The organism is Desulfobacula toluolica Tol2 (assembly GCF_000307105.1).
Classification (GTDB): Bacteria; Desulfobacterota; Desulfobacteria; order Desulfobacterales; family Desulfobacteraceae; genus Desulfobacula; species Desulfobacula toluolica.
On the sequence record NC_018645.1, the window covers coordinates 5,114,115 to 5,171,785 of the forward strand.

49 protein-coding genes, 1 pseudogene and 1 riboswitch (2 of these 51 cut by a window edge) are annotated in these 57,671 nt (G+C 41.5%); of the genes and pseudogenes, 26 read left to right on the forward strand and 24 right to left on the reverse strand.

The features are described from left to right. Together TOL2_RS22880 and TOL2_RS22885 are read right to left on the reverse strand one after the other, a co-directional pair. A protein-coding gene (locus TOL2_RS22880; RefSeq protein ID WP_014959652.1) for a hypothetical protein crosses the window boundary here: on the reverse strand, positions 1 to 321 show its 5' portion. Its footprint begins 111 nt before the window's first position; only the first 321 of its 432 coding nucleotides appear in the window; its start codon is at positions 319 to 321; the stop codon falls past the left edge of the window. After that, entirely contained in the window at positions 318 to 656 is a 339-nt protein-coding gene (locus tag TOL2_RS22885; protein WP_041279696.1) for an AAA family ATPase, read from the reverse strand. Before TOL2_RS22885 ends, TOL2_RS22880 begins: the two co-directional genes overlap by 4 nt. A gap of 158 nt (positions 657 to 814) precedes the next feature. Here TOL2_RS22885 and tnpA point away from each other — a divergent pair, with 158 nt between their 5' ends. From tnpA to TOL2_RS22910, 5 genes are all read left to right on the forward strand, one after another. Further along, positions 815 to 1,135: an IS66 family insertion sequence element accessory protein TnpA gene (tnpA, locus tag TOL2_RS22890; protein WP_014956142.1), complete on the forward strand. Its 321-nt coding sequence runs from the start codon at positions 815 to 817 to the stop codon at positions 1,133 to 1,135. Then, on the forward strand, positions 1,132 to 1,479 hold the full coding sequence (gene tnpB / locus TOL2_RS22895; RefSeq protein WP_014956143.1) for an IS66 family insertion sequence element accessory protein TnpB: 348 nt from the start codon (positions 1,132 to 1,134) through the stop codon (positions 1,477 to 1,479). Before tnpA ends, tnpB begins: the two co-directional genes overlap by 4 nt. 44 nt (positions 1,480 to 1,523) lie before the next feature. After that, positions 1,524 to 3,056, forward strand: a complete 1,533-nt coding sequence (gene tnpC, locus TOL2_RS22900; protein ID WP_014956144.1) for an IS66 family transposase — start codon at positions 1,524 to 1,526, stop codon at positions 3,054 to 3,056. A gap of 884 nt (positions 3,057 to 3,940) precedes the next feature. Next, entirely contained in the window at positions 3,941 to 4,918 is a 978-nt protein-coding gene (locus TOL2_RS22905) for an SPFH domain-containing protein (RefSeq protein WP_014959653.1), read from the forward strand. Positions 4,919 to 4,965: 47 nt separating this feature from the next. After that, entirely contained in the window at positions 4,966 to 8,280 is a 3,315-nt protein-coding gene (locus TOL2_RS22910; RefSeq protein WP_014959654.1) for an AAA family ATPase, read from the forward strand. A 16-nt stretch (positions 8,281 to 8,296) separates the two neighbouring features. Here the strand turns inward: TOL2_RS22910 and TOL2_RS22915 are convergent, their stop codons facing one another. The 5 genes from TOL2_RS22915 to TOL2_RS22935 all read right to left on the reverse strand — a co-directional run bounded on the left by TOL2_RS22915 (position 8,297) and on the right by TOL2_RS22935 (position 12,499). Next, the gene (locus tag TOL2_RS22915) at positions 8,297 to 8,869 is read right to left on the reverse strand and encodes a hypothetical protein (protein ID WP_014959655.1); all 573 of its coding nucleotides are present in this window, start codon (positions 8,867 to 8,869) and stop codon (positions 8,297 to 8,299) included. 90 nt (positions 8,870 to 8,959) lie between these two features. After that, the gene (floA, locus tag TOL2_RS22920; RefSeq protein WP_014959656.1) at positions 8,960 to 9,934 is read right to left on the reverse strand and encodes a flotillin-like protein FloA; all 975 of its coding nucleotides are present in this window, start codon (positions 9,932 to 9,934) and stop codon (positions 8,960 to 8,962) included. 15 nt (positions 9,935 to 9,949) lie between these two features. Continuing rightward, positions 9,950 to 10,426 carry an NfeD family protein gene (locus TOL2_RS22925; RefSeq protein ID WP_014959657.1) on the reverse strand — a complete coding sequence of 159 codons (477 nt, stop codon included), beginning with the start codon at positions 10,424 to 10,426 and terminating at the stop codon, positions 9,950 to 9,952. Between the two features lie 16 nt (positions 10,427 to 10,442). Continuing rightward, positions 10,443 to 11,903, reverse strand: a complete 1,461-nt coding sequence (locus TOL2_RS22930) for an NfeD family protein (RefSeq protein WP_014959658.1) — start codon at positions 11,901 to 11,903, stop codon at positions 10,443 to 10,445. Positions 11,904 to 12,013: 110 nt separating this feature from the next. Next, complete coding sequence (locus tag TOL2_RS22935; protein ID WP_014959659.1) at positions 12,014 to 12,499, reverse strand: pyridoxamine 5'-phosphate oxidase family protein; 486 nt, start codon at positions 12,497 to 12,499, stop codon at positions 12,014 to 12,016. A 529-nt stretch (positions 12,500 to 13,028) separates the two neighbouring features. Between TOL2_RS22935 and TOL2_RS22940 the strand changes: the two genes are divergently transcribed. Further along, complete coding sequence (locus tag TOL2_RS22940) at positions 13,029 to 16,088, forward strand: metallophosphoesterase (protein WP_014959660.1); 3,060 nt, start codon at positions 13,029 to 13,031, stop codon at positions 16,086 to 16,088. 416 nt (positions 16,089 to 16,504) lie between these two features. Here the strand turns inward: TOL2_RS22940 and TOL2_RS22945 are convergent, their stop codons facing one another. Both TOL2_RS22945 and glnE read right to left on the reverse strand, forming a co-directional pair. Next, complete coding sequence (locus TOL2_RS22945; protein ID WP_014959661.1) at positions 16,505 to 16,921, reverse strand: hypothetical protein; 417 nt, start codon at positions 16,919 to 16,921, stop codon at positions 16,505 to 16,507. 194 nt (positions 16,922 to 17,115) lie between these two features. After that, positions 17,116 to 20,016: a bifunctional [glutamate--ammonia ligase]-adenylyl-L-tyrosine phosphorylase/[glutamate--ammonia-ligase] adenylyltransferase gene (gene glnE / locus TOL2_RS22950; protein WP_014959662.1), complete on the reverse strand. Its 2,901-nt coding sequence runs from the start codon at positions 20,014 to 20,016 to the stop codon at positions 17,116 to 17,118. Positions 20,017 to 20,458: 442 nt separating this feature from the next. Here glnE and TOL2_RS22955 point away from each other — a divergent pair, with 442 nt between their 5' ends. From TOL2_RS22955 to TOL2_RS23030, 16 genes are all read left to right on the forward strand, one after another. After that, entirely contained in the window at positions 20,459 to 21,070 is a 612-nt protein-coding gene (locus TOL2_RS22955) for an ABC transporter ATP-binding protein (RefSeq protein WP_014959663.1), read from the forward strand. Between the two features lies 1 nt (position 21,071). Next, entirely contained in the window at positions 21,072 to 21,866 is a 795-nt protein-coding gene (locus TOL2_RS22960) for an ABC transporter permease (RefSeq protein WP_014959664.1), read from the forward strand. Positions 21,867 to 21,881: 15 nt separating this feature from the next. Beyond that, positions 21,882 to 23,603, forward strand: coding sequence for an adenine deaminase (ade, locus tag TOL2_RS22965; RefSeq protein WP_014959665.1), 1,722 nt, complete (start codon positions 21,882 to 21,884; stop codon positions 23,601 to 23,603). A gap of 152 nt (positions 23,604 to 23,755) precedes the next feature. Further along, positions 23,756 to 23,948: riboswitch (cobalamin riboswitch) on the forward strand. A 134-nt stretch (positions 23,949 to 24,082) separates the two neighbouring features. Continuing rightward, positions 24,083 to 24,358, forward strand: coding sequence for a hypothetical protein (locus tag TOL2_RS22970; protein ID WP_014959667.1), 276 nt, complete (start codon positions 24,083 to 24,085; stop codon positions 24,356 to 24,358). A gap of 14 nt (positions 24,359 to 24,372) precedes the next feature. Then, on the forward strand, positions 24,373 to 25,416 hold the full coding sequence (locus TOL2_RS22975; RefSeq protein ID WP_232508007.1) for a FecCD family ABC transporter permease: 1,044 nt from the start codon (positions 24,373 to 24,375) through the stop codon (positions 25,414 to 25,416). Between the two features lie 7 nt (positions 25,417 to 25,423). Beyond that, positions 25,424 to 26,200, forward strand: coding sequence for an ABC transporter ATP-binding protein (locus tag TOL2_RS22980; RefSeq protein ID WP_014959669.1), 777 nt, complete (start codon positions 25,424 to 25,426; stop codon positions 26,198 to 26,200). Continuing rightward, on the forward strand, positions 26,133 to 27,122 hold the full coding sequence (locus TOL2_RS22985) for an ABC transporter substrate-binding protein (RefSeq protein WP_232508009.1): 990 nt from the start codon (positions 26,133 to 26,135) through the stop codon (positions 27,120 to 27,122). The genes TOL2_RS22980 and TOL2_RS22985 overlap by 68 nt, the downstream gene beginning before the upstream one ends. Next, positions 27,119 to 27,826, forward strand: coding sequence for a precorrin-2 C(20)-methyltransferase (cobI, locus tag TOL2_RS22990; RefSeq protein ID WP_232508010.1), 708 nt, complete (start codon positions 27,119 to 27,121; stop codon positions 27,824 to 27,826). The genes TOL2_RS22985 and cobI overlap by 4 nt, the downstream gene beginning before the upstream one ends. Beyond that, positions 27,823 to 28,890 carry a nucleoside recognition protein gene (locus TOL2_RS22995; RefSeq protein ID WP_014959672.1) on the forward strand — a complete coding sequence of 356 codons (1,068 nt, stop codon included), beginning with the start codon at positions 27,823 to 27,825 and terminating at the stop codon, positions 28,888 to 28,890. The genes cobI and TOL2_RS22995 overlap by 4 nt, the downstream gene beginning before the upstream one ends. A gap of 1 nt (position 28,891) precedes the next feature. Then, positions 28,892 to 30,130: a bifunctional cobalt-precorrin-7 (C(5))-methyltransferase/cobalt-precorrin-6B (C(15))-methyltransferase gene (locus TOL2_RS23000; protein ID WP_014959673.1), complete on the forward strand. Its 1,239-nt coding sequence runs from the start codon at positions 28,892 to 28,894 to the stop codon at positions 30,128 to 30,130. Between the two features lie 5 nt (positions 30,131 to 30,135). Continuing rightward, complete coding sequence (gene cobM / locus TOL2_RS23005) at positions 30,136 to 30,921, forward strand: precorrin-4 C(11)-methyltransferase (RefSeq protein ID WP_014959674.1); 786 nt, start codon at positions 30,136 to 30,138, stop codon at positions 30,919 to 30,921. Further along, entirely contained in the window at positions 30,896 to 32,011 is a 1,116-nt protein-coding gene (locus tag TOL2_RS23010; protein ID WP_014959675.1) for a cobalt-precorrin 5A hydrolase, read from the forward strand. The genes cobM and TOL2_RS23010 overlap by 26 nt, the downstream gene beginning before the upstream one ends. Next, complete coding sequence (cobJ, locus tag TOL2_RS23015; RefSeq protein ID WP_014959676.1) at positions 32,008 to 32,796, forward strand: precorrin-3B C(17)-methyltransferase; 789 nt, start codon at positions 32,008 to 32,010, stop codon at positions 32,794 to 32,796. Before TOL2_RS23010 ends, cobJ begins: the two co-directional genes overlap by 4 nt. A gap of 167 nt (positions 32,797 to 32,963) precedes the next feature. After that, the gene (locus TOL2_RS23020) at positions 32,964 to 33,476 is read left to right on the forward strand and encodes a cob(I)yrinic acid a,c-diamide adenosyltransferase (RefSeq protein WP_014959677.1); all 513 of its coding nucleotides are present in this window, start codon (positions 32,964 to 32,966) and stop codon (positions 33,474 to 33,476) included. Next, complete coding sequence (locus TOL2_RS23025; protein ID WP_014959678.1) at positions 33,473 to 34,936, forward strand: cobyric acid synthase; 1,464 nt, start codon at positions 33,473 to 33,475, stop codon at positions 34,934 to 34,936. The genes TOL2_RS23020 and TOL2_RS23025 overlap by 4 nt, the downstream gene beginning before the upstream one ends. A 120-nt stretch (positions 34,937 to 35,056) precedes the next feature. Then, positions 35,057 to 37,369, forward strand: a complete 2,313-nt coding sequence (locus TOL2_RS23030) for a FapA family protein (RefSeq protein WP_014959679.1) — start codon at positions 35,057 to 35,059, stop codon at positions 37,367 to 37,369. Here the strand turns inward: TOL2_RS23030 and thpR are convergent. The 12 genes and pseudogenes from thpR to TOL2_RS23095 form a co-directional block, all read right to left on the reverse strand. Further along, positions 37,366 to 37,950 carry an RNA 2',3'-cyclic phosphodiesterase gene (thpR, locus tag TOL2_RS23035; protein ID WP_014959680.1) on the reverse strand — a complete coding sequence of 195 codons (585 nt, stop codon included), beginning with the start codon at positions 37,948 to 37,950 and terminating at the stop codon, positions 37,366 to 37,368. The genes TOL2_RS23030 and thpR overlap by 4 nt on opposite strands. Beyond that, on the reverse strand, positions 37,947 to 38,234 hold the full coding sequence (locus TOL2_RS23040; RefSeq protein WP_014959681.1) for a MoaD/ThiS family protein: 288 nt from the start codon (positions 38,232 to 38,234) through the stop codon (positions 37,947 to 37,949). Before TOL2_RS23040 ends, thpR begins: the two co-directional genes overlap by 4 nt. A gap of 159 nt (positions 38,235 to 38,393) precedes the next feature. Further along, positions 38,394 to 39,563: a molybdopterin molybdotransferase MoeA gene (locus tag TOL2_RS23045; RefSeq protein WP_014959682.1), complete on the reverse strand. Its 1,170-nt coding sequence runs from the start codon at positions 39,561 to 39,563 to the stop codon at positions 38,394 to 38,396. A gap of 133 nt (positions 39,564 to 39,696) precedes the next feature. After that, positions 39,697 to 40,299, reverse strand: coding sequence for a 2Fe-2S iron-sulfur cluster-binding protein (locus tag TOL2_RS23050; protein WP_014955898.1), 603 nt, complete (start codon positions 40,297 to 40,299; stop codon positions 39,697 to 39,699). Further along, a complete protein-coding gene (locus TOL2_RS23055; RefSeq protein ID WP_014959683.1) occupies positions 40,296 to 42,224 on the reverse strand; it encodes an NADH-quinone oxidoreductase subunit NuoF in 1,929 nt (642 codons plus the stop codon). The genes TOL2_RS23050 and TOL2_RS23055 overlap by 4 nt, the downstream gene beginning before the upstream one ends. A 9-nt stretch (positions 42,225 to 42,233) precedes the next feature. Then, the gene (locus TOL2_RS23060) at positions 42,234 to 42,686 is read right to left on the reverse strand and encodes a complex I 24 kDa subunit family protein (protein ID WP_014955900.1); all 453 of its coding nucleotides are present in this window, start codon (positions 42,684 to 42,686) and stop codon (positions 42,234 to 42,236) included. Positions 42,687 to 42,740: 54 nt separating this feature from the next. After that, entirely contained in the window at positions 42,741 to 43,511 is a 771-nt protein-coding gene (locus TOL2_RS23065) for a hydrogenase iron-sulfur subunit (RefSeq protein WP_083863428.1), read from the reverse strand. A gap of 140 nt (positions 43,512 to 43,651) precedes the next feature. Then, a pseudogene (locus TOL2_RS23070) lies at positions 43,652 to 46,750 on the reverse strand (FAD-dependent oxidoreductase); the annotation flags it as partial. A gap of 125 nt (positions 46,751 to 46,875) precedes the next feature. After that, the gene (locus tag TOL2_RS23080; RefSeq protein ID WP_014955904.1) at positions 46,876 to 48,027 is read right to left on the reverse strand and encodes a (Fe-S)-binding protein; all 1,152 of its coding nucleotides are present in this window, start codon (positions 48,025 to 48,027) and stop codon (positions 46,876 to 46,878) included. A gap of 117 nt (positions 48,028 to 48,144) precedes the next feature. Further along, on the reverse strand, positions 48,145 to 49,365 hold the full coding sequence (locus TOL2_RS23085) for a molybdopterin molybdotransferase MoeA (RefSeq protein WP_014959685.1): 1,221 nt from the start codon (positions 49,363 to 49,365) through the stop codon (positions 48,145 to 48,147). A gap of 44 nt (positions 49,366 to 49,409) precedes the next feature. Next, on the reverse strand, positions 49,410 to 49,943 hold the full coding sequence (locus TOL2_RS23090; RefSeq protein WP_014959686.1) for a 4Fe-4S dicluster domain-containing protein: 534 nt from the start codon (positions 49,941 to 49,943) through the stop codon (positions 49,410 to 49,412). Beyond that, a complete protein-coding gene (locus tag TOL2_RS23095; RefSeq protein WP_014959687.1) occupies positions 49,930 to 51,900 on the reverse strand; it encodes an aldehyde ferredoxin oxidoreductase C-terminal domain-containing protein in 1,971 nt (656 codons plus the stop codon). Before TOL2_RS23095 ends, TOL2_RS23090 begins: the two co-directional genes overlap by 14 nt. Positions 51,901 to 52,411: 511 nt before the next feature. Here TOL2_RS23095 and TOL2_RS23100 point away from each other — a divergent pair. Beyond that, a complete protein-coding gene (locus tag TOL2_RS23100) occupies positions 52,412 to 52,864 on the forward strand; it encodes a winged helix-turn-helix domain-containing protein (protein ID WP_014959688.1) in 453 nt (150 codons plus the stop codon). A gap of 119 nt (positions 52,865 to 52,983) precedes the next feature. On the opposite strand, the gene TOL2_RS23955 is transcribed toward TOL2_RS23100, so the two are convergent. Then, positions 52,984 to 53,415 (reverse strand): winged helix-turn-helix domain-containing protein, encoded by a 432-nt coding sequence (locus tag TOL2_RS23955; protein WP_014959689.1) that lies wholly within the window; start codon positions 53,413 to 53,415, stop codon positions 52,984 to 52,986. Between the two features lie 167 nt (positions 53,416 to 53,582). Between TOL2_RS23955 and TOL2_RS23110 the strand changes: the two genes are divergently transcribed. Genes TOL2_RS23110 through mobB form a run of 3 tightly spaced genes read left to right on the forward strand, consistent with a single transcriptional unit; the run spans position 53,583 to position 55,779 of the window. Then, positions 53,583 to 54,173 carry an FmdE family protein gene (locus TOL2_RS23110; protein ID WP_014959690.1) on the forward strand — a complete coding sequence of 197 codons (591 nt, stop codon included), beginning with the start codon at positions 53,583 to 53,585 and terminating at the stop codon, positions 54,171 to 54,173. A 34-nt stretch (positions 54,174 to 54,207) separates the two neighbouring features. Next, on the forward strand, positions 54,208 to 55,263 hold the full coding sequence (locus TOL2_RS23115) for a molybdopterin-binding protein (RefSeq protein WP_014959691.1): 1,056 nt from the start codon (positions 54,208 to 54,210) through the stop codon (positions 55,261 to 55,263). Next, entirely contained in the window at positions 55,264 to 55,779 is a 516-nt protein-coding gene (mobB, locus tag TOL2_RS23120; protein WP_014959692.1) for a molybdopterin-guanine dinucleotide biosynthesis protein B, read from the forward strand. Positions 55,780 to 55,817: 38 nt separating this feature from the next. Here the strand turns inward: mobB and TOL2_RS23125 are convergent, their stop codons facing one another. Continuing rightward, positions 55,818 to 57,548: a YcaO-like family protein gene (locus tag TOL2_RS23125; RefSeq protein WP_014959693.1), complete on the reverse strand. Its 1,731-nt coding sequence runs from the start codon at positions 57,546 to 57,548 to the stop codon at positions 55,818 to 55,820. Positions 57,549 to 57,616: 68 nt separating this feature from the next. Next, on the reverse strand, positions 57,617 to 57,671 hold the end of the coding sequence (locus TOL2_RS23130) for an MOSC domain-containing protein (protein ID WP_014959694.1). 380 nt of this gene lie beyond the right edge of the window; 55 of the gene's 435 nt are visible here — the last part of the coding sequence; the start codon falls outside the window, past its right edge; its stop codon occupies positions 57,617 to 57,619.

The following is a 57,671-nucleotide window of genomic DNA, read 5'->3' on the forward strand; positions in this document are numbered from 1 at the left end:
TATAAGATTTTGTCCGTCAGGGTCTACCCGTTTTTCCATACGGGAAATAGCCGATTGACGAACAGGGGCATCCTTATTGGTATGCAAATCATGATAAACAGCTATAGAAGCCAACTCTCTTTGAAACGGTGGAATATAATGGTTATTAAGAAAGGGTCCGGATGCTATGAAAAGCAGAATTTCTTCATCTGATACAAATTCTTCAGGTGTGGTAAAAGTATGTTCTTTTTCATCAAAAATAAAAGCAGACTTTGCAACTCGTTCTAAAAATTTAAACGATTTCTTTTCAATACCTTTTCTTACTTTATGGGAATTTATCAAGCGTTCTTTTCAACTTTATATGAACTTCCTGATCCAAGCCGTACCAGTTCAAGTTTGTAATTTTCAGGCCCCATATCTCGGCCCTCAGGCGTTGTTTCCATTATAAACTTTATGGAAGAGGCAGTCCCATCCCAAACTATTGGATCCATTCCACCTAAAGATTGTATGTATTTGCCGAGTCTGCCCTGTGCTGATACGGAAATTAATTCCATGAAACGCAGCAAATTAGACTTGCCTGTGCCGTTAGGGCCGATAATTACGTTGAGGTCACCAGGTGACCAACTTACTTTCCGGAGGGAACGAAACCCTTCGATATCTAATTTGTTAATTTTCATTCGTTGTTTTCCTATTGTTCTTCGATGGTTAAATTTTGAAAATCACCGATTTTATCCGGTGTATTTTTCTTGTTGTAATTAAGTAAGCGGTAATTAAACCCCATCTACTAAGGCCTCCAGATTTCGCTTAATATCTCTTCTCAAAAAGGAGGTGTGTATTGAGCAAATCGTGGAAGAAAATAAACGAAGAAAAGGCAATATTCTGGAAAACACATATCGATCAATGGACTGAATCCCGCCTGTCCCAAATAGAGTACTGCCGCCAGAATGGCCTGAGGCCGAACAGGTTCACCTATTGGAAGATTAAATTCGGTAAACCAAATCAGCCCACAGGACTGGTTCAGGTTCCTGTGCCGACTCACTTTTGTCAAGCAGGGCTAAAACTGAATATAGGCCGGGAACTGCAAGTGGAAATCCCTGACGGTTTTAAGAAAGAAACCCTTGAGCAGGTGCTTTCTGTATTGAAGGCTGTCCAATGATGAATTTTCCGTCAGACACCAAGGTCTATCTATTCTTAGGCGCAACGGATATGCGCAAAGCTATTAACGGATTGTCCGTCATTGTCAGTGAACAGATGCAACTTGACATATTTTCCTCCAACTTGTTTGTATTCTGCAACCGGACGCAGACCATTTTAAAAATTTTATACTGGGATAAAAATGGCTTCTGTATGTGGCAGAAACGTCTTGAAAAAGACCGTTTCAAGTGGCCGAAAACATCTGACGATGTCATGAATATTACCAGTCGAGAGTTGTCCTGGTTAGTTGACGGCCTGAATATAAATCAGGCACATAAACCCTTGAAATATTCCATGATTTATTGATGTTAAAACTATGAAAAAGCCCGTGGTTATGGTATATACAGTCCATGACTAAAGGCAAGGTAAAAGGTAATCGGAATCTGGATGAAGTGAAGAAAATTGCTTGTGATTTGATTGATGAGAATCAAATCCTTAAAGAGCAGGTTAAATCACTTCAGAATATGATCTTTGGTCGCAAATCAGAGAAAACGCCTAAAGATGACGGGCAAATGTCTCTGTTCGATATGCCTGAACCCGAACTTCCTATCCTGGAAAAAGAGGAGGAAGACGTAACGATTGGTGAACATACCCGTAAAAAACGTGGCCGCAAGCCTTTACCCGCCGATCTTCCCCGTATAGATGTTATACATGAACTCAGCGAGGATGAAAGACAGTGCAACTGCGGTTGCCTTAAGGAACGCATCGGCCAGGAAGAGTCAGAACAACTGGACTATATCCCTGCCAAAGTAAGGGTACTTCGAAACATCCGGTATAAATACGCCTGCAAAAATTGTGAAGGTGTGGAAGACGACGGCCCCACCGTGTCAATTGCCAGGATGCCTGAACAGATTATCCCCAAAAGCATTGCTACCCCGGGCCTTCTGGCACATATTCTGACCGCAAAATTTGCAGATGCCCTGCCGTTTTACCGTCAGGAAAAGCAATTTACCAGGATCGGTATTGAACTTGGCCGGTCGACCATGTGTACATGGGCCATGAAAGTCGCTGACGCCTGTGATATTCTAATCGACATGATGCAAAAGGACATACTGGCAAGCCCGATGATTGGTGCTGATGAAACACCTCTTCTGGTCTTAAAGGGCCCCCGGAAATCAAAATCATATATGTGGATTTTTAGAGGTGGTCCGCCTGATATGCCAATTATTCAATTCCAATATCATCCGACACGATCCGGAGATGTTGCCGCATCATTTTTGAATGGATACAAAGGCATTGTTCAGACGGATGGCTATAAAGGATATGATTTTCTGGACAAAATAACAGATATCATTCATGTGGCATGCTGGACTCACGCCCGCAGGGGATTTAAAAATGTAACAAAAGCTGCAGGGAATAAAAAGAGTTCGTCGGGCAATGCCGGCACCGCTTTAAAGTATATCAGTCTGCTTTATAAAATTGAAAAAGAAGCCCGGGTGCAGGAATTAACGCCTGACCAATTATATGCTCGGAGGCAAAAAGAAGCGGTTCCAATTTTAGAAGAGTTCAAGAAATGGCTTGATGCAAGAGTGGAAAAAGTTCCTCCCAAAAGTCTGCTTGGCAAGGCGATCCATTATACTCTCAACCAATGGCACAGGCTCATCCAATACACGACCGACGGAATCATCAGGCCTGATAACAATCTGGTTGAAAATGCCATCCGACCTTTTGTGGTCGGACGAAAGAATTGGCTTTTCTCGGACACCGTTAAGGGTGCCCGGGCCAGTGCACTGATTTACAGCTTGATTGAAACAGCCAAATCAAATGGGCTGGAGCCATATTGGTATCTCAAATATCTGTTTGAACACTTGCCTGAGGCTATGACGGAAGATGATTTTAAGGCGTTGCTTCCATACAATGTCGATAAAAAACAGTTGGCTTGACCTTCCGCCCCCTGAGTGGGGTTAAAACATCGCTTACGTAATTAATTTGATTATCTCAAGTTGCCAATCTAACAGGTTGCGACCGCACCGTCAGATCTATCCCGATAACTGAAACATCGTTTTCAATGAATTCGTCTAACATAATTTTCGTTGTGACTTATAGTGTAAAGCTTTAGGTGTGAACATATAAAACGAAGATAAAAAATCCGATAACCAAATTTGCCAACGATTTTTTTTATTCCTGATTAGCTTGTTATCAAATTTCATGTTTTTCATTTCACAAGTAAATATAAAATATCCGGATACCCTGTAAAATTGAATGATATCCGAGTTCAAAGAGCATAATAATTGAAAATTATACGTAGCAATGTTTAAAATGACTGTAAAGAGATATTCAAATTCAACTTGTGTGCAACCCCATACCTTTTTATTCAAATCCCGTGTGCCGGATATAATTCTTATACACGATGTTTAAAAATATGGAGAGCAAAATTATTTTGATAAAAATCCATGCTTTTAAACAAAATGGGGTAACACGAACACATTTTTGCGGTAGAGGCCGACTCAATCGGGGATTCCAAGCGGCATCACCTCATGAAAAGATGCTGAACAGGCGGCAATAAATATTTTTTGACTCATATTATATCTTGATGTATACTTTTGTCATATATTGAACCTCATCCAGATATTCATTTCATTTGATCGCTGCTCCAGCTAATAACTCTCATAATCCAGGGCTTTATAAGCTTAAATTTTTTTACAACACTTGGCGTTTGTCTGAAAGTTTTGGTAACTCCAATAGTTATTTTCATTATTTGTTGTGGGCAAATCAGGATAAAAGATCAAATCTGCCCGTGGCAGTTATTAAAAAGAAAGGAACAGCTATGAAGGATCAGTCTTCGCAGGTATTTCTTCAGCGGGCACGGGTGATGAATTTAATCAGAATAATGGCATTTGTCTGTTTTATTATCGCCCTTTTTTATTCTCTGGCTGCTGTTGTGTATTCAACCAAGGTCATTTACAAGGTCAAACTCAATTATGCGGTTATCCTTGAGCAGTTCGGGGGAAAACGCCAGGCTGTAACAGATCTTGGCTGGCATTACAGGCTTCCTTTTTTTACCAGACTTGAAAAGGACGTCCCGTTAATGAATCAGAACCTGTATCTTGGCGGAAGTTCCGCCCCCATTAAAATCATTTCCCGGGAAAACGTTGCCCTTTGGACGTCTGCGTTGATGACATTTAAAATAAAAGATTTAAAGGTTTGGGGGATTGAGAACCTTTTTCCTGAAATCCTTCTTCAAGGGGATTTTGACGGTATTGCCAAAGACACCCTGCAAGCCCAGGAGGTCAATAAGCTGATCAGTGAACGGGAAAAAATAAAAGAAATCATTTTTCAGGCATTGAAAAATCGGCCCATCAACAAAAACGGCCCGACCATTGAAGGCAAATACGGAATTGAAGTGGTCAGTTTTGTGATCAATGAAACACGGTTTGGCGATAAACTGGTTGAAGCAACAGAGGAAAAAAAGCGACGACAGTTGATTGCGGAAGCCGATAATTATGCGGCAGACCAGGAAGCCGACAGAATAAAAAAATTGTACAAAGCTTATCTTGAGGGCATTCGATCCCTTCATGCGGCTTTGGGAGGATCTGATAAACAAAGCGTGAATCCGGCATTATTTGAATTTCTTTCCCAACAAAAATGGGCCACTGCCTATGAAAAAAATCAATCAGACCAAACAACTTTTGTTCTCCATGGCCAGGGGCAAGCGCCTTCTCTAACACTGCCTTCCATGTTTGAAAAAAGATTCAATGTCCCCATAAAAGACAGCAAAAAGAATATGCCGGCACTTACAGAATAAAAGAATCTTAACCGCAGTCGGATTGTATTTTATCCAGGGAGAAGGCCATGGCAAAAAGAACTACAAAAGAAAAAACATTAATCCGGCTTCCGGAAGATTCCATCAAAAAAATAGAAAACCTTGTGGCGGCATGGAATTATGATACAAAAGCCTTTGTCCGGTCCCGGCTGAACCAGTATAAACCCATCCATCCCTTGATTTCATTTTTGAAAGAATATTTTTTTCTTTTTTTCTTTATGAAACGGAAAAAAAGGAAAATGAATGTGCTGAACAATCCTGAAATTCTCAGGGATTGGAAAAAACGGTTTTTATATTCAGGCGAGACCAATCCGGGCGCATCCTGGAATACCATTATTGAAAAAGAACTGACAAAACCGGAATATCATTATCTGATTGCCGTACTGGACAAGGAACTGACAGATCTCCACGTTCCGTTTGAACTTGAGAAAACTTTTGACAAGATATACCGGGCCCATATCCGCAAAGAACATATTGAAGACCCGGATGTGCCCAAAGCCCCCATTGTTCTCATCGAAGGCACTTCCGGCAGCGGCAAGAGCGCAACGGTCAGGGAAACCCTGGAAAAGGTGGTGTTCAGGAACGAAGTGATCCCCATGGTTGACTGGAAAAAGAAAAAAGAAGAAATTCTTGCCACGCACAGCCTGTTTACAAGCCTGGAAGATGTTGACCCTGAATTTGCCATGAAGATTGCAAGAAAAAGAAAACAGGTTTTTTACAGTCGCCTGGCACAAATTCCGATTTTAAGACGCATTTTTAAAAAACGAATCATGAGCAACCTGACCTATTTTGAAGAACGGGGAATGACGGTTGATTCATCCATTATTACCCCCAACGATTATCAGACAGCATTATCAGGAGAACCGGGCAATTATTTTAAACGGGCCATGGGTCACCCCAAAACCACCTCCATTCGTCACATTGAAGAAGCACACTCTGCATTTGGGAAGTCAGAAAGCGGTCCCGGCAGCGGAGGGGCGGAAAAACAGCAGCGGACCCTGATTGATACCTCCAATATTGTACTGGATGAAATTATCGAGGGCAGGCGCGACTGTTTTGTCATTGCCACAAGCGACCAGACCCATCGGTTTGATTCCGCCATATACAGACGTTTTGTGGAAAAAGGTTGTATCATTGACATCTCCAAATACTGGATGAATGCGGAGAATCTCAAAAAAATCATCTTTCTTGAAATCAAGCGGCACCAGATCCCCACCCTGTATCACCAGGATTCTGAAAGCCTTGATGCTGCCGCAAAAAAAATATATGCCGTGTTTAAGGAAAGAAGCCTTAAAATCAGTCCTGCATATGTGAGAAAACTTATTGAATCCATCATCAATATCCGGGGGGATTTTATTCTTGATTTTCTGGACAACAGCATCCTGGTCAGGAATGCGTTTCAGCTGGTGGCTAAAAATGTCTATGGCGAATTGTACAGCAAGGTGGTTGACCGTATGGACAGGACCGTTAAATGGGATGAGTATGTGGGGGATATCAAGGACAAGTTTTCAGAAATGGCCAACAATTGCTTCAGTTATGGTATCAGCGAGGACAAAGGGGTTGTTTTGACCGGACCGCCGGGCAGTGGGAAAACTTTTCTTGTTCGGACCTGGCTTTCCTCCAATCTCAAGGTTCATGATATCGCCACAAGCCCTTCGGCTCTTCAGGACCCTTCAAGCCCGGTCCACGGGGCAGTATCCAATCTTGAAAAGGTGTATGATATTGCAAAAATGGTCGCGCCGACTATCATTTTCTTTGACGAAGGAGATGCCCTGGCACCCCGCAGAAGTGCCACGGGCGGTCAGCCTTCGGATGCATTGACCAATAAATTTTTAAATATTATTGATGGGGAAATCCCGCTGAATAAAGTTTTTACGGTTTTGACCACCAACCGCCTGGATATTCTTGATCCTGCCCTGATCCGTTCAAAAAGACTTAAAACCCTTGAAATATCAGGTCATATGCGGCAAAAAGATATCTTTGACATCATAAAAAAACAATTTGAATCAGCTGCTCATCACCGTGAGTTTGAAATTGAAAAAATCATTGAGACGGCCCAGGGAATCTGTAACACGCCGGCTGATTACACTTCGTTCACGGAAAAAGCCATTGCCCTTTGCAGCACGGAATATAAGGTGCTGTTAAAGCTCCGGCGGCTTAAAGAGTCCACCCGGGAAGAAAAATATAATTTTATCAAGCTTAATTTTAAAACCATTATTGGTATTCTTGATGCGGTCAAAGCTCCGCCCTTGATAAAGTCAAAAATCAAGCATGATATCAAAAACTTTGTGGCCCACTATGACCAGATTCTTGCCAATGTGGATCACATCAGGTCGGAAAAAGATTATCCGCTGGTGGAAGCTCATCTTGAATCCGCCAGAAGGGAAATATCCCAGAGTCCTGTAAGAAAAGGGTCTATTCAACTCAATGAGTTTTTGGAAACGGAATTGAGCAAAGAGCCCCAGGTTGGATTCATCATTGGGGTTGGGGCAAACGATCTCACCGGAATGCTGCTGCCCATTGCCACCAGCCTTACCGGCAGGGTGGACGGCTCTCAAATTATTGTCACGGGTGCGGTTTCGTCTTCTTCAGCAAATTCGGCAGAACTTGACATGGCGGTTCAAATGACCAAACAGTCTGCCCAGGAAGCCTTGACCATGGTGAAAAACTATATTCAGGAGCTGTCTCCCAAATACAGCATTCCATGGGTTTTTGGTGATTTTTTACAGAGATATTCCATTCACCATCAACTGCTTTCCGCATCTTATAATGTTGGCGGACCATCTGCCGGGTATGCCCTTGCCTTGAATACGCTTTCCGCGCTTTTGCGGATTCCTTTGTGCATTGATTTCGGTATTACCGGAGCGCCCTGGACCAAAGGAGTCAGAAAAGATGAAGTCGGCGGGTCCGTCATTATCGGAGGTCACAGGAAAAAGACGGAAAAGGTTTTGTTATATCTTCGAAGAATGTATATGCCGTTACAAAACTATAAGGATCTTGAACCTGAATTTTTAATGGGATACTGGCAACGCAAAAAAGATATCATTGCCGTAACTCATTTTGCCGATCTCATGCCTGAAGTGCTGTTCCTGGATGATGAACACAACCGGCAGCGCGAAGAGTTGATTGAGATGCGGATCAAGTTAAAAAGTGAAAAATACTATGCCACTAAAAGAACACCGAATCTCAAAGAAAATATTATCCAAACAAAACAGGAGATGAGAAATCGGGCGGAAAATGAAATATTAAAGCGGGTCGATGCCATTCGCAAATATCTTACAGATCCTGACAGGGAAAAATATATCTCCCATGAGCAAATTTTTAAAAATTATATGGAAGAATAAGGCTTTTTAAAATTTTCTACTCATCCTTTAATGCTATGGGTTTGGACAAAACTTCAGACCAGATAACGGCATTTTGCAATGGATCTGATTTAAAACAATACCTGTTGCGAAAATGGCGCATTGGTTTCCCGGTACACGGCTCTTCTTTCCGGCTCCCTTTACAAGGATCTTCTCTTTGATAGTGTGTGCTTTCGGCAGGGAGGTCTGTTTTTTCATGCTGTACATCCTTTTGACACCGAATTCTTGTGCCGGGATAGTCTGTTTTTCCAGGTGTCACATATTTATCCACATCTTCTCCGGTAACCTCCAGGCCGGGATGTGACGTTTGGTCTTCTTCAAGCACATCCCACAGGGTATCCGGTTTTTTGACTGCCTCCTGCTGCTGCTGAGCCTGTTTTTCAAGTTCCTCAACAAACTCCCGGATCTGATCGCTGATCCGGCCAAGTATGGATGATTTTGTCTTTTTTGCTTTTGGTGTTATTTTCGGTGTAATTTTCTTTTTTTTCCTGGCTTGAACCTGTTTTAAAATAGACGGCATGATAAAAAAAATAATGAGAAAAATAACGGTGATAATGGAATCAAAATCCATGGCGCTTATCCTTGCTAAAAAGAGGGTCTTAAATCCCCTGCTCCAAATTTCAAATTTTAGGGCAGGGGATAAAAGACCGGTATGTTCGGGTTATTTTTCAGGTCCTGATTCGGGTGTTGCGATCTCTTCCCGCATCCGGGTATCTGCGGCAATGTTTTTCATTCTATAATAATCCATAATCCCCAGGTTGCCGCTTCTGAAGGCTTCCGCCATTGCCAGGGGCACTTGTGCTTCTGCTTCCACAACCTTGGCCCGCATTTCCTGGACCCTGGCTTTCATCTCCTGTTCCTGGGCAAATGCCATGGCACGCTTTTCCTCGGCTTTTGCCTGGGCGATTTTCTTGTCTGCCTCTGCCCGGTCGGTTTCCAGCTCAGCGCCTATGTTTTTGCCCACATCCACATCCGCAATATCAATGGATAAAATTTCATAAGCAGTTCCGGCATCCAGCCCTTTTTTCAACACGGTTTTTGATATGGAATCCGGGTTTTCAAGCACTTCCTTGTGGGTGATGGCAGATCCTATGGTGGTGACAATGCCTTCGCCCACCCTTGCCAGAATGGTTTCTTCCCCGGCCCCGCCCACAAGGCGGTCAATATTGGCCCGCACCGTGACTCTTGAAATGGCTTTCAACTGAATGCCGTCCTTTGCCATGGCAGCCACAAGCGGGGTCTCAATGACTTTCGGATTGACGGACATCTGTACGGCTTCCAGAACATCCCTGCCTGCCAGATCAATGGCAACTGCCCGGTTAAAGGTCAGTTCGATGTTGGCTTTGTCTGCGGCAATCAGGGCCTGGATTACCCGGCTGACATTTCCGCCGGCAAGGTAGTGGGACTCAAGACTGTCCGTGGGTATTTCAATGCCGGCTTTGACGGCCATAATTTTGGATTCAACAATCAGCTTTGGCGGAACTTTCCTGAACCGCATGAAAATGATATTGATTAACCCGACCTTTGCACCGGATACTAATGCCTGGAGCCACAAGGTCAGATATGAAAAAATAAAATAAAACAGTACCAGGCCGATAATGCCTGCAAAAATTAACAGAATGTACATAAAATCCATTTAAATCATCTCCTCTTAGTTGTTTTTTTCAACAATAATACGGTTTCCTGTGACACCCGTGACAATAATAGGTGTATCTGCTTCAATATATTCTCCATCAGTCACCACATCCACCCGTTGTGAGTTGATCTCAGCGATTCCTGCCGGGCGAAGGTCGGTAACGGATTTTCCTTTCATGTGAAGATAGCTTTCAAATTCCTGATTTTGTGACACCACACCGTTTTGTTTTGATAACTCCTGCTTGAGCGCCAGTGGTGATTTTGCCAGTATTTTCATCCCCAAAACAATTAAAACAGGAATCATGGTGACATCCAGGCCTGTGATGACCATCCCGGCTGTTGTGGATATGGTGGTAAACACCAGGTACGGGGAATAACAAAACAGACCCAGTGCAATAACGGTTAACAGCCCTAATGAAGGGATGAAAATTTCAGCAATGATGACTAAAATTCCAAGTATTTGAAGAAGAACAGGTAAAATATAGGGTTTCATTCCGCGCCTTTATGTTTCAGGAAATTTTGGGTTTAACGATAACACGATTTTGATCTATTTTGTCAATTATAACCGGAGTGCCCTGGTCAATGAATTCACCCCGGGTTATGGCATCGATTTTTTTGTTGTGGATCAACACCTTGCCTGAAGGGCGAAGAAAGCTATGGGCTGTTCCCGTATCTCCGGGTTTTATGTTCAAGTCGGTTGTTGCATCCACATGGGAATGCGATAAAGTCTCTTCAAGATAGGGGCCTTTGACTAATTTTGAAAACAATGGCAAAACAAACCGGATCATGAACAAAGAGATGAAAAAGGCAAACATAAACGAACCCAGCACCAGTGCCAGATTTTTCATCAGCAGCCTGCCTTCCCAGGGAAATGAAGGGTCGGGAACCACAAATTGCTGAAACGAAAGAACAAGGCCAACCGCAATAACCGCCAGTCCTGAAATTCCCGCAATACCGAATCCCGGAAGAACAAACACCTCCACGCCAAGCAGCAGAACCCCGATGAGCAGGAGTAACAATTCCGTATAGTCTGCAAGGCCGACCAGGTATTGATTAAAAAATACCAGCCCAAGGCATGTGATGCCGATAAAACCGGGGATACCGAATCCAGGAGCTTTTATTTCCGTATATATGGCTCCGATTCCTATGAGCATCAATACGGGTAAAAACGGCTGCAAAAATCTGACCAGGCTTTCGGACCAGGATTCCTCAATGGTGATAACATCAATTGAATCATACCCGGCAAAAGACAGGGCTTGTTCGATACTTTTTACGCTTTTTTGGGAAAACCCAAGGCCAAGGGCTTCAACGTCATCCATGGTCAGCAGTTCTCCCTTGGCAACAATGGTCTTTTTAGACGTGATCTTTTTTTTCTGTTTTTCGGTCAGGTCGTCATATGCTTTTTTATCCATGAATTTTTTTTGACCGTCAATCTCCACCTGGTAGACTTCCATATCAATTGTGACCATGGACTCTGCCAGTACCACGGGGTAATTGTTTTTCTTTGCAAGGGCACGAAATCTTGCCCGCAGAACGGTCTGAATTTTTTCCCCGGCCATTTTCTGACCTTCCTGGGTCTGGATGATGGGAGCGCAATCCCCGATGATGGTGTGATTTTTCATGAACAAAAGATTTGAAGACAGTGCAATCAGGGCCCCTGCGGAAATAGCTCTTTTTTCCACAAATGCAATGGTTTTTCCCTTGGGCACATTGGAAATTGTGTCCACAATCTCAAGGGCTGCATCCACCCTGCCGCCGAATGTATCCAGTTTAAACACAAAAACAGCGTCTGTTTCGTCCTTGATCTCTTCCAAAGCTCTTTTGACATAGGCGGCCATGCCGGGTTCCACTGTGCCGGAAACAGGAATGACATATACTTTTTGCTTTTTTGAGGAAGCATACAATGTGTTTGTACAAAAAAACATACAAAAACAAACCAGGATATATATCAGATATTTTTTTTGCTTCATTTAAACGTTTCTCATTGAATGATGGATTATCTTAATTACACGATAGATAATTTTCTCTTTAAGGTCAAGGCGCTTTTGAGTAACTGCCACGGCCAGACCTGCAAAAAGAGTCAGGTGATGTTGTTTAAATTGATTTGGGATCTTTTGCCGGTTGCCTTGGAATTGTCAGATAAAAAGATTTTATCCGGATGAAAACAATAGAGCTGTGATTTGAATTTTTCTAAAAAAAAGCGGTTGTTTTTAACAATTTGAGGGCCGAATATTTTTTCCAGGAAATTAAACTTGGCCACATATTTTTTAACAATTACAAGATATCTGGTCTTTTTTGATACTTTTTCAAGTTTTCCAGACATCTGGAATCCAAAAATTTCATCCATCCGGTCTGCATCCTGGAAAATAGACGCAGAAATATTTTTTTGATCTTTTGCGTATTGTATGTGCCGGGAATTTTCATTGGAAAAAAAATAAAACCCGTTGTCATGAAACACAAAATACACAGGGGATGACCACGGGATATCCTTATCTGAAACCGCAAGAGTCATGACCCTTGTTTCGTTGATCAGCCGACTTGTTTTGTTTTGAATTTCTTTGTCCATATGTTGAATACTTATGTCATATTTTAAGTGTTTGGGCCAGATTTTTCCTGAACAATTTGTAAGACTGCCGGGGATTGTGTGTCAGTCTATGCTGTTCTGCAAAGGTTGAAAAACGAATATCTTTTTTTTCGGATCGGTTCAACGGTTGTGTGGTTTCCTTTTTTGGGATGGTTTGGATTTTTTATAATTTCATTAAGTTTTATTAAAATTAGGGCTAAACTTAACGGGATTTTTTTGAGAGAAGCAAACCCAAACTTACTAAAACGGTCAAAAGACTTTAGAAACAGTACTCTTGACGGACTTTAAACCCGTTAACTTTTATGTAAAAGTTAATGGGTAAGATAAACTGCTCAAAAAACAATTTTTTATTTAATGAGTTGAATTTTTGAAGCATAAAGTATATCGATGGTTTGAAAACTATTTGAATTACTAAAAGCCACTATTCAAATTAGAATTTGAATTATTTTTCAGTCAAACGATTTTGTGAATACTTTCAATAATTGGATCTTGTAACTTGAAAGGGTAGTATATGAGAATATTACATCTGTCAGATCTTCATTTTGGAAATAAATATAAAGAAAATATAAATAGAATGTTTCCTTCTTTTCTTAAAACTATCAAAAAAATTAACAATGATAAAAAAATAGATCTTATAGTATTTACGGGAGATTTAGTTTGGAATGGAAACTCAATTGATACATTTTATGAAGTGAATAAAAAATTCATTGAGCCTACTATAAATGAAATTTCTATAGGAAAGGATCAGTTTATTTTATGTTCTGGTAATCATGATATGTCTGATAATAAAGAACTCCTTGCGATTACTGAATATATTGACAAATTAAAAAATGATGATGAACTGAATCATTTTTTTGAAAATGAGGATCAGCAGTTCAATCTAAGCTACGAGAAGTCCGATAATTACTTTAAGTTTGTTAAACAATACTATCATAAGGATAACATTCAAAGGTTATTTCATACATTTGAAAGGGAAATCCGAGATCAAAAAATTGGTATAGTCTCATTTCATACTCCTTGGAGATCGTTCCTTGGAGATCATTCTGGATGTTTATTAATTCCAACTCAAGCTATATATAATGCATATAATGCAATCCCAAAATGTGATTTATATATTTCATTGATGCACCATCCTTTAAACGATCTGAAAAAATTTAATATTGGTAGTATTGAGGATATTCTTTTTGAAAAATTTCATATAAATTTTTCAGGACACTATCATAAAAAAAGACAAGGGGTTGTTTTTACATCTGATATCGGAATGCTTTCAGTTTCTTCTATGGCTTCAATGTCTGGTAATGATGGTAGTATGATAGGCTTTTCTGTTACAGATATTGATATAGATACCTTTGAAATCGACATATCAAATTATACATATATTCAGCATGATAATGTTTTCCCTAAATCTTCATCAATAAATCATAAATTACCTATGAATGAAGAAAAATTAGCCCAAGTAAATATTCTTAAAAGATTGAAAGAGCTTAAAGATGATGTATCGCAGGATGCCAACGCATTACTTATAAATTATGACGATGCTGGAAATAGAACATTTGTTGAACAATTTAATGAGCCAACACTAAAAGAAAAATCTCATTACGAATCAATGGAAGCTCAAAACACTTTAAAAAAAGGCAATATATTTAATATAGGTCAGCTATTTAATAAAAATTATATCATATATGGTAAAGATAAATATGGAAAAACAAGCTTATTAAGGAAACTGCAATTAGATCTTCTTGAAGACTTCAAAAAGTTAAAAACAATTCCTATTTATATAGATTTCAAAAATATAGATAGGCTTGATGCTGTATCTTTACAAAAAGAAATCAGACGCATTTTCCATTTGCCAAGTGCAAAAGCTGCTTCGTTGATTTCAGATAGTGAGTTCCAATTTTTGATTGATAATTATAATTCAGAAATACCACGGCATGATGTCATTTTAAATAACCTTACTAAGGAGGTTAAAAATTTTGTTGTAACCTTAACTTCTGAAGAAACTCAAGAAAGCTACATTAGCCAAACAAAAATAAATCAAGTTCAGATAAAGAAATTGTTTATTCATCCAATTACAAGGAAGAATATCAGAACTCATACATCAAAATTTCTTGCAGATTATGATTCAGAACTGAAACAAGAAATTATTCAAAAAATAGTAACAATATTTAATCAAATGAATATACCATTTAATTATTGGTATTTATCTTTATTCTTGTGGATTTATAAAAAAGAAAAAAACATCAGCATTACCGATAACGTAGAAATGCTGATATTATATATTGATAAGCTATTAGAGCGTGAACAAATAGCACAAATGAACAAAAATATTGATTATGATTTATTCAAAAAACTTTTAGGAGAGTTATCTCATGCTTTTTTATCAAAACATTCTCCTGAAAATTATTCGATGTCATATGCTGAACTTGTTCTTTTTGTTTCAAGATTCAAAGACAGAGAAATTAGGTTTGTTACTGATGTGGAAGAAATCATACTATATTTGCTCGACAAGGGCATATTAAAGAAAGAGGGGTATAGTGGACGTTATAGTTTTCGGTTAAATGGTGTTATGGAATATTTCACTGCTGTTTATATGACAGATAACAGTAACTTTGTGGATAAAATTCTTAATGATGATCAATATTTTTTAAGATATGCTAATGAAATTGAAATTTATGCTGGTTTGAATCGAAAAAATAGTGAACTTTTGAACAAACTTCATAAAAAAACAAAAAATGCATTTAAAGAATTGAACAAAAAGTATAAAGAGAATCCAGATAAAATTTTATTTGATAAAATTAAGCATTATAGAGAATTAGCAAAGTCAATTTCTAATTTAGACGTTAAAGAGCAAATACCTATCGAATCCGACAAACAGGATGATATGCTTGATGAGGTTGGACCCGTTCAAGGGTTTAGTGAAGGGGTAAAAGTAAAGGAACCTATTGATTTAACAGGAGGTTATACTTTAAATCAACTATGGAAACACATTTTTATTTTAGCTAGGGCGTTTAGAAGTTTGACTCTAATAAACGATTCCAACCAAATGAACAAATCTTTTGAATTAATAGTTGAATCATATATAAATATCGGATTTGAATTCATAGAAGAAATTGATTTTGTTAAAGAAAAATCAGAAAAAGATATTGAGAAAAAATTAATTAGCGTGTTAACCAGTTTTATACCATTAATAACTCAATTAAATTTGTCCAGCGCGGTTTTACATAAAAATTTAACAAGATTTATTGAAGAAAAGATCACAGAACTTGAACAGGACGTAAACAACAACCAATACAAATTAATGCTGTTTTATTTTATGTTATTAGATGCAAATATTGATTCAAATAAAAAAACAATAGAGAGTGTTACAAGAAACATTACATTGATGTCTCTAAAAAATACTATTGTTATTAAGCTGTTATATTATCTTCTTTTTAAATTAAACGGCAATAAACCATTAGAAAAATTTTTAAAAAACAAAATTGTGAAATTGCAACTTGAGCTTACACCTGATGCTAAGAAAAATACAATAATCAATAACGTAGATAAAAAATTATTATTGAATCGTTTGTAATTTTTCCAGAAGACTCAAGGATAATAATATCCTTGAATTTTTTAAACCCGTTAACTTTTTACCAAAAGTTAATGACTTTCAATTATTTTACCATTGTGCCACCTGTAATGAATATTAACTTTGTGCAAAAAGTCAATATTTGTGAAAACAGCTAAAAGCCTTTAATCACAAGCCTTTTAGCATTTTTAAAGTTTTTTTAGTTATTCCCTGGTTTTAATCTTAAATTTTATATTCACCCAACAATACCTTCGCCAATTTTGTTTCAAGCCAAATCATAGTCCATATAATGTGCCTATGTTAGGCTTGATAGACAATATATTGCGTGTCAAATTATGATTTGAAAATCCGTTTTGAATTTGGCGAAGGTATTGCCCAAGGGTTGCCATTTTAAATACATTGAAAACAGCCCCCCCGGATTAAAGATGAAAGCCAGCAGATGTCTCAAGGGCTAATTCCGGTGTGCCAAAAAATGCTCCATTTGGAAATACGGACGTTTCATAGTTGTTATGGGCATAACTGTAAAAGGCCAATCCCCATTTATCTTCATCACCATAATACCGAAGCCTGAAAAGATGAATTGGCGTGTTTCTCATACGTTCGATATGCTCTTCCCTTGTTTCTGGAAAATCTGTAGGCCATTTTTCAGTAACATCTGGTTCGGTATAAGCGTCGACATAACAAAATTTATCACGGAACCGAATATCAAGCTTTGTATATCGACCAGACAGATTAGCATCCGCATATTTTAAAATACGTTTTTGTGTCTGACTTTTTACTTTATCATTAATTTTAACGCCCCCACTATCTGGGTCTTTTTGCCAAGTGTCTGACATGTACAACATTCTCCTTGTTATTATTACGGCTGTGTCTCAGTCCGGTAAACAATCTCTAAAAGATTAGATAAAATGGAACTCTATCTAAAAAGGGTTATCATATCAACCTTAAAGGCAATTATGGGACTCATACCCTAAGGCAGTGAACGACGTAAGTTCATGGCAAAAGCGGTTCGCTTTATGAGAAAAAGCATTCACTCCTGGTGATCGGTTAAATATCGGTCATATATCTCAATGACATGGCCTCTGGCTTCGGAAAAACAGGTCTGGGGGATTTCAAGGCTTTTTTCCTGGAGATTGAGCCGGTGTATGGCTTTTCGCATGACAAGATAGGCATTTTGAAGCCGTTCACTCTCACAGCCGGTAATAATGCCTTCACCGTCAAGGCTTTCCAGAAGCCGGATATTATCCGTCCAGATGATCAGATCAGGACAGTCATGGGCATGTTTTAAAATCTGATGTTGAACCAGGAATTCAATATCCACAATACCTCCCCTGGACTGTTTTAAATCAAAACAATCTTTCTTGTATGTCAATCGTTCATCCCGCATCCGTTCTCGCATATCTCCCACCTCTTTTTTAAGGGTGGAGGCATCCCTTTTCTTTGTCAGAACAGCGTTCCTGATATCATTGAACCTTGAACAGAGCAGTTTGTCTCCGGCCACGGGTCTGGCCCTGATCAATGCCTGATGTTCCCATGTCCAGGCCTGGGTTTCCATATACTCTTCAAAAGCGTCAATGTGGGAGACAATCATTCCTGAAGCCCCTCCTGGTCTCAGCCTCATGTCAGCACCGTACAAGGTTCCTGCAGGCGTATGCATGGTCAATGCATTGATGATTCTCTGGCCCAGGTTTGAATAAAACCGGATGGTGTCAATGCTTTTTTCTCCTCCATGTGTAGTGCCTGACACGTCAGTATGCAAAAAGACAATATCAATGTCTGATTTGTATCCCATTTCAAGCCCGCCCACTTTTCCATAGGCAACAATTGCAAATCCGCAATGATCCAGGCTTTCTCCTGAAATGCCTTCGGGAATTCCGTATTTTTGTGTCACAATATTCCATGAGATTTGAAGAACCTGGGCAAGAACGGTTTCTGCAATATATGTCAAGTGGTCACTGACTTTCATCAACGGGTAACTTCCGCTTACGTCTGCCGCAGAAACCCGCAGCATATTGATCTGCCGGAAAATACACAATTGTTCAAGTAAAAATTCAATATCGCCCGGCGGAATACTTGCCATACGGATCTGCATTTCTTTTTCCAGGGCCTTTTTGCCGGGAGGAAAATAGAGTGTGGCAGGATGCATGAGTTCGTCCATCAGGGCAGGGTGCTTTGAGAAAAAAGAGATGATCCATGGGCTTTTTTTGGCAAGGTTTATCAATGATTTAAGCGCTTTTTTGTTTTCAATTAGCAGCGACAGGTAGCAGGTTCTTCTTTCAATGGTGATGATCAGGTCAATCAATTTGCTTAAAATGGTGTCAGGGTCATTTTGCTCGCTGATTTTCTTGAGCAGTACAGGCATCAGCCTTGCCAGTTTTTTCCTTCCATTGGGCGTTAAGCGTTTTGTGTTTGGGTGTTCTTCAAGGGATCTTAAAAGGCCCAGCATCCTTTTAGGTTCTTTAAATCCGCTAATGGTTACGGCATCTGCAGCAAACTGGGGGTCGTTGATATTGCTCCATAATTCTTTGAGATTTTGTGTTTCTTTGTCTGGTTTGTCCTGCTCTTCGGTAACCAGCAACAGGTTGAAATGGGCATGAACCTTTTGCATGTGGTCATTGAGTACCCCGGCAAAATCATCCCATGAATCATACCCCGTGGAAAGCGCCAGGATTTTTTGCTGGTCAGGCTTTTGTGGGATATCATGAGTTTGAAGATCCCCATAGGCCTGAAGCCTGTTTTCCACGATTCGTAAAAACAGGTAGGCATTTTTCAGGTCGTTTTTTGTTGTTTCGTCAATGCAATGATGGATTTGCAGCAGATCCAGAACCTTTAAAATTTTTCGCTCCTGAAGTTTTGGCTCCACCCCGCCCCTGATAAGCTGAAACAACTGCCCGAAAAATTCTATTTCCCTTATTCCTCCGGCACCCAGCTTGATATTGTGTTTTAATTTTTTGTTTTTTACCTGCAGCATAATCCTGTGTTTCATGTCCCGGAAAGAATCAAAAGACCCGTAATCAAAGTACCGCCTGTAAATAAAGGAATTCAGCATTTTTAAAAGCTTGAAGCCCGCCTCAATATCACCGGCAATGGGCCGTGCTTTTATCATGGCATATCTTTCCCATTCTCTGCCCTGGGCCTGGTAATACTCTTCAAACGCTGCGGCACTCATCACCAACGGACCGCTGTCTCCATAAGGCCTTAACCGGGTATCAAGCCTGTAAAAATTAATTTCATGAGACCCGGCTGAAAAAAATTTTAAAAATCTGCGGCATAATTTTGTGAAAAACTCTTGGTTGGAAATGATATTTTCCCCGTTTGTATATCCTTGTTCGGGATAAACAAAAATAAGATCAATATCCGAAGAAAAATTCAACTCCCCGGCACCCAGCTTGCCCATTCCCAGCACAATGATTCTCTGGAAATTTCCCTGGCTGTCCACCGGCATTCCGTAACTTTCACAAAGCGAATCATAGATAACGCTCATGGTCGTAGCAACAATGGCATCGGCAAGATTTGAAAGATCACAAAGCGTCTCTTCGAGCAGGGCGTTGCCTGTCAAATCACGCCAGGCGATTCTTATGCTTTCATACAGCTTGGTCTGTAAGAGGATTTGCTTGGCCATTGACTCATCCATGCCGATGGAAATTTTTTTCTCAAGCTTTATGGCATAGGTCTGTTTGGAATAGGATTTGAACAGGTCTTCTGATTCGATCATCTCCTTGAATATAAAAGGATTCCTGGTGATGCTGGCTGCAACATATTCGCTGAAAAGCAATACCCGTATAAGATCTGATGTTACATTTGAGTTCAAATCAATTTTGCATCCGGATTTTTCAAGGCTTTCCCTGAAAGCGGCCTCCCTGTTTTTTTCAATTTTTAACAAATCTTTATCAAGATCGGGGAATACTTTGTCAATCAGGCTATGGTCCATTTTTATCCTGTCATTTCAGATTTTCATTCAAATACTGAATATCACCATAATATTGTCAACGCATTTTATCAAGAAATGAACTCAATTTTCGAACTTTAGTTTGGCAGACGCGGCAGACAGGTCAGAAGCAGCGAATCCACCCCGCCCATGACCTGACTGAAGTTTTATAGAAACAAAATACCATGATATTGCCGGGCCAACCCCTTGACTTTTTATCAAATTCCTGTAAGTAAATCTGTCAGTAATTAACTCAGCTCTCAGAATTTAAGCGCAGAAGATTCCATAGCAGACGTAGATAATATCATGATTCCCGTCATGTATTTGCTGAAGCAAATGATGGCAATCTCTTAGCTGCAGTAACAATAGGAATACCAGGAGGAATTAGATTGCCTGAAGATGATTATGTTTCTATGGCTACGATTTATGCATAAGGTGGCACAGAATGATCAAGCTTGAGTCCGTATACTTGAACCGGGATGGTAATGATATTTTTTCCGGTTTAAACCTGTCTGTCATGAAAAATGAAAAAGTTTTGATTCAGGGAAAATCAGGTGCAGGCAAAACAACCCTGTTTAAAATTCTTTTGGGATTTGAACAGGTTGACCAAGGTGTGGTGACTATTAACGGGCAAACAATTGATAAATTTCATATTAAACAGATCCGAGAACTCATTTTTTATCTGAGCCAGGACATTGATCTGAGAAATGATCAGGTATGCAATATTATAGATGAGATTTTCACCCGGAACCGGAAAAAAGACCTGAACAAAAAAAAATTAGAGTCTTTCATGGAATTTTTAGAATTGAATCATATGCTGCTTGAGCAGAACGTCAAAAATTTATCAGGCGGAGAGCGCCAAAGAATGGGCCTGTTAATCTGTTTTCTTCTGGATCGTCCCGTATGGCTTTTGGATGAGCCTACCTCGGCCCTTGATGATAATATGAAAAAAAAAGTGGTCGATTGGATTCTTGATCAGAATAAAACAATTATAATTGTTTCCCATGATGATGTCTGGAAGAATAACCCGGGGGTTAAAACAGTGAGGTGGATGTAAATTGGGTGCTTTGGATCTTAGTATTTTTTCTCTTGCCTCATTTTTGATTTTTCTTGTTCCGGTTTTTTATATCAATCGGCATCTGGGGCTTGAGATAAACAAAACCATGATCACTTCTATTGTCAGGATGTGTATACAATTGAGTTTTGTCGGGGTTTATCTTGAATTTTTATTCAAGTTCAATTCACCGGTTTTAAACACGGTTTATCTGCTGATCATGATAGCAATTGCCTGTCAGTCAATTTTAAAGTCCAGCAACCTGAAACTCAGAAAATTTTTTATCCCTGTATTTTTTGCCCTGCTGTTCCCGTTTACCATTATGCTGTTTTTTTTTAATGCGGCAGTGGTGAGAATTGATAATCTGTTTGAAGCAAAATATATGATTCCCATTGGGGGCATGCTGCTTGGCAATTGCCTGAGAAGTATCATTATCGTGTTGAATAATTTTTACTCCGGAATAAGGAGGGATGAAAAAGTTTATCTTTATTCTTTGTCTTTATTGTGCAGCCGCATTCAGGCATTAAAACCCTATTTCAGACAAAGTTTTTTAGCCGCCGTTACACCGACCATGGCGACCATGGCAACCATAGGCCTTGTCTCGTTGCCGGGCATGATGACCGGGCAGATCCTTGGCGGCTCCATTCCCATTGTGGCCATCAAATACCAGATTGCCATTATGTTTTCCATTTTCTACACAGGATATTTTTGTGTCATATTGTCTGTTTTGTTTTCTTTAAAGGTTGGTTTTAATGCCCTTGATGTGTTGAATCAGGATATTTTTGTTTCCAAAGTTTAAAGGGGAGGGGGGAGGATGAAAAATTTTTTGCACAATCTGGCTGTGGCAAGGGGTGAGGTGCCTGCGGACTTACTGATAAAAAATGTACGGGTTATCAATGTTATTTCCGGTGAGATTCATACCGGGAATGTTGCTGTATGTGACGGTCGCTTTATCGGGTTTGGCGAGTATGATGCAAAAAAAATCATTGATGCACAGGGTCTTTACATGTCACCCGGTTTTATTGACGGGCATATGCATTTTGAAAGCACCATGCTGACACTTCCTGAATTTTCACGGGCCGTGCTGCAGCGGGGAACCACTGCCGTAATCATAGATCCTCATGAAATTGCCAATGTGCTGGGGCTGGAAGGAATTCGGTATGTCCTGGACAGTATCAAACAGGTTCCTTTGGATGTGTTTGTCATGCTGCCGTCATGCGTACCGGCCACACCGCTTGAAACTTCAGGTGACAATATCGGTCACAAGGACTTGTGTGCCATGATACACAAGCAAGGGGTGGCCGGAATCGGTGAAATGATGAATTATCCTGCGGTCATTAATGGTGATGAAGAAGTCCATCAACGCATTGCCGCAGCCAAATGGAAAAAAATAGACGGGCATGCTCCGGGTATCAGCGCAAAAGATTTGAATGCGTATATATTTTCCAGAATTGACAGCGACCATGAATCAACATCTGCTAAAGAAGCCAAGGAAAAACTTCAAAAGGGCATGCACATTTTAATCCGGGAAGGTACTTCGGAAAGAAACCTGGAAGATTTGATCGGCATTGTAACAAAAGAAAATTCATGGCACTTTTCCTTTGCCACGGATGATAAACATCCTGATGACCTGCTGGAAGAAGGGCATATTGATCATTCACTGAGAAAATCTATCTCTTTGGGAATGGCTCCCATAACCGCTTATCAGGTTGCCACCATCAACACTGCAAATCACTATGGGCTAAAGAATATAGGGGCAATAAAACCCCGCTTTTGGGCGGATTTTGTTTTGCTCTCTGATTATAAACAGGTGAAAATCGAGGCTGTATATAAAAAAGGTGTGCCTGTTCTGAAAAATCAGTCATTGATTTGCCGCCCTCTTCATAAAATCCCCAAGTTAAGGGGGACAATGAATCCTGGCGAACTGAGCCGGGCAGATTTCAAAATTCCTGCGGCAGGCAGCAAGATCCTTGTCATTGATATCCTGCAAGGTCAGATTGTAACGGATAAATTTATTGCCACTGCCAGGATTAAAAACAATTATATTGAATCCGATATCAGCCGTGATATTCTCAAAATCGTTGTCATAGAAAGACACAATGCTACGGGCCGTATAGGAAAAGCCTTTGTCAGGGGGCTTGGACTCAAGCGAGGGGCAATCGGGTCAACGGTTGCTCATGACGCCCATAATATTGTGATAGCCGGAACCAATGATGTGGATATGTTTGCAGCTTTTCAAAGGATAAAAAAAATGCAGGGAGGACTGGTTGTTGTTGATAATAATCAGGTGGTCGCTGATTTGCCTTTACCTGTTGCAGGTTTGCTGTCCAATAATAGTTTTGAGAAAACAGCTGCTGATTTGAAAATTTTAAAACAAAAGGTGAAAATATTGGGAAGTGACCACCCGTCATTGTTTATGATTTTATCATTTTTATGTCTGTCACCGGTTCCAAAGCTGAAAATAACCGACTTAGGACTTGTTGATGTTGAAAAATTTGCCGTCACGTCTTTGTTTGCAGATGATTGCATCAAATAGGCATGATAACGTCATTTGAACCATCATACAAACCCGCCGTTGTTTTTTTATTTTAACCTTGACGGAAAAAAAGAACCCTGGAGTTTTTATATGTATTTGAAAAAATTGATAAAGATATGAAGTTTTTCTTGACACCGTTGTAGAATCCATCTATTTTATCAAAGGTTTCAGGTGCTGCTTAGGTGCAGTCAAAAGGAAATCCTGTGAAAATCAGGAGCGGACCCGCCGCTGTAATCGGGGATGAACGTCACTATTGCCACTGTTCAATAAGTTGGAGTTAACGGGAAGGGGTGACGACTCAATTGATCCGGAAGTCAGAAAGCCTGCCTGAAAACCTTTGGTCGTGTTGCTTGCGAGGACTTGGGCAGATCAAGAAAATGAGGATAAAAACGGTTCCCATATCAGACAGTTTCTGATATGGGTTTTTTTGTTATGCCCAGTTTCGTGTTATTAGTATTGATAATAACAGAGGAAGTGTTATGAAAAAATTTGAATTTATTGTACTGATTCTCTTTCTGGGCCTGATTCTATGCTCAACCCTCCAAGCCAAATCTACTATTGTTGCAAATTTTATCACAGTCTCGCCGGAAGCAGCTCAATCCGCCCATCTGTTTCATATGGAACAATTTGAACATTACCGGAACGACCTTAACCAAGTAGAACAAAACTTTAGTGCCGAATTTAATAATCAATTCGCAAATCTTTTTGTGTCTTGTATAAAAGATGCTGCAAAAGCTTCAGGTGCAGGCCTGTAGATTATGGCAAAAATTTGAGTATACCGGTTGCCATATCAAAGGGGAGAATAGGATATCTGGTGGTCCTTTTCTCCCTTTTTCTTATTTTAATGACCCTTGTTTCGCTTTCCATGGGATATATCAGGATTCCAATAGTTGATATTATCAGCATTCTTTATGGAAAATTGACCGGTCATCAAATCATGGGAAATGCCAGTGAAACCTATCTGGCTGTTCTGTTTGATGTGCGGCTTCCAAGAATACTGACCTGTACCGCTGTCGGGGCGGCACTTGCCGTATCCGGGAGTTTGTTTCAGGGCATATTGCTAAATCCCCTGGCCGATCCCTATACCCTTGGCGTATCAGCTGGTGCAGCATTTGGTGCAAGTATTGCCATATTATTAAACTTAAGTGCAGCCTTTGTTTCCGTTCCGGCTTTTGCCTTTACAGGTGCTTGTGTTACTTTGTTTGTGGTCATCTTTTTATCTTATTCATCAAAAAACCCCATGGCCGGGCTATCCTCCAACAATTTGATTTTATCCGGAATTATTGTCGCTGCAATACTTTCTGCCGGTATCAGTTTTTTAAAATTTATTGCCAATGAACAGGTCTCGGTCATTATTTTCTGGCTTATGGGAAGTTTTGCTTCCAAAACCTGGTTTGATTTTGTTGTTGTTGTGATTTTTCTGTTGATTGGTCTGTTTGTTTCAATATTTTTTGCCCGTGATCTGAACCTGGTCGCACTTGGGGCCAAATCCGCCACAAGCCTTGGTGTTGATTTGAAAAAAACGACTTTAATCTTGTTGATAACCGGTTCAATGCTGGCGGCCATCTGTGTTTCTGTTTCAGGTATTATAGGGTTTGTGGGTTTGCTGGTTCCGCATACGGTCAGGTTTATCACAGGGCCTGACAACCGGAAACTTATTCCCTTATCCATGCTGGCAGGGGCCTTTTTATTGTTGCTGGCCGATACAATTACCCGGGCAGTCCTTCCCCATGAAATACCCATTGGCGTTTTGACAGCCCTGACAGGCGGTCCTGTTTTTTGCTGGATTTTTAAAAAGAACAGGTTTAAATAGGCGACGTATGAAGTTAACACTAAACGACCTGTGCTTTGCCTATGACCGTGACCGGATCATCAAAAACATAAGCTGTTCTTTTGTGTCGGGAAGTTTTTATTCTATTCTCGGCCCTAACGGCAGTGGAAAGACCACTCTTCTGGATTTGATATCAGGTTTTTTAAAACCTGATACCGGATATATTGATATTGATCAGGCACCTGTTTTGTCTCTTTCAAAAAAAGATATTTCAAAAAAGATTGCCCTTGTTTCCCAGGACCATACAATAAATTTTCCATTCAGTGTAAAAGACGTGGTAATGATGGGGCGACATCCTTATATACCAAGATTTTCACATCCTTCTTACAATGATGTGGAACAAGTGGAGGCAATGATGCAGGTTTGTGGCATCCATCATTTGCATGACAGGAAAATCAATGAATTGTCAGGAGGGGAAAGACAGAGGTGTGTGTTTGCCCGTGCCCTGTGCCAGGATACACCGATTCTTTTGTTGGATGAAGCGTTTTCCAATATGGACATAAACCATACCCTGCACATGCTGCAACTGGTCAAACAGTCTGTAAAAGAAAAAAACAAAATTGTGATCAGTGTATTCCACGATTTGAACCTGGCCTCAACCTGGTCTGATTCGTTGCTGATGCTCAAAAATGGTAAGATAAGCGCATTTGGAAATTCCCAGGATGTACTGACACAAGAGACCATTAAAGAGGTCTTTGATGTGGCATCCATTGTTGAATTCAATGCTCATGTTCAAGCAAAGCAGGTGTATTATCCGTCGATTTAAAACCATAACAGGAATTTTGCTTTTTATTGTCCTGGTCTTATCTGCTCAAGTGCGGGCTGTAACCCTGACAGATAAAAAAGGCCGCAGGATTGTTTTTTCAAGCCCGTTTACCAGAATTGTCAGTCTTTATGGCGCTCATACGGAAAATCTGTATCATTTGAACCTGGAAAACCAGATTGTGGGGGTTTGCATTAATGACACGTTTCCTCCACAGGTTGATAAAAAAATAAAGTTTTCATATCATGATGATCCTGAAAAGTTTTTAGCGTATATGCCTGATCTTGTTCTGATACGGCCCATGATTGACAATGGCTATCCAAAATTGATCCGGCGGCTTGAAAAATCCGGTATTACCGTGGTGTCACTTCAGCCTTCAGGCATAAAGGAGATGTATGACTATTGGTTGACATTGGGGCTGTTGACGGGGAAAAAGCTGCAGGCGGAACAGATGGTGCAAACGTTTAAGGAAAAAACAGCAAATATCCAGGCATTGACCCGGGGAATTCATCCCAGAAAAAGGGTCTATTTCCAGGCCATTCACACACGGATGAAAACATTCACACAAGGAGCCATGCCCATTTTTGCCCTTGAAACCGCCGGCGGAATCAATGTAGCTTCTGATGCAAAAGCATCCAGAAACACCAATATTGCCGTTTATGGAAAAGAACAGATACTTGCCAAAGGATCACAAATTGATGTGTTCCTTGCCCAAAAAGGGGTGATGAATGCTGTGAACATTGAACAGATAAAAAAAGAACCAGGGTTTAATATTATTAAGGCTATAAAAAACAATCAAATATTCTTGATAGATGAAAATATCGTTTCCCGGCCTGTTCCCAGGCTTTATAATGGGATCATAGAAATTGGAAAATGCCTTTATCCAAATATTTTCACGCAAGAAAAGCTTAAAGAGGAACAATGATGGAGAATGTTGGAAAATTGTTCGGTGTGGGTGTGGGGCCAGGTGATCCCGAACTTATAACGGTAAAAGCGGTAAGGGTTATCAAAGAAGCTGATATTATTTTTACGGCAGCATCAACAAAAAACACCTATAGCCTGGCGGTTGAGATTGCATCTCCCTATATTTCATCTGATGCTTCGATTGAAAAACTGTTTTTTCCAATGAGCAAGGATGTCAAGGAAGTTGAAAGCGCATGGATCAAGAATGCAAGTCAGATTGCACAGGTGTTGAAACAAGGAAAAAAAGCTGTTTTTCTGACATTGGGAGACCCCACCACATATTCCACTTTTGGGTATATTTTAAAGAAAATGAAATGCGTAATGCCGGATGCAAACATTGAAACCATACCCGGCATTACATCTTTTCATGCGGCATCAGCACGGTTGAACCGGATACTGGTTGAAGGAGAAGAGTCGTTGCTTGTGACATCGGGTGCATTTGGCGGAGACAGGATAAGGCATGTCGGCAGTGTTGAAAATGTTGCCATTGTAAAAGCCTATAAAAATATTGAAGATATCAATAAAGCCTTGAAGGAAACCGGTCTTGACAACAGGTGTGTAGCGGTTTCAAAGTGCGGTCGTGAAAATGAGCAGATCATTGAAAATATTGATGCCCTGGAAAAAAGAACACCTGATTACTGGACATTGATCCTGGCCTCTAAATGAAACAAGGTGATGTAAAATATAAGAGACTTGGCATTTCAGTATGTTTTACGCTGGTCTGTCTGATTTTCAGCCTGAACTATTTTGATACTGTCAGCCTTTCGATCTGTTTGAAAAAGCTGGGTATACCCTTATTCAGACTTCTTGTGTTTATTTTTATCGGGCTTTTAGCGGGACAACTGATCGAAAGCCTTGGCTGGACAAGGCATGTGGCTGTTCTTGCCAGGCCGTTTTTCAGGTTTTCAAATCTTGGGAACCAGTGCAGCGCAGCTTTTACAACCGCGTTTATTTCCGGTGCCACTGCCAATGCCATGCTTTTGGATTTTTATGAAGACAAAAAAATCAGCAAAATTCAATTGTTTTTGTCAAACTATATCAACCAGTTCCCGGCATTTTTTTTGCACCTGCCAACCACTGTTTTTATTGTTCTTCCCTTAACCGGTTATGCCGGGGCGATTTATTTTATAATTACTTTTATGGCAACGCTTTTAAGAACCATTTGTTTTCTTGTGTTCGGCAGACTATACCTTAAACCCCACAAAAATTTTCAAAGCGAACAGATGCATTCAGGCGGCCTTGAAAAACAAAATAATAAAACAAACAAAAAAGAGATCAGATCCATACTGAAAAGCATCAGGACAAAGCTGCCCGGGCGCATCATTAATATTGTCGTATGGGTTTTGCCGATTTATACTCTTGTGTTTATACTCAATATCAATGGTTTTTTTGATTACCTGAACCAGGCCCTTGCAGGTGTTGTCACGGTGAACATCATGCCGGTGGAGTCTTTGTCCGTGGTTATTTTAAGTTTTGCCGCTGAATTCACATCCGGGTTTGCGGCTGCCGGGGCATTGATGGATGCCGGGGTTATCAGTGTGAAACAGACGGTTATCGCCCTTTTGCTTGGTAATGTCCTGGCATTTCCCATCAGGGCTCTTCGGCATCAGCTTCCCAGGTATATGGGGATTTTTTCTCCCAAAATGGGCCTGCAATTGTTGTTGTCGGGTCAGGTGTTCAGGGTGTTGAGTATTGTGTTGATGGGAACCCTTTATTATATGGTGGCATGATATGTATCCAATAGACATTATCGGTATCGGACAGGGAAGGGAAGATCTTACCCAAAAACATCTTGACCTGATCAGGGAATGTGATGTGCTGGTTGGAGGCAAACGTCATCTTGAGATGTTTGACTGTCCAGACAAACAAAAGATCACGGTCAAAGCCGACATGAACAGCGTTGTTGAAGCTATTAAAGATAAAATAAACCGTCATAAAATTGTTGTTCTGGCTTCAGGAGATCCTTTATTTTATGGAATTGGCTCCACACTAACCAGGTATTTTGACAAACAATATTTAACGGTTCACTCAAATATTTCATCTATTGCGGCTGCATTTGCCGCCATAAAAGAACCCTGGCACGATGCAAAAATTATCAGTCTTCACGACAAACAAAAGGCTTTTTTTTCTTTTGGATCTTTGGCTTGTGAACAAAAGGTTGCTTTTCTTACCAATCCTCAGATGAATCCCCAATATATTGCAGCAGGTCTGATGAAATACGATTTGTATGATTTCAGGTTTTGCGTAATCGAAAAGCTGGGTGACAAAGATGAAGAAAAGATCACATGGATTGACAATATTGACCAGGTAAAAAACCATACATTTTTACAGCCCAATATTGTTATTCTTAAAAAACAGGAACAAGAAAACAATCATGTTTCACATGAAACACATATCGGCATGGATGATTTTGCGTTTAAACATTCCAACGGACTCATTACAAAGTCTGAAATTCGAAGCATTACTTTGTCCAAATTAAAATTAACCAGAAAAGATCATGTGCTTTGGGATATTGGTGCAGGCTCAGGCTCTGTTGGTATTGAAGCCTCCTTACAGATTCCTTTGGGCCGTGTATATGCTGTTGAGAAACATCCAGGCCGCATTTGTGACATTGCTCACAATATTAAAAAACTCAATTGTTCCAATGTTCAGATAATAAATACAGCCTTTCCTGAAGGGATGGAAGAGTTGACGCGTCCGGATCGAATTTTTATTGGCGGCGGGGGGCAAAGCCTTGAGCAGATTATAACAGTATCTGCCGGCAAACTTGCCGCTTTTGGTATTATCGTCGTTAATACGGTTTTGTTGCAAAATATGGAAATTGCGTTAAGGCTTTTAAAAGAAAAGAACTTTGATCCTGATGTGGTTCAAGTCCAGGTGTCCAGATCAAAAACAATGCCTTTTGGAGATCGACTCGAGGCGTTAAATCCGGTCTGGATTATTTCAGGCTCAAAACCAGAAACAAGGTAATTTATATGAAAAAAGATCAAAATACGGTTGTTTTTGCCGGTGCAGGACCTGGTGATCCTGATCTCATTACGGTTAAATCCATGAATGCTTTGAAAACAGCAGACCTGATCATTTATGCGGGATCATTGGTGCCTGAAGCAGTGCTGTGCTGGAAGGGCAAAAACACAAAAACCCAGTCAAGTGCGGGTATGGATTTAAAAAAAATTGTTGATACCATCAGCGAATATCACGCCAGAGGAAAGAAAGTGGTTCGTCTTCATACAGGTGACCCGTCCCTTTATGGTGCTATTTTTGAACAGATGCGGGAGCTTGAAAAACTCAATATTCCTTATGAAGTGATTCCGGGTGTAACAGCCGCATTTGCCGCATCAGCAAAAATGAACATGGAATATACGCTTCCCGAGGTCACCCAGACCTTGATTCTTACCAGAATATCGGGAAGAACACCGGTTCCGGATTCGGAAGACCTTGAGAAACTGGCATCCCATCAGTCATCAATGGCCATTTATCTGAGCATCGGTCATGCTATAAAAGTTCAAGAAATTCTGGAAAAACATTACGGGAAAGACGCCTTGTGTGCAGTGGCCTATAAAGTGAGCCATCCTGAAGAAAAAATTGTCTACACAAAGATCAGCAAGCTTGTGAAAACTTGCGAAGACAATGAGATCACACGGCATGCCCTGATTATTGTCGGAAAATCCGTTGAAGCCTGCGTCCTGGGCCGGGATATTTTAAAATCAAAATTATACGATTCAACATTTTCCCATGGCTATCGAAACGCTGAAAAATAAATTTTTTTTTGGCGGTTTAGCCATATGGAGCATTACCCCCAATGGAAAAATTCTGGGTCAAAAAATTCAGAAGTCAGTCCAGGGCAGCACTCTTTTTGTGTCTGCCAGCATTGTGCAAGACAGTGATAATGAAAAAAATACCATTGTGTTTAAAAAATTATCCAAAGAGATTCATCTTCAATTCAGTGCCTTTGGGGGACATATCTTTATATTTTCAACCGGAATTGCAGTTAGAATGATTGCTCCGTTGTTGAAATCAAAAATGATTGACCCGGCTGTTGTCGTGGTCGATGATAATGCAAATTATGCCATAAGTCTTGTTTCCGGTCATATGGGGGGCGCAAATCATCTGGCAAAACAAATCGCCGATATTATAAATGCAATCCCTGTTATTACGACTGCCACTGACACCAACCGGCTGCCATCCATTGATATGATTGCAAAAGAGCAGGGCCTTTATATTGAAACGCCCCAGAATATCAAGCATGTCAACATGGCATTTTTAAAGGGTGCCAAGGTGAGGCTGTATGATCCTTTCGGGTGTGTTAAAAATAATTTACCTGAATCTTTCAGGATAGATGCAGTCAACTGGAATAAAAAAATAGATGATCAAGCAATAGATGATATAGGGAATGTATCGGAAGGTGAATCGGGAACAGTATTTTGTTCATATGAAACCAAAGATGTTTCATGTGAAACACTTGTTTTAAGGCCGCGGGTTTTAACCGTCGGCATTGGATGCAACAGGGGGACATGCTGTGAAGATATTAAGGCGTTTTTAATCTCAGTTCTTAAGCAACAAGGCCTGTCCGTTAACAGTATTTTTCGATTTGCAACAAGTGATATTAAAAAAGATGAAATCGGTTTGCTGGCCCTTTCACAAGAGATGAAGATTCAAATAGATTTTTATGATAAAAACAAATTAAATTCAGTCAAGACAATTCAAACCCCATCAAAGATGGTTGAGAAACATTTAGGAGTTAAGAGTGTATGCGAAGCAGCAGCGATTCTTTCAGCCGGCAACGGGCAACTGATTGTTCCAAAGAAGAAAAACAAGGATGTCACCATTGCAGTGGCAATAAAACAATGAACCTTTATGTGATCGGCACAGGCCCGGGGAATATTGACTATATGTCCCAAAGAGCAGTTGATATTATCAAACAGGTCGATTGTGTGGCAGGATATACGACGTACATTGAGTTGATTGATGATCTTGTAAAAGACAAGGAAATTATATCCACAGGTATGATGAAAGAGGTGGACAGGGTTGAAAAAGCCATTGAACAGGCCCTGGCCGGTAAATCATGCGCCCTTGTTTCAGGGGGAGATCCTGGTATTTACGCCATGGCGGGCCTTGTTTTTGAAATCTGTCAACAGCGGGGCATCAAGCTTGTCAGATCACAGGATAAAGAAAACAATCCTGATGGCGACAAAGGGCTGGCTCTTGAAATTGTTCCGGGAATTCCTGCTCTGGCAGCAGGTGCGGCATTGGCAGGGGCACCGTTGACCCATGATTTTGCTGCTATTTCTTTGAGCGATCTGCTCACCCCCTGGGAAAAAATTGAAAAACGCCTGACTTGTGCTGCCATGGCGGACTTTGTCATTGTATTGTATAACCCGAAAAGCAAAAAAAGAGACTGGCAGTTAAAAAGGGCCCAGGAACTGATATTGGAACACAGGGACGGATCAACACCGGTTGGAATTGTCACCGGAGCCATGAGAGAAAATCAGAATGTTACCTTTACAACTCTGGATGAAATGGATAGAGCGGATGTCGGAATGCAGACGGTCGTGTTTATCGGCTCCAGTGCTTCTGTCCGCTATATGGATTTTTTGTTTACACCCAGAGGGTATGCAAAAAAATACGATATTTAAAAAATATTGAAAATATAGATATTGACGGAGATAGATATTGAATCTGTGCTGTTTTTAAAAACTGCCACGGGCAGACTTGGTCTTTCGCTCAGATTTGCCCACAACAAAACATGAAAGTCATTGTTTGGATTTTTGAAGACTTTCATATAAACAATAGGAGAGATGTTGTGAAAGGATATATTCAAGTGTACACGGGCAATGGTAAAGGCAAAACAACGGCCGGCCTGGGACTTGCACTCAGGGCAGCCGGTGCCGGGCTTTCCGTCTATATTGTTCAGTTTTTAAAAAAAGGGGACTATTCTGAAATCAAAGCCCTGTCCAAATTTGAGAATATCACGGTTGAACAATACGGCCTTGGAAAATTTGTTAAGGGAAAACCTTCTGATGATGACATTGTGGCCGGTGCTGCAGGGTATCTCAAATTATGCGATATTTTAAAACAAAACAACCATGACGTGGTGATTGCAGAAGAAGGCAATGTTGCGGTCAGTTGCAATCTGATATCGGAAAAACAGCTTCTTGAATTGATGGACATGAAACCAGATAATGTTGAATTGGTTATAACAGGCCGGGGAGCCACCCAAAAAGTGATTGAACGAGCAGATCTTGTGACGGAGATGAAAGAGATCAAGCATTATTATAAACAAGGCGTTGCAGCCAGGGTTGGAATAGAAAAATGATGAAAAAAAATATCGCCATTCTTGGAACCGGCTCTGATGTCGGAAAAAGCATTGTTGCCGCAGCACTTTGCAGATCGCTTGCAGATCAAGGAATAAAGGTTGCACCCTTTAAGGCTCAGAATATGTCCAATAATTCGGGCATCACCCCGGAAGGCCTTGAAATGGGAAGGGCTCAGATTGTTCAGGCAGAGGCCTCAAAAATTGCTCCTCACGTCAATATGAATCCCATTCTTTTAAAGCCCACAGGTGAGAAGCAATCCCAGGTGATTCTCAATGGGAAAGTTCATGGTGACCAGACAGCAATGGATTATCATCGAAACAAAGGATTTTATTTTGAAAAGGCGTGCCAGGCTTTTGACCGCCTTGCACAACAGTATGACCGGGTCATCCTGGAAGGCGCCGGATCATGTGCTGAAGTTAACCTGATGCCCAATGATATCGTGAATTTTGCCATGGCGGAATATGCTGATGCAGATGTTATTCTTGTGGCTGATATCCACAGGGGAGGTGTGTTTGCACAACTTGTCGGCACTCTTGCATGCCTGCCGGAAAAATATTGCCAAATGGTCAAAGGATTTATAATCAACCGGTTCAGAGGGGATATTGCCCTGTTCAACGACGGGGTTGAGTGGATTGAAAACAAGACAGGCAAACAGGTGTTGGGGGTCTTGCCCTGGTACACCCATTTTAAGATTGATGCGGAAGATTCTGTGGAAATTGAGCAATGCAATGATTTTAAAGACTTTAAACCTGATATGCCGGCAATCGGTATCATCCGGCTGCCACATATTGCAAATTTTACGGATTTTCACGCCCTGTCAAAAATAAAGGATATTCAAACCATTTTTATTGACAAGCCCGACCAATTGTCAAAATTTAAGGCGGTCATTATTCCGGGATCAAAAAATACCCGGGAAGATCTTCAATGGTTGATCAACAATTTTAAAACCCCTCTTGAAGAGTATAACCGGTCAAATGGACATATTTTGGGAATTTGCGGCGGATATCAAATGCTGGGCGAGTTTGTAGATGACCCTGACGGGCTGGAAGGCAGGCCGGGAAAAACAACCGCACTGTGTCTTTTGCCGGTTCAAACCGTGTTAAAGGCACCCAAAACAACCACCTTAAGTGATTTTCAATGGCAGGGTGCCAAAGGCAAAGGATATGAAATCCACATGGGATATACCACATTAACCGCGGGAGCCGCTTTGCTGGAGGTCAGTTCAAGAAATTTAATTTCCTGCACAGACACGGATGGATGCCTGTCTGAAAACAGCAGGGTTGCCGGAACATATATGCACGGTTTTTTTGATTCTCCGCAAATTTTATCAAAATGGTTGAATACCATAGGATTGAACTTCAAAACTCCATATGATGACATGGTTTCACAAAAAGAATACGATTATGCCCTTTTAAAGGAACATTTTGAAGCCCACATTGACTTAAGCCACATCTTTTAGACAGGAAATAAGCCTTTTGTTTTAAATGTGATTTAATACTTTTGAAATGGTTTACATTCTTTTGTAAATTCTTTATCTATATTGATAAAGAAATTTAACACAAAAGGAAAGAGGACAGAGTTGAAACCTGTCCCCGACAAAGAAAAAACTTTGGAACAATCGAATCAAATTCCATCTCTGGCTGAACTTGCCCTGAAATACGGTACCATCAATGATGAACAATTCAATCATGTTCGTCGTCTGTACGCCCTTAAGCGCAATAACGATAATCCAATCGGCTATGAAAAACTGCTTTTAAGCCAGAAATTTGTCACCCGATACCAGGTCGGACTTTTGAAACTGATTCAGGAATATCTTGTCGTTAGAAAACAAGGGGAAACATTTGGTCAAATTGCCGTTGAACAAGGCTTTGTCAGCCAGGACGATGTAGACCGTGCCCTTGAAATGCAGAAAAAAGAATTCAGGCAGTCTAAAATCAAAAAACTGATCGGAGATATTCTGGTTGAGTCAAGTGTTCTGACACTCAAACAGAAAAATGAGATACTCAAAGAACAGAATTTTCTTGATACCAGGGCAAGGAAAACTTTTGCAACTGATCCCTCAAAAAGAGTGGATCAGGATGGTGACCGCCCCATTGATCAAGATATAGATCTTTCAGACTATGAAAAACAATTTTTAAAAATAAAGGTATTGGATCAGGAATTTGCCGCATGTGTTATTGAGAAGGGCTTTTGCTCAAAACGGGAAGTGAAGATCGCCCAAAAAGTCCAGGCAGATGAATTTGAAAAAGAAAAGAAAATTCGAATCCTTGGCGATATCATGGTTGAATTAAATTATTTAACCAAAGAACAAAGAAACCTGATCTTAAAAGAACAGGATCGGATTAAAAAAAACAGTGGATTTGTCACGGATTCCGGGGTACATGTCCATATTGGCCAGGATCAAATGGAAGCTGTGGTGAAAATCAGCAAGGAACCTGAGAATGTCTGCCTGCAAGATATCAAGGATGCTCTTGAGACAAAGGGAGTCAAATATGGAGTTTATACGGATGCCATTCTTCAATGCAATCTTGATTTGAAAAATAATGAGTTTGTCGCAGCAAAACAGGGGCTTGCTTCAGATGTATTAACGAACAAAAATGTCTTGTACCATTTTGATACCGGCAAAACAGATACTGAACCTACAAAAAAAGGTGCTTTATTGGCAGAGCAGCGTCTGGAAGAGGGAACATATTTAAAAAAAAATGTGTTTGGAAACAATATAGAGCAACCCAAAGCTCATGACCTTTTTTTCAGGTGTGCCAGCGGAACCCGGTTTTTAAAAGACAACAAAAATGCCCATGCAAAGGCTTTTGCAGTCAAGACAGGCTTTGTGTGCCTGTCTGTTGAAAGAAAATTATACATTCATTCAACCATTAATGTTCTTGAAGATGCAGACCTCAGATATGGACCTCTTGAAAATTATGCGAATTTAAATATCTCAGGTATTTTAACCGGTGCATATCCTATAACCGCAGGACAGGTTAATGCAAGAGAAATCAGAGGGGCTCGTATCGTGGCCACAGGGAGTGTCAAATCCCAGGTGGGGATAACCGATGCCGTCATCAGCGCCCAGGGCGATATTCATGCGGCTTATCTCCATAATTGCAGGATAGAAACTTTTGGTAATGTTTATATTGCCAATGAGATTATTGATTCCCATATTTTTTGCAGTGGTAAAATCAATTCAGGCCAATGCCGGGTCATCTCTTCAATTTTGTATGCTAAAAAAGGCATTGAGCTTGCCGGTGCTGGAAACAATAGAACAAAAGCGTGCATCCTCGGAGCTGGAAGCGAACATCATATCCTTAAAAAAGCCGGGCAGATTAATCTTGAAATAAAAAACATCAGCCAGCATGTGGATGAATTAAAAGAAAAAAAAGACGATCAGGACCGTTCTGCAAAAAAAACGTTTCAAAAAATGGTTGAACTAAAAATTTTTCATGATCGCGCAAAAAATAAAAAACAAAAACTTGCGGCTGAATTCAAAAGAAAAAATGATATCTTTAAAAAGGAAAACTTAAAAAACATTGCAGTCTTGATAAATAATTTTGAAAAAAGAATGATTTCGTCTATCTCTTTGTTAAAAGAATTAAACAAGACAAAAAAGGAATATGAAAAACAAAGTGCAATCCTTGAAAAAAAAATCAAAAACCTTGAACCGGAAATAAAAAGAAAAATTTTTGAACGTCAAATGGACCTTGCTGTATTTTTTGAATGGACAAAAAAACAAAAAAACAATCCGCAGATAAAAATAAACCATAAAGCATTTCCGGGAACCCTGTTAAAGGGGATTTTTTCATCATTGGAAATAGAAAAAGAGATGAATGGTTTTTTGGCTTTTGAAACATCCCATTCAACAAAAGGGTATCAAATGGCGATTCAAAAAAATTAATTTTTTAATGGCGCGGAAAAAACAAGTTGATGAACAGCACCGCAAGCGGTCAATTCGCTCTGGAAAAGTTTGACTTTGGAAACCCGAAACTCATCTGATTGAACATCCTTAAAGTCCTCTATCAGCCTGACCATTTTTTTGGGAAAAACCGGCTGTTTGATTCTTGCCAAAGTTAAGTGGGGGGCAAATCTTTGGTTGTTTTTTTTTATTCTCATTTCTTTGAAAAGACTGTTTTCCAATTGGTTGGCAAGGTTTTCCAAAATATCTGTCTGACCTCTTGTCCCGGACCAGATGACCCTGGTATTTTTTACCGAGGGAAACACACCTATCCCTGCTGCAAACAAAGTATGAACCGGTATTCTGCCTGCCTCCCGTATCATGATTGTTTTGAGGGTATCAATTTTGCTGACAGGAAAGGCACCAATAAACTTCAGGGTTAAATGCATGGCAGCAGGTTTTGGCCAGGATGCCTTGATACCTGATTTGCGCAATTGTTTCTGAATATCATGTAAAAAACCTTTTATTTCGTCAGGAAGTGATATGGCAATAAAAGCGCGGATATGTCTGTTGTCTGAGTTCATTGTAACTTTTTATTTTTAAATCCCAGCATCACCCTGTAAGGCCCGGGAGTCCCGGGTGGTATCAGGGCAACACGGTCGTTTTCCCGGAGGATTGTATCAAAAGCGGCAACCCTTCCATTAACAAACACAGCCTCAACCTCTTCAGGCGTTAATTGAACTTGCCGGATCAAATCCATTGCAGTGGTTCCCTGTTCCACTTTCATGATAACATTGGAATAGTCGATCTGTTTTTGTTTTAATTTTTTTTGCAAAAATGAAAAAGCATTAAATGTGATAATCGGCATGATATCCTTATGATCTTTCTATTTTAGGTTAACCATGTATAGACAGACTATAATCTCAACTTTCGGACAATTTTATCAATTCCGAAAGTTGAGATTATAATATAAGGAATGTTGCAGATTCACAATAATTTTTAATTGGATATTTTTTAAAGCGGCATTTCAGCGACCGACTATCTTCAAGCACCCCGGCATGGTGTTACATACCTGTTTTTTTTTTTTCAAATATTTATTATCATTTCCTGACAAAGTCTTTCCCAAAGGAATCTGGGGTGCCCGATGATGTTCTTTGTTACCTCCTTGTCCATAGTTGAATGAGTCAATAAGAGAAAATGGATCATTTGTATTATGTGAGGCATTTGATATGTTTTGAAAGCCCATCATTTTAAGAAGTGCTGGTCTTATGAATTGTTCAAATGAGAGCATTGTAGCCGAAGGGTTTCCGGGTAATCCAAAAACCAGTTTTTTTCTTATTGTCCCGAATACGGTTGGTTTTCCCGGTTTGTCAAAGATATTGGTGAATTTCATTTTCATATCCAAAGAAGAGAAAGCCTTATGAACTAGGTCATACTTGCCTTTGGAGGTGCCGCCGGATGTGATAATAACATCTGCATGGAGCGCTTCATACAACTGGCTTTGCAGCTCCTCTAAATCGTCTTGAACAATACCTATACACAGGGGCTTTGCACCGGCTTCCACAACCTGTGCTGCCAGGGCATAAAGATTTGAACACATGGCTTTTGAAGGCGAGGGCGGTTCATGGAAGTCAGAGAGTTCATCACCTGTTGAGAGAATAGCCACAATGGGTTTGCGATGAACATATACATAGGCTCGCCGCAGGCTTGCAAGCGCCCCCACCTCCAGCGGACTGATAACATCTCCTGCATGAAGAACGACCTCTCCTGTTTGCAGGGACTCTCCTTTAAAGCGAATGCCCTCACCACATCCCGGATCAATGCTGCAAATGACATAGCCGTCTTCTTCAATAGTGTCCTCCACCTTTACGACGGTATCCGCACCTTCGGGAACCAATCCTCCGGTCATTATTCTAACTGCTTCACCTTCTTTTACAATTGCACCACAAGGCTTTCCTGCTGGTGATTCTCCGATTATTTTAAAATATGCCGGGTTTTGTTTTGAAACACTGCGGAGGGAAGTATGACTTACAGCATAACCGTCCATTGCTGAAATATCCGATGCCGGAAGATCTTCTGCAACAATGATATCCTGAACAAGAACTCTTCTGACCGCATCAAGAATTGGTACACTTTCGCGTCCCAAAACAGGAGTTGCTTCCAAGATCTGTTTTTGAACCTTCTTAATATCAATCATGCTGAAAACCTCCTTTATTATTACAGTGAAGCACCTGGTAAAAGCTTGTACTTATTCCTGCACTCAATTATTAATGTTCCTTAATTTTACTTCCCTGTAAAATTTTTGCAGATTAATCCTGTTTTTTTGTATCCTATTTTTTTGGTTCAGTTTCAGGAAAAGAAAGAGATTGTGCCAGCACAAAAGCAGCCTGGAGATAGGAAGTCGGGCATAAAGGAAAGCATTCTTTGCAATCATTACACTCTACCGCCGCTATTTCAGGTATAAAGCTGATCTCTTTGTTTATTCCCCTGTCAACAAATCCAAGGGCATGTTTTTGTGCCACTTCCGCGCAGTATCTGACACAAAGACCGCAGTGAACACAAAAAGAAGGATCTTTTTCATACCGGTCTGCAACAGCACCATACTCTTTTGCCATTTTCATCAGTTCCGGAGAATCCGGAGCATGAGCCATCAGCAATTCTATGATGGTTTTTCTGATTCTGTCGACCTTTTCAGACCTGGTCCTGACAATTATATTTTCTTCCACCGGATAAACGCAGGAAACAACGAGCTTTGTCCAGCCGCGAACTTCTACTTCCACGATGCAGACGCGGCATCCCCCGAATGGTTCCAATTTTTCATGGTGACAGAGAGTGGGGATATATATCCCTTCATTTTGAGCTGCCTCCAGAACGGTCATCCCTTCCGTTGCCTTTACTTGTTTTCCATCAATTTCAAATTGGATTTCACTCATTTTACTTTGCTCTTTTTAATTATCATTCTGTTTTCTTCAGGAACAGGAGCCGGAACAGGTTCGCCGGAAATCTTGGTCACTGCGCCAAAACGGGAGGGACAGACTTCAAAGCAGGTTCCGCACTTTGTACATTTCTCCTGGTCAATGATATGGATCATTTTTTTCGCACTGTCAATGGCGTCTGCAGGGCATTTTTTTGCACAGATCATACATGCCTTGCATTTGTCAGGATCGATATAAAATGCGATCAGCTCTTTGCAGGCCAGTGCCGGGCATTTTTTCTCCCGGATATGTGCTTCATATTCATCCCTGAAGTATTTCAAGGTACTCAGGAATGGATTGGGAGCGCTTTTGCCCAGGGCACACAGCGAGGCTTCAACAGCAGTTTCAGCCAGCTCTTCTAACAGTTCAATGTCGCCTTCTTTGCCCAGGCCTTTTGTGATGTTGGTCAAAATGCGGTGCATCTGGCGCAATCCTTCACGGCAGGGAACACATTTGCCACACGATTCATCTGTAAGAAACTCAATAAAGTACCTGGCAACATCCACCATGCAGGTATCTTCATCCAGAACGATCATGCCGCCTGAACCCATCATGGAGCCGGCTTTGGTCAACTCGTCAAACCCAACTTGAAGGTCCAGCAGGTTTTCCGGGATACATCCGCCGGAAGGTCCGCCGGTCTGAACGGCTTTGAACTTCTTGCCGTTGGGTATGCCGCCGCCGATTTTATAGATGATTTCATTCAGGGTCATGCCCATGGGGACTTCAACCAGGCCCGTATTGGTGATCTTGCCAACCAGGGAGAAAATCTTGGTTCCCTTGCTGCTTTCGGTTCCAACCGAAGAAAACCAGTCAGCGCCTTTGTTGATGATCAAAGGCACGTTGGCCCAGGTCTCAACATTGTTCAGCACAGACGGTCTTTCCCAAAGTCCCTTGACATTGGATCTAACATATTTGGGTCTGGGCTCTCCTGCTTTTCCTTCCAGAGAGGTCATCAAAGCTGTTGACTCGCCGCAGACAAATGCACCTGCACCCTGGTGGACAATGACTTTGAAGTCAAAGCCGGACCCCAGGATATTTTCCCCGAGCAGGCCGTATTCTTCAGCCTGTTTGATGGCAAGATTGATATTTTCAACTGCCAGCGGGTATTCCTGGCGAACATAAAAATAGCCTTCGTGGGATGCCACAGCATATCCGCCAATGATCAATCCCTCTAAAATTGAATGGGGATTGCCCTCAAGAAGCGCCCTGTCCATAAATGCTCCGGGGTCACCCTCATCAGCATTAACGATCACATATTTGATCGGTTCGGGTGCATTACGCGATCCTTCCCATTTTCTGCCGGCTGGAAAACCTGCACCACCACGGCCTCTGAGGTTGGATTTTTTGACCTCTTCGAGAACATCTATATCCGTCATCTCACCAAGGGCTTTGGCAAGTGCGGAGTAACCGCCAAGAGAGATGTAATCTTCAATACTCTTGGAGTCAATCTTGATGTTATTGCACAGAACCGTTCTTTCCTGGCTTCTGTAAAATGAGATATCTGATTCTTTGACTGCTTTTTCTCCGGTTGCAGGATCTTCAAAAAGCAGGCGGTCGATAACCTTTTTATTCTTTATGGTCTGTTCAATAATTTCGGGAACATCTTCAACTTTAACCTGAAGATAGCATATCTCTTCAGGATAGATGACCACAACAGGTCCGCGTTCACAGAATCCCGGACATCCGGTTCCCTTGGTGCTGACTGTTGCTGCCAAACCCTGGTTTTCAATTTCCTGATGAAACGCTTCAATCACTTCATCTGCGCCTGAGGCAACACAACCGGCACCGGCACAGATTGAAATGCAGGGATTGTTCGGGTCTCTTCTGGATAATATTTCTTGCCTGAAGCTTTCTAATTCTCCGGGCGTATTTAACCGCGCCATAATTTTCCCCTACTCATAAGTTTTTAAGGCTTCTGCTGTTTTGACCGGTGACATCTTCCCATGGACTTTACCACCAACTTCCATCACAGGGCCCAGTGCGCAGCAGCCGAGGCAGTTAACAGTTTCCAGGCTGAATTTCAGATCAAGATCTGTTTCGCCGGGTTTAATACCGATTGCTTCTTCCACCGTATCAAGAATACGGGTGGCTCCGCGGACATGACAGGCGGTTCCCACACAGATGTGGACTTTATGACGCCCTTTGGGAACCAGGCTGAATGCTTTATAAAAGGTGGCAATATGCTGGATACGGGTCAAAGGAACGTCTAATTTTTCACTGACCCTCCCCAAGGCCTCCTTGGGAAGCCAATTGTTTTCACTTTGAATATCAAGCATTATTTGAAGCAAACTGCTTACTTCACCATTATGTTTGTCAATAATTTGATCTACTTTCTCAATTTCCATAAGACGTTATTCCTAATAGTTTTCTTTACCAAGATCCTTTGGTCAAACCATTTATCACTGGACTCGCTGATAACATTTGCTGTCTGTATCATATTTAACCATACCGTGCCGGGATGAACTGATCATGTGCCGGGATACATCAGACGGGTTAAGACCTAATTTCTCAGCAATATCACCGGTTGACAGAGGATTGTCTTTCAGGAGCAACATAATCTGGCTGACAGCCAGTTTATCTGAAAAGATATCACCAAACAATGCGTTCATTTCACTGCTTTCGAAAAACTCGGTATAGGTTTGTTTTGATTTAAACGGAACCCTGAGCCTTTCTCTTTCTGCCAGCCTCATGTAGGGAACAAGTTTCCTGGCGGCTTCAAGCTTGAACTTTACCGTATCAGCGTCCATGCCTTCGCTTTTGCCAAGTGGCCCCAACTCTTTTATCTGTCTTGCAAAATCATCGGTATATTCTGCTAAAAGATTACCGTCCGCACCTGACATAAATTCGGTTCTCAGCCGGTTCGGGTTTAATCCTATGTGTTCCAATATCTTCCTGGCAATGTGTGTATTGGCAAGGGCATCGTAATTGCCATGGGTGACATAATTGCATTCGTCCAATTTACATCCGCCAATAAACACACCGTCTTGTCCGTTTGCAAAGGCTCTGAGTATAAATTCCAGGTCGACTCTACCGGAACACATAACTCTAATAAGCCTCATTTCATTTGCATATTGCAGTCTGGAAACTCCAGCCAGGTCAGCAGCACCATACGCTCACCAATGGCATACAAAACCTAATATTCTTGGTTTAAATTCAAGACCTGTACTCATTGTTTCCTCCTTTATTCATAGCCCCTTTACAAATATTGCGGGCTTTATTCATGGGATAACGCCTATACATTTTCAAGCACCGCATCCATCTGTTCTATGACATCTTCCTTGGCAGCCGCCGTGTCAACCTGTTCAAGCACCGAATCCATCTGTTCTATGATATCTTCTTTTGTAATTGCCGCATCAATCTGATTAAAAAGTGCATCATTGGTAAAATGCTTTAAAACAATGGCATTTGTCGGACACTTTGCATTACACAAACCATCACCTTTACACAAAATCGGATTTACCCAGGCTTTTTTGCCTTTGGGTGTATCACGGAACTCAATGGCATCATATGTACACGCTGTAATACATGCACCGCAGGACACACAATCATATTCATTTACTTTGGCAACAGAACCTGATGCAACAACCGTGTCTCTTGACAAAAGTGTCAGAACACGACCGGCCGCACCGTACGCCTGGTTAATGGTTTCAGGAATATGCTTGGGATAGTGAGCCGTACCGCAAAGGAAAACGCCATCCGTGGCAAACTCAACCGGTTTTAATTTAACATGGGCTTCTTTGAAAAACTCATCCGGGCTCAAGGTTACCTTGAAGTGACCGGCTATTTCTTCTGTTGATTCAGTTGGAATAACAGCAGCTGCCAGAGAAAGAACATCAGCATCCAGTTCAAGTCGCTGACCTAAAATAGGATCAGGCACGGTTACACGGATAATGTCTTTTCCGCCTTCTTTGGCGGTTTGAACAACTGGTTTGTCTTCCGGTGTATAACGGATGAAGCGCACGTCATTTTCCGAGGCTTCCCTATAGGCGTCTTCTCTGAATCCATAGGTTCTCATATCCCTGAACAGGATATAAATGCGCATGTCCGGATTTTTCTCTTTGAGTTTTAATGCGTTTTTAACGGCATGGCCGCAACATACTCTGGAGCAATAATTTCTGTCTTCGTTTCTGCAGCCCACACACTGGATCATCACCAGGCTCTCGGCATTGACAACTGCCGGGTTTGCTTTGGCAATCTCTTCTCCAAGTTCAAGGTGGGTGAAAACAGCATCGTTTTCTCCGTACAGGTATTCAGTGGGCTTGTAAACATCCGCACCAATGGCAAGAACCGAGGCTCCATGTTTGATCACTTTGCTTCTGCCTTCGGTTTCCAAGGTTGTGGTAAAATTGCCCAGGTAACCTGAAACATCTTTGATAACGGCTTCGTGGGATACATGAATCAAGGGGTTTTTATAAACCTGCTGTATCACATTATCCAGGTAGGTTTGAACATCCAGCCCTTCCAGAGTTGAATAAATTCTTCGCGCCATACCGCCCAGGTCTTTGCTTTTTTCCACCAGGTGAACTTCATGTCCCTGGGCTGCAATGGACAATGCACAGGTCATGCCTGCAATACCGCCACCCACAACCAGGGCTGCCTTGTTAACCGGCAGATCAAATTCCTTGAGGGGTTCTAATTGAGAGGCACGTGCCACGGACATCCTGACGATATCCTGTGCTTTTTGTGTGGCTTCCTCTTTTTGCTTGGTATGAACCCAGGAGCAATGTTCCCGGATATTGGCCATGTCAAGGTAATACTGGTTCAACCCTGCTTCCCGGAGAGTGTCTCTGAACAACGGCTCCAGAGTTCTGGGAGAGCATGCTGCAATCACAACACGGTTAAGGCCTTTTTCTTTTGCCAGGTCTGTTATCTCTTTGGCAGAATTGGTTGCACATGAAAAGATCTGTTCTTTTGCGTATACAACATTGGGCAGGGTCAAGGCATACTCAACCGTGGACGGAACATTGACAACACTTGAAATATTTGCACCGCAATGACATACAAAAACGCCGATTCTCGGCTCTTCACCGGACACATCCCGTTCAACCGGATATATTCTCTCTTTGGCCAGGTTTCCCCGCCGGTAGTCAAGCATTTCTCCTATCTGAGAACCTGCTCCGCTGGCGGTAAAAACCGATTCCGGAATATCTGTCGGGCCCTGGAAAGCGCCGCTGACAAAAATCCCTGGTCTGCTGGTTTTGATTGGATTGGAAGAGTCAGATTCACAAAATCCGTGTGAATTAAGATCAATTCCAAACATGTCGGACAACTCTTTATACGCTGCCGGCGGATTCAATCCAACAGACAATACCACCATGTCAAACTCTTCTTCTTTTACGCCTTCATCGGTGGTTGCATATCTGACGGCTACATTCTTGGTTTCCGGGTTTTCCCTTGTCACAGAAGCATAACTTCTTATGAATTCAACTCCGTCAAGCTGTTCGGCTCTCTGAAAGTATCGTTCAAAATCCTTGCCAAAAGAACGAATGTCATTATGAAATATGGTACACTCGGCATCGTCATAATGATGCTTTGTCAAAATAACCTGTTTTTGCGTATAGGTGCAGCATACACCCGAGCAATAGCTGTTATCTCCTTCGGTGACCCGTCTGGAACCAACACATTGAATCCAGGCAATCTTTTTGGGGTGTTTCTTGTCCGAGGCCCGCAATACCTGACCTTCGTAGGGACCTGTGGAAGACAGCAGACGTTCATAGTCCATACTTGTGACCACGTTCTGCATCTTTCTATACCCGTATTCATCTTTTACACTGGGATCAAACGGGGTAATACCTGAAGACAAAATAATCGCCCCGACATTAATATCCGTCTTTTTGGGCGTTTGATTAAAATCTATTGCGTCTGCCTGGCAAACACCACGGCAGATATCACATTTTTCTTCTTTGAGAAAAAGACAGCTGTCATCAATATATGCAACAAGTGGAATAGCCTGGGAAAAATATACATGAACAGCTTTATTCTGGGAAATTCCCTGATTAAACTGATCCGGATATTCTTTTGGGCAGTATTCCATACAAGTTGTACAGCCTGTGCATTTTTCCTCAATAATATATCGGGGTCTGGTTTTCAGGCTGACCTGAAAGTCACCTTTTTCCCCTTCCACTTTTTCAACTTCAGTAAATGTCAAAACCTCTATATTTGGATGCCGGCCGACCTCGACCAGTTTAGGAGAGAGAATTCACATCGAGCAGTCATTGGTAGGAAATGTTTTGTCAAGCTGGGCCATATGGCCGCCAATGCTCGGCGATTTTTCCACCAGGTAAACCTTAAACCCCGCAGTGGCAAGATCAAGAGAGGCCTGTATGCCACTGACCCCTCCGCCAACAACCATCACGTCTCCAAAGTTTTTATCTCCAAGACTGTCGGAAAATAATTGCATATTCTCCATTGGCAATACGTCGTTTCCCACTTTATTTTCTCCTCATCATATTTTCTTAAGTCCTGCCCGGCTAAACCGGACAGGACCGCTTACTTTCAATCAACTTGTGTGTTCAGCGCCTTAAAGCATCTTAACTAAAGCATCTCACTGATAATTTCCGTGATGTCTTTAATCTCCAGAACATCTTCATATTCCAGATTCAGACGGCTTTCTTCAAAGTTGGTGATGCAGTACGGACAGGATGTTGCCAGAACCTGGGCTCCAACCGCATTGGCCTGATCCAGCCTGATATCGGAGAACCTTTCTTCTTTTGGCGTGTCCATCCAGATTCTGCCGCCGCCACCGCCGCAGCAAAGGCTGTTTTTGCCATGGTTTTCCATCTCAACCAGTTCCAGTCCCGGAACTTTTCTTAAAACCTCGCGGGGTTCATCATATACATCATTGTGGCGTCCTAAGTAACACGGATCATGATAAGTTATTTTCTTTGGAAATTCACCTTTAAGTTCGAGACGTCCGTCATTGATCAGTTCCAGTAGATACTGGTTGATGTGAAGAACCTCAAAATTTACCATAAATTCAGGATATTCGTTTTTAAAGGTATGAAAGCAATGAGGGGAAGATACAATGACTTTTTTCACCCCATTGTCGATAAACGTTTTAATATTTTCCTTGGCCAGGCGTTTGAATACATCTTCACTGCCTGTCTTTCTGATGCTTTCTCCACAGCAGTTTTCCTGTGAACCCAGGATACCGAAATCCACACCTGCTTTTTGAAGGATCTTGGCTGTGGCCGTGGCCACTTTTTTCATTCGGGGGTCATAACTCAAATAGCAGCCGACAAAATACAACGCTTCCATACCCTCTGTATAGGGCTTTACGGAAAGGCCGTTCGCCCATTCAGAGCGTTTTTTACGGTCTCCCTGCAAGGGGTTGCCTTCGGAAATCAGACTGGCTCGGGCAGTACGGGCAGACCGGACAGAAGTTGGAAAAACTTCATATTCGGTTGCCACTCTTCTCAGGGCCACGCTGACATCTATCTGTTTGACGCCTCTGGGGCACTGTGACGGGCACATTCCGCAGGTTGTACAACGCCATATATCTTCGCCTTCTATTTCAGTTAAACCAAAAGCCGCCTCTCGAATGAGCTTGCGCATGCTAAAGGGTCGAACCTTATTCCACGGGCAAACCGAATCACACAATCCGCACTGAAAGCATAACTTGAAGACGTCTCCACCGGCCTCTTTTATCTCATCTATTACTTCTATGAAGGGGGCTATAGTTTCCACTGTCTTTATTAATCCTTTTCTTTGCCTTATTGATTTAGTCCTGTTGTTTTAATTTTATATCGCTTATTTAGTTCTGTGTGCAGTTTTAAAATTTCATCTCCTGATCTGAGCCTTTTATCATATGAGCAGCTGCGCAGAAACAACAGCGCTCGCCGGCAAGGATTTTACACCTTCTGGAATCGCCATTACTCCTTGGGCACCGGCCATGGTTTTTAACCGGCTGGTCAGTTTGAGAGGCCTGAAAATGGTATGTTCGTTTCCAGTCCTCAAATATCCGTATACGAATTCGGTCCAGTTGGTGTTACGGCTGCTGACCCCGCTCTGTAGCTTAACCATTATCCTGGGAAGCAATGGACGGCTATGCCCGGCCAGTCTTAAAAGACCCGGCAGTGCAATCTGGAGAAAAGCCATGAGGTTGGACGGCGGACCTCCGGGAAGCAGAAAAACAGGCTTCTGGTTTAGTATTCCAAACCCTACGGCTTTTCCAGGACCCATTCGAATCCGATGAAACAGCTTCTTCCATCCAAGGGTATTCAGCGTGTGGGCAACAAAATCCCGGTCCCCGGTCCATGCACCGCCACTTGTTATCACTGCATCGTGGGTCGCAACAGCCGCTGCTATTTTTTCAATGACGATATCCTTCTTGTCGCTGACAATCGAGCAATATGTGTGCATGCCGTATCGCAAACACCATGCCTTTAACATCTCCATATTGCTGGCGTAAAGCTTTCCGTCAGTAAGCGGTTGTCCAGGGGCCACCAACTCATCGCCTGTCGCCAAAATGGCGACCCTTGGCCGGTGATAAACCGGCAACCTGCCATACCCGGCTGCGGCAAGTGTGCCCATCATACCAGGGGAAAGGCGACTTCCTTTAGCAGCAATCAATTCACCTGTACCGATATCAGCGCCTTTCGGCAAAATATTCCGGCCAGGTTCCGCCGTGTTGAAAACCGTAAGAATATCTTCCCGGCGGGTGGCGAACTCTTCAGCCAGAACCGCATTGGCTCCGTCCGGGATTTTGGCCCCTGTCAGAATTCGAACGGTGGTCCCGCAGGTTACCGCCTGATTGTTCGTACACCCTGCTGCCGCCATTCCGATAATCTTTAATCGCACACTGTTTTGCAGGGTTGCAGACTGGATTTCCTCTGATTGAACCGCATAACCATCCTTCATGGATGCATCAATGGATGGTGAATTTACCTGGGAATAAAGATCCTCGGAAATGATTCTGCCCAGGCATTCGGAAATATCAATCACACGATGGCTATTCAGCGGTGAAATCGTTTCAAGGGTTACTTTTAATGCCTGTTCGTATCCCATAAGCGGTTCATTACGCATAATAAATCTCCCAAATTCCTATTGCAGAGGATATCGTTATTTCTTCAGCCTTTTTGCGAAATTCGGGCACAGGCTGTCTTTATCTTCTCAAATCCATATTGGTCTATCAAAGCATCCAATCCGGCTTCCATTTCATCTATCTCAACTTCTTCATCCACTTCCTCTTCTCTTTCTTCCAAGGTCAGGACATCATTAAGACACCACTCAACACACAAAGGACCACCTTCTTCTTCTTCACACATATCGCATTTTAAAGGAAGCCCGGAATCAGGCTCTTTGAACAGGTCCCTTGACGGACAGGCCGCCCTGCAGAAACCGCACTCATCGTATTCTTTTCCATCAATCACATATTTATCCCTGCCGTTACATTCAGCAGGTGTGTATTCACCTGCAAAAACAGGCAGCCAGATATCTCTTAAACGATGTGTAATAACGCGAATACGGGAGGCTGCCGGGTTAACACTGCTGTATTTTGGTTTAGCGTGAACAGAAGAGCAAACAACCTCACAGGTCCGACAGCCATTGCATTTGTCCGCATCAACTTTTATTGTCTTGATTGTTCTTTTAATTTTGGCCATCTTTTAAAATCCCCCTCTTTTCTAAGTCATCCGCGACATATGCCAGGTCTAATTCTTCCAGTCTCTCTCTTGTGGGAACACCATCGTAATTCCATCCCTTGAATGTATAATATTTGGTCAAGAGATCTTCTTCAAGCTCGGGAAATCTGTGTTTCCAGTGATCTTCAGGCGGCTTTTCATCTGCCCTGACCATACCTCTTATAAGATTAACCGCTCTATGGAGATTCCGGCTTCTGTTAACAATTTTCTTTAAGTCATATCTGTCCACATCCATCCCGGTTGCTGCTGAAATTAATTTGGGATAATTATGTACATGGTAGGGTGGTTTCAGGCAAAATGATCCCATGCCGCAGCATATCCCGAGTGCATCGTCAATGTTGTGCAGCATCTCCATCCAGTCCACAATTTCCGAAGCTGTTTGGGGATCAGGATAGGCTGGGTTTGCTTTGTCTCCTCTAGGTTCCCACTCTGTGAAATATGTTTTGAATTTTTCATCAGGCAACTGTGGCCAGTCTTTTACAAAAGACTCTCTGTTTTCCTTTGAAGGAAAAGGCGCCTGGGGCCAGTTGCCCTCCATCTGGGTAATACTGATTTTTTCGTTGGTCGCATACATCAGGTAATAGAGCGGATCAAGCATTCCCAGCTTGATATTCATCTGTTCATGTTTTTTAGTGGTATTATGATCATATTTTTCAGCACCTTTACCGATACGCTTTGCAGCCCAATAGGTTCCGTCAGCCAAATAATCACCGATACCTTCCCGCCGGGCAACTTTGTCAAGCAGCCAGAAAAATCTTCCTTCATTATCGGACGGACATCCTTCAAAATCATCATCCGTAAATATACCGGCTTCATAAAGTTCAACACCAAAAGCCAGAATCTGCGGGGTTGAAAAGGAGTCCAGTCCGTATTGGAAAGCACGCTGGCAGATTTTCCAGCTGAAATCAAGATCATCCACATGAGCCGCCATGGCGTAAGTCAGCTTTGAGAAGCACTTGATCATGTATTTGGGTACATCATCATGGGAAATCAATGCCCCGCATTGCTGGGGACAATTAAAACAGCTGATAAAGCGCTGGATAGCACCTCTTTGACTCTTCTCCCAACTTTCTTCAATTTCCTTTGTCCAGAAATCTTTTCTTCTGGTACGGGCATTTCCCCAGGCAAAGCTTTCAGTATGCCATTTTTCATCAACATGTTTCATCATTTGAGGTGAGCCTATTCCTGACAGGATTGGCATTACCTCTGGAATGGGATTTTCATTTCTAAAGTCGATGTATTCTCTTACCTCCTTTAGATGCTCCATAAATTCTGCCCCCCGGGCAAGATTAACAGGTTTTGTTCCTCGGACAGCTATCGCTTTTATGTTTTTATCTCCCAGAACAGCACCGCCGCCCCCCCGGCTGGAACTTGATCTTGATTGCTCAATGGAAGCCGTAAAACATCTGTTTTCACCGGCCAGCCCAATAGCTGCGACTTGAACATTAGGATCTTTGAGTTCCTTTCTTATGAGTTCCTGGGTTTCAATCGCGCCTTTACCTTTTAAATGAGAGGCATCCCGCAGTTCAACTTTGTCATTGTGTATCCATATATAAATAAGTTTTGGGGACTTGCCGCGCATGATTACTTTGTCATACCCTGCATACTTTAATTCCGCCGACCAGAATCCTCCCATCATTGGATATGCCAGTAAATTTGTTTGAGGAGAAATAAAGCTGACAAGGGTACGGTTAGCGCTGAAAGTAGGCGTACCGCATAAAAGACCGGTACTGAATATCAGTAGATTCTCAGGGTCAAAGGCTTTCGTTTCAGGAGGAACCCTGTCATAATGTATTTTGACACTGGTGCCGAGACCTCCCAGATGAAGCTCCATCAATTTCGGGTCTGTTTCCACCCGTTCGATGTTTCCTCTCGTTAAATCAATTTCCAAATTATACCCTGTTTCAGCGTATCTCATTATTATCCACCTCCATGTATTGGTTTGTCCATAATTAAAATTTAAACAAACCTTTTTTTCATAAAAATCAAATAACACTGCATTTTAATGGCAAATATTTTGACCTATTAGTGGACTGACAGTGTTGTTCGTTGTGTCAAAAAAGACATAACTATAATGTAGCAATTAAATAACTACAATATAGCGATGTGTCAAGAAAAACATAACGGCAATAAAAAATTATTTTACTTTTAAGATTTATAAAATGAATTTGATTAATCCTGGTCTATAGTCATTTTGTTTCTATTATTGGCGGTCAATTGATGTTTCAGCACTTGCCTGTTTATAATAGACATTGATCCAATCAGAATATTGATCAAAATTTCAATATCAGTTATATATAAAGTGCCACGGGCAGACCTGGTCTTTCGTTCAGATTTGTCCACAACAAAGATTGAAAGTCTTTATGTGATTTTTTTAAGGCTTTCACATAGAAAGTAATAAAAACCATCTAAATTAGGGTCAAAAATAAATGATGGAGAATAGCAAGTTTTATACACGTTCAAAAATATGGCTGGAGGATTCCCAGGGGAATGTAGTATTCGGATTGGGCAGATATCGGATATTAAATGAGATTAAACATCAAGGTTCTCTGAATGCTGCTGCCAAAAAGCTTAAAATGGGATACCGGGCCATCTGGGCAAGGATTAATGCCACAGAAGAGCGTCTCGGACAGAGCCTGCTGGTGAAAAAAGTTGGAGGAACAAGCGGTGGGGGGTCACAGCTTACACCTCTGGCTGAAGATCTGCTCAAGCGGTTTGATAAAATCAGAATAAATATTGAACAAAAAACAGACTTGCTTTTTGAAGAGGATCTGGGATCACACATGGTCATCAACCCTAAAAAAGATTCAAAAACGGGAAAACTTTGCGGGAAGGGGAATCAAGAGGAAGATATTGATTTTCCGGATCAAGCCTTGCTTTGAAATGAAAAAACAAAAATGTTTTTTACAGTAATCAATACCCTGATATCTGTGTATCGGTAACGGGTCATATTCGTTTGTCCTGATCAGGTCAAGGCAGTTTAAATGAAATTTTAGCCTGTTTATTCCTGGTTTGAAAAAATATCTTCAAATATGACATCGTCTGCTTTAATGCACCTTTTTTTTAATTGCCGATACTGTTCAAGAAGGGCTTTGCCGTCTTGGGTCAATTTTGTGCCTTTTTTTTTATCAGCTATGACAATGGGTTTCCCAAAATTTTTTTGAGTGGATTTGATCTTGCTCCAGGCTGTCTTATAGGACATTTTCAGTTCTTTGGCGGTCTGATTGATTGAATTAGTGCGTTCTATGGATTCAAGAATGATCATTCTTCCCGTTCCCATAACGATACCACCGTTATCATTAACAATCAACTGGATAGATTTAAGCTTCATCTGAATCCCTTTTTTAACTTTATCTGTTTTTTCTTCATGATTTATATCGTTTTTTTGATTTCGTGTACATATTTTAAAATTTTTAGCCCAAATAACGGTCATGGCAGATCACTTTGCCACAACAAAGCATGAAAGTTTGTGAGTAAATTTTTGAAGATCGTCATATAAAACTTCTTAATTTTACAATTTTTCTTGACCTTATGTTTGCTTTAACATAAGGTCGAATCCATAAGGTTTGAAAATTGACATATAAAATTTGGAAAGAATAGATGGAAGATTTTGAAACCCTGTTAAAGGGATCTGCAATGGCTCACGGTCATCTTTGTCCAGGTCAGGTTGTGGGCGTTCGCATGGCAATTGAAGGATGCCGTCTTATCGGCCTGGACAATCCCAGAGAATTGCCCCAGATCAAAAAACTCATTGTTTATGTGGAAATGGACAGGTGTGCCACAGATGCCATCTCTTTTGTTACAGGTGTAAGATTGGGCAGACGTTCTTTAAAGTTTGTGGATAACGGCATTATGGCAGCCACCTTTTTAAATATAGAAACCAAAAGGGCTTTTAGGATTGTGTCTACGGAAAACGCCAGACATCTTGCTGAAAAATATGCCCCTGAAATAACTGATAAGAGGGAACAGCAGCTTGTTGCTTATAAGAGGATGTCCCTTCAAGATCTGTTTTCAATTGAAGAGGTACAGGTTGCCATAAACGCCTGTGATATGCCTGGCCCTACACGATTCAAAGCTGTTTGTCAAAAATGCGGACAGGTTGTCCGGGACAAAAGAGAAGTTATGAAAAACAATCAAATTCTCTGCCGGCCATGTGCATTGGGAACCTATTATCAAGCCATCATGAAATAAGAAAAAAATATAAGAGAGAAATAAGGAAGAAAAAATGAGAGAAAATGCCAAGCTTTTACCGTTTATGACCATACCTGTTGAGCAGGCAGTGGGGACCACCCTTGAACATGACATGACCCAAATCATACCGGGAAGATATAAAGGCCCGGCATTCAAAAAAGGACATCAAATAACATCCGGTGATGTATGCCGGTTAATGCGGATGGGTAAAAACAATCTTTATGTTCTGGATTTAGCAGATGATCAGGTACATGAAGATGATGCCGCATTGGAACTTGCATCTGCACTCTCAGGTCCGGGCGTCACCTTTTCTGGATCACCTGCAGAGGGAAAACTGGAACTTCGGGCAGGTTATCCCGGGCTTCTCAAGGTAAATATTCAGGCCCTGGAGGAATTTAATATGTTTCAGGATGTGATGTGCGCCTCCATCCACACAAATACCAGTGTCAAAACAAATCAGAGTCTTGCTGCAACCCGTGCTATACCTCTTGTAATTGATAAAAACAATCTTGACAAGGCTGTGAATTTTGCCAGAGACAATTATCCGATTTTCAGTGTTAAACTCTTTAATCCATTGAAAATCAGATTGATTATCACAGGAGATGAAGTCTATAAAGGTCTGGTCAAAGATAAATTCAAGGCCATTGTTGAACAAAAGACAACAGTTCTTGGCGCAACTCTGGAAGAAGCCGTCATCCTACCGGATAACCGGGAAATGATCAGCAATCAGATCAGACATTATCTTGAAAAAGATACTGATCTGATCATTACTACCGGCGGCATGTCGGTTGACCCGGACGATGTGACAAAAGCCGGGATCGAGGACTCGGGATTTGAAAAAATTCATTATTCGGCAGCCGTGCTTCCTGGTGCCATGTTTCTTCTGGGTTACCATAAAAATACAGCTATTATGGGACTTCCTGCCTGCGGTCTGTACCATAAAATTACCATTTTCGATCTGATCCTGCCACGGTTGATGGCCGGTGAAAAACCGGGCTTAAGAGATCTTGCCAGGTTAAGCCACGGCGGTCTGTGCCTGAACTGCAAGCCCTGTAGGTTTCCAGCCTGTTCTTTTGGAAAGGCGGGATAAATGATTCCTTTTCATGTTATCGGGCAACCAGGTTCCGGGAAAACAACCTTGATAGTGGATATCATAACAAAAATGGTTAAAACAGGCATTGCAGTTGGCTCTATCAAGCACAGTTCCCATAACCATGAACTGGATAAACCCGGAAAAGATTCATTTTTGCACAGAAAGGCCGGTGCATCACCTGTGACGATGATGACCCGGGATCTTACAGCCGTTTATATGCCCAGAACTCATGATATGACACCGGACAGCATCATAAAAAAGTTTTATACCCACCTGGACATTGTACTAATAGAAGGCTGGATAAGCGGGCCATATGATAAAATTGAAGTCTGGAGAAAAGATTTGAAAAAACCCCCGCTTTTTCCTGATATTTCCAAGGTAAGGGCTATTGTCACCGATGATCCGTTGGATTCCAAAATAAAACAACAGGCAGATGACCGTAACATAAACTGCTTTAAAAGAAGCTGTGTTACAGATATTTCCGCTTTTTTGTCAGGAATGATAAATGCCTGAGTTTTACCTGCAGTATGTTTAATGGTCAAAGGTGGCGGTTAATCTGCATTCAATCTCTCAATATTCTCTCTGGCAAATGTAATGGATGGATCAATTTTCAGGGCCATTTCATAATATTTGACAGCCAGTGCCTTTTCGCCCAGCTCCCGGTAATTTGAACCGATATTGGCATAGTTGATGGCAAGGGAAGGATCTACTTCAAGGGCGGTTTCAAAACAGGTAATGGCAGCCTCATGATTTTTCATCATAAAATGGCAGAATCCCATGGTATTTAACATGTCCGGTCTCTGTTCATCAATCTTCAGGCCTTGTTTGCAGATTTCAATGGCCCGGTCATATTGTTCAAGATCTTTTAAGCAGGTACCCATGTGGGAACAGATATCCGGCAGATTAAGCTCTGCAGGATCACGGTTCAGTGCGGTTTCAAATTGGGTTAAAGCAGCTTCCATGTCATAAATTGCAGAGAGCATCAGGCCCTTGTAAAAGCTTGTGTAGTACTGGCCGGGCAATGCTTTTTCCAGATCATCCAGCCGAGACAGGGCCTGGACAGGATCAAGGCTTTCCGTAATCAGTCTGGCGGAAAACATGCCCACACTGGCTGCAACCGCTCTTTCTCTGAAATGTGCCCCGGGAATGATCGCATAAAACGCGGGAATCTCAAGTTCATCATGCATGGTACTGATGGCAAGAACCTGATATCCCCGTTTGTCCAGAGCATGGATCAGGTTTTCAACTTCGGTTTTGATGTTATTGCTTGAAAGGTCGGGCAATGCATCCATATCAATCATTTTTTCAGGATGGGTGATAAATTCAGCATCTTTAATGTTGGTAAATTTCGGCAGACCACTTGCCACATAATTGGAGCCTGAATTAAAGTCACCTGCCAGTTGGGCTGTTTCCGTAAGGGCACGGCTCATGGCTTTCTGGGGGTCGGGCGATGTTCCGGCGGTCCATACAATTTCACTCATATCGGGAAATGTTGCAGGGTCCCAGGCAAGGACACCAATGGTGGAGATGCCCGTATCCAGTGAAAAATCAGACGCATACACCTTAATCCCTTCTTTTTTATAGTTCTCCAGCATTTCAATGACCAGAGGATCAGTAAAAGACTCAAGATTTATTCCGGGAATGTTTCGTTTTTCATGGCTGACAATTGACGAGGTGTGCCGTTCGACCAGTTCGCAAATACCCTGGGTTAAGGCTTCTTCCGTACAATTTCCCGCGCTGGGACCGTTAAATTCATTGATCATGTAGAACCAGTTAAAGGGGATCATAACTTCTTCTTTTTTTGTCAGATTATATCCCATGGTCCATTTTAAAGGCAGTTCATCAAAGATCTTTTTTACTTTAAATGCATCTTCTTGGTTGTCGTGGACGGATTTTATTATTTCTTCATAAGCAAGGGCTTTTTCTCCCAACTCTTTTGGGGTTGAATAAAAAAAGTGTTCTTCTTTTTTTACAAAAGAAAAAAAACTGAACCGTTCTGCAAGTTCCATCACGGCGCTGGCTTCCGACTGTTCAGGTGTCCCGCCTTTGCCCATTTGTTTTTTTGTGCCTGTCACTTTTATGGCATCTGCTCCGCATTCACTGAAAAAAACCGGAATGTTCAATCGCCCATTATCAATCCTTCGGGTTTGACTTAAAATATCAAGATTCAGTTTGGCTGTTTTTTCTTTGAATCCGGCCACAGTCTCTTCCGGAGACATGATTTTGTCCTGGTCATAAGTATACCCTTTAAAGGCATCTGTTAACTCAATTTTGTAGCTCATGAATTGTCCTTGCAAAAATTCCTATCTGTTATCCATACCCGTTGCTTTATTATGTTTGGCGACCCGTTCTATTCAATGATCTGTTCTATTTGATCTCCAACCTTAATTGTTCCACCTTTTAGA

Excerpts from the sequence above, each read along its gene's own strand:
- TOL2_RS22885 (WP_041279696.1), bottom strand. The coding sequence starts at position 656 with ATGAAAATTAACAAATTAGATATCGAAGGGTTTCGTTCCCTCCGGAAA.
- tnpB (WP_014956143.1), top strand. The coding sequence starts at position 1,132 with ATGATGAATTTTCCGTCAGACACCAAGGTCTATCTATTCTTAGGCGCA.
- tnpC (WP_014956144.1), top strand. The coding sequence starts at position 1,524 with ATGACTAAAGGCAAGGTAAAAGGTAATCGGAATCTGGATGAAGTGAAG.
- TOL2_RS22905 (WP_014959653.1), top strand. The coding sequence starts at position 3,941 with ATGAAGGATCAGTCTTCGCAGGTATTTCTTCAGCGGGCACGGGTGATG.
- TOL2_RS22910 (WP_014959654.1), top strand. The coding sequence starts at position 4,966 with ATGGCAAAAAGAACTACAAAAGAAAAAACATTAATCCGGCTTCCGGAA.
- TOL2_RS22915 (WP_014959655.1), bottom strand. The coding sequence starts at position 8,869 with ATGGATTTTGATTCCATTATCACCGTTATTTTTCTCATTATTTTTTTT.
- floA (WP_014959656.1), bottom strand. The coding sequence starts at position 9,934 with ATGGATTTTATGTACATTCTGTTAATTTTTGCAGGCATTATCGGCCTG.
- TOL2_RS22925 (WP_014959657.1), bottom strand. The coding sequence starts at position 10,426 with ATGAAACCCTATATTTTACCTGTTCTTCTTCAAATACTTGGAATTTTA.
- TOL2_RS22930 (WP_014959658.1), bottom strand. The coding sequence starts at position 11,903 with ATGAAGCAAAAAAAATATCTGATATATATCCTGGTTTGTTTTTGTATG.
- TOL2_RS22935 (WP_014959659.1), bottom strand. The coding sequence starts at position 12,499 with ATGGACAAAGAAATTCAAAACAAAACAAGTCGGCTGATCAACGAAACA.
- TOL2_RS22940 (WP_014959660.1), top strand. The coding sequence starts at position 13,029 with ATGAGAATATTACATCTGTCAGATCTTCATTTTGGAAATAAATATAAA.
- TOL2_RS22945 (WP_014959661.1), bottom strand. The coding sequence starts at position 16,921 with ATGTCAGACACTTGGCAAAAAGACCCAGATAGTGGGGGCGTTAAAATT.
- glnE (WP_014959662.1), bottom strand. The coding sequence starts at position 20,016 with ATGGACCATAGCCTGATTGACAAAGTATTCCCCGATCTTGATAAAGAT.
- TOL2_RS22955 (WP_014959663.1), top strand. The coding sequence starts at position 20,459 with ATGATCAAGCTTGAGTCCGTATACTTGAACCGGGATGGTAATGATATT.
- ade (WP_014959665.1), top strand. The coding sequence starts at position 21,882 with ATGAAAAATTTTTTGCACAATCTGGCTGTGGCAAGGGGTGAGGTGCCT.
- TOL2_RS22970 (WP_014959667.1), top strand. The coding sequence starts at position 24,083 with ATGAAAAAATTTGAATTTATTGTACTGATTCTCTTTCTGGGCCTGATT.
- TOL2_RS22980 (WP_014959669.1), top strand. The coding sequence starts at position 25,424 with ATGAAGTTAACACTAAACGACCTGTGCTTTGCCTATGACCGTGACCGG.
- TOL2_RS22985 (WP_232508009.1), top strand. The coding sequence starts at position 26,133 with ATGTGGCATCCATTGTTGAATTCAATGCTCATGTTCAAGCAAAGCAGG.
- cobI (WP_232508010.1), top strand. The coding sequence starts at position 27,119 with ATGATGGAGAATGTTGGAAAATTGTTCGGTGTGGGTGTGGGGCCAGGT.
- TOL2_RS22995 (WP_014959672.1), top strand. The coding sequence starts at position 27,823 with ATGAAACAAGGTGATGTAAAATATAAGAGACTTGGCATTTCAGTATGT.
- TOL2_RS23000 (WP_014959673.1), top strand. The coding sequence starts at position 28,892 with ATGTATCCAATAGACATTATCGGTATCGGACAGGGAAGGGAAGATCTT.
- cobM (WP_014959674.1), top strand. The coding sequence starts at position 30,136 with ATGAAAAAAGATCAAAATACGGTTGTTTTTGCCGGTGCAGGACCTGGT.
- TOL2_RS23010 (WP_014959675.1), top strand. The coding sequence starts at position 30,896 with ATGGCTATCGAAACGCTGAAAAATAAATTTTTTTTTGGCGGTTTAGCC.
- cobJ (WP_014959676.1), top strand. The coding sequence starts at position 32,008 with ATGAACCTTTATGTGATCGGCACAGGCCCGGGGAATATTGACTATATG.
- TOL2_RS23025 (WP_014959678.1), top strand. The coding sequence starts at position 33,473 with ATGATGAAAAAAAATATCGCCATTCTTGGAACCGGCTCTGATGTCGGA.
- thpR (WP_014959680.1), bottom strand. The coding sequence starts at position 37,950 with ATGAACTCAGACAACAGACATATCCGCGCTTTTATTGCCATATCACTT.
- TOL2_RS23040 (WP_014959681.1), bottom strand. The coding sequence starts at position 38,234 with ATGCCGATTATCACATTTAATGCTTTTTCATTTTTGCAAAAAAAATTA.
- TOL2_RS23045 (WP_014959682.1), bottom strand. The coding sequence starts at position 39,563 with ATGATTGATATTAAGAAGGTTCAAAAACAGATCTTGGAAGCAACTCCT.
- TOL2_RS23050 (WP_014955898.1), bottom strand. The coding sequence starts at position 40,299 with ATGAGTGAAATCCAATTTGAAATTGATGGAAAACAAGTAAAGGCAACG.
- TOL2_RS23055 (WP_014959683.1), bottom strand. The coding sequence starts at position 42,224 with ATGGCGCGGTTAAATACGCCCGGAGAATTAGAAAGCTTCAGGCAAGAA.
- TOL2_RS23060 (WP_014955900.1), bottom strand. The coding sequence starts at position 42,686 with ATGGAAATTGAGAAAGTAGATCAAATTATTGACAAACATAATGGTGAA.
- TOL2_RS23085 (WP_014959685.1), bottom strand. The coding sequence starts at position 49,365 with ATGCGTAATGAACCGCTTATGGGATACGAACAGGCATTAAAAGTAACC.
- TOL2_RS23090 (WP_014959686.1), bottom strand. The coding sequence starts at position 49,943 with ATGGCCAAAATTAAAAGAACAATCAAGACAATAAAAGTTGATGCGGAC.
- TOL2_RS23095 (WP_014959687.1), bottom strand. The coding sequence starts at position 51,900 with ATGAGATACGCTGAAACAGGGTATAATTTGGAAATTGATTTAACGAGA.
- TOL2_RS23100 (WP_014959688.1), top strand. The coding sequence starts at position 52,412 with ATGATGGAGAATAGCAAGTTTTATACACGTTCAAAAATATGGCTGGAG.
- TOL2_RS23955 (WP_014959689.1), bottom strand. The coding sequence starts at position 53,415 with ATGACCGTTATTTGGGCTAAAAATTTTAAAATATGTACACGAAATCAA.
- TOL2_RS23110 (WP_014959690.1), top strand. The coding sequence starts at position 53,583 with ATGGAAGATTTTGAAACCCTGTTAAAGGGATCTGCAATGGCTCACGGT.
- TOL2_RS23115 (WP_014959691.1), top strand. The coding sequence starts at position 54,208 with ATGAGAGAAAATGCCAAGCTTTTACCGTTTATGACCATACCTGTTGAG.
- mobB (WP_014959692.1), top strand. The coding sequence starts at position 55,264 with ATGATTCCTTTTCATGTTATCGGGCAACCAGGTTCCGGGAAAACAACC.
- TOL2_RS23125 (WP_014959693.1), bottom strand. The coding sequence starts at position 57,548 with ATGAGCTACAAAATTGAGTTAACAGATGCCTTTAAAGGGTATACTTAT.